55 protein-coding genes, 1 tRNA gene and 1 riboswitch (1 of these 57 running past the window's edge) are annotated in these 56032 nt (G+C 71.3%); of the genes, 27 read left to right on the top strand and 29 right to left on the bottom strand.

Annotated elements, in window-relative coordinates; all coding sequences use genetic code 11:
• Positions 1–217 precede the first annotated feature (217 nt).
• Complete coding sequence (locus tag AFL01nite_RS06125; protein ID WP_146826488.1) at positions 218–433, top strand: DUF6458 family protein; 216 nt, start codon at positions 218–220, stop codon at positions 431–433.
• A 67-nt stretch (positions 434–500) separates the two neighbouring features.
• Entirely contained in the window at positions 501–1550 is a 1050-nt protein-coding gene (lplAB, locus tag AFL01nite_RS06130) for a lipoate-protein ligase LplAB (RefSeq protein ID WP_146826490.1), read from the top strand.
• Between the two features lie 171 nt (positions 1551–1721).
• On the opposite strand, the gene AFL01nite_RS06135 is transcribed toward lplAB, so the two are convergent.
• The 4 genes from AFL01nite_RS06135 to AFL01nite_RS06150 all read right to left on the bottom strand — a co-directional run bounded on the left by AFL01nite_RS06135 (position 1722) and on the right by AFL01nite_RS06150 (position 6466).
• A complete protein-coding gene (locus AFL01nite_RS06135; RefSeq protein ID WP_146826492.1) occupies positions 1722–2822 on the bottom strand; it encodes an acyl-CoA dehydrogenase family protein in 1101 nt (366 codons plus the stop codon).
• Between the two features lies 1 nt (position 2823).
• Positions 2824–3939 carry an acyl-CoA dehydrogenase family protein gene (locus tag AFL01nite_RS06140; RefSeq protein WP_146826493.1) on the bottom strand — a complete coding sequence of 372 codons (1116 nt, stop codon included), beginning with the start codon at positions 3937–3939 and terminating at the stop codon, positions 2824–2826.
• Between the two features lie 70 nt (positions 3940–4009).
• A complete protein-coding gene (locus AFL01nite_RS06145; RefSeq protein WP_146826495.1) occupies positions 4010–5317 on the bottom strand; it encodes a threonine/serine exporter family protein in 1308 nt (435 codons plus the stop codon).
• A gap of 81 nt (positions 5318–5398) precedes the next feature.
• The gene (locus AFL01nite_RS06150) at positions 5399–6466 is read right to left on the bottom strand and encodes a family 43 glycosylhydrolase (RefSeq protein ID WP_146826497.1); all 1068 of its coding nucleotides are present in this window, start codon (positions 6464–6466) and stop codon (positions 5399–5401) included.
• A gap of 145 nt (positions 6467–6611) precedes the next feature.
• Between AFL01nite_RS06150 and AFL01nite_RS06155 the strand changes: the two genes are divergently transcribed.
• The 8 genes from AFL01nite_RS06155 to AFL01nite_RS06190 all read left to right on the top strand — a co-directional run bounded on the left by AFL01nite_RS06155 (position 6612) and on the right by AFL01nite_RS06190 (position 16433).
• A complete protein-coding gene (locus AFL01nite_RS06155; protein ID WP_146826499.1) occupies positions 6612–7589 on the top strand; it encodes an alpha/beta hydrolase in 978 nt (325 codons plus the stop codon).
• A 112-nt stretch (positions 7590–7701) separates the two neighbouring features.
• Positions 7702–8292, top strand: a complete 591-nt coding sequence (locus tag AFL01nite_RS06160; protein ID WP_146826500.1) for an HAD family hydrolase — start codon at positions 7702–7704, stop codon at positions 8290–8292.
• Positions 8289–10307 (top strand): DNA polymerase III subunit gamma and tau, encoded by a 2019-nt coding sequence (locus tag AFL01nite_RS06165; protein WP_371862817.1) that lies wholly within the window; start codon positions 8289–8291, stop codon positions 10305–10307. Before AFL01nite_RS06160 ends, AFL01nite_RS06165 begins: the two co-directional genes overlap by 4 nt.
• Positions 10282–12954: an aminodeoxychorismate synthase component I gene (locus AFL01nite_RS06170; protein WP_186813834.1), complete on the top strand. Its 2673-nt coding sequence runs from the start codon at positions 10282–10284 to the stop codon at positions 12952–12954. The genes AFL01nite_RS06165 and AFL01nite_RS06170 overlap by 26 nt, the downstream gene beginning before the upstream one ends.
• A gap of 9 nt (positions 12955–12963) precedes the next feature.
• A riboswitch (guanidine-III (ykkC-III) riboswitch) is annotated at positions 12964–13028 on the top strand.
• Positions 13029–13040: 12 nt separating this feature from the next.
• Positions 13041–13358: a DMT family transporter gene (locus tag AFL01nite_RS06175; RefSeq protein ID WP_146826504.1), complete on the top strand. Its 318-nt coding sequence runs from the start codon at positions 13041–13043 to the stop codon at positions 13356–13358.
• A gap of 13 nt (positions 13359–13371) precedes the next feature.
• Complete coding sequence (recR, locus tag AFL01nite_RS06180; protein WP_146826505.1) at positions 13372–13968, top strand: recombination mediator RecR; 597 nt, start codon at positions 13372–13374, stop codon at positions 13966–13968.
• Positions 13969–14112: 144 nt separating this feature from the next.
• Positions 14113–15402, top strand: coding sequence for an aspartate kinase (locus AFL01nite_RS06185; RefSeq protein ID WP_146826507.1), 1290 nt, complete (start codon positions 14113–14115; stop codon positions 15400–15402).
• Positions 15399–16433, top strand: coding sequence for an aspartate-semialdehyde dehydrogenase (locus AFL01nite_RS06190; RefSeq protein WP_146826508.1), 1035 nt, complete (start codon positions 15399–15401; stop codon positions 16431–16433). Before AFL01nite_RS06185 ends, AFL01nite_RS06190 begins: the two co-directional genes overlap by 4 nt.
• Before the next feature lie 66 nt (positions 16434–16499).
• Here AFL01nite_RS06190 and AFL01nite_RS06195 read toward each other — a convergent pair whose 3' ends face one another.
• The 5 genes from AFL01nite_RS06195 to AFL01nite_RS06215 all read right to left on the bottom strand — a co-directional run bounded on the left by AFL01nite_RS06195 (position 16500) and on the right by AFL01nite_RS06215 (position 21508).
• On the bottom strand, positions 16500–18452 hold the full coding sequence (locus AFL01nite_RS06195; RefSeq protein ID WP_146826510.1) for an acetoacetate--CoA ligase: 1953 nt from the start codon (positions 18450–18452) through the stop codon (positions 16500–16502).
• A 313-nt stretch (positions 18453–18765) separates the two neighbouring features.
• Positions 18766–18839: transfer RNA gene (locus AFL01nite_RS06200), tRNA-Pro, on the bottom strand.
• A gap of 16 nt (positions 18840–18855) precedes the next feature.
• A complete protein-coding gene (locus AFL01nite_RS06205) occupies positions 18856–19758 on the bottom strand; it encodes a metallophosphoesterase (RefSeq protein WP_146826512.1) in 903 nt (300 codons plus the stop codon).
• Between the two features lie 32 nt (positions 19759–19790).
• Positions 19791–20387 carry a response regulator transcription factor gene (locus AFL01nite_RS06210; RefSeq protein WP_146826514.1) on the bottom strand — a complete coding sequence of 199 codons (597 nt, stop codon included), beginning with the start codon at positions 20385–20387 and terminating at the stop codon, positions 19791–19793.
• On the bottom strand, positions 20384–21508 hold the full coding sequence (locus AFL01nite_RS06215; RefSeq protein WP_146826516.1) for a histidine kinase: 1125 nt from the start codon (positions 21506–21508) through the stop codon (positions 20384–20386). The genes AFL01nite_RS06210 and AFL01nite_RS06215 overlap by 4 nt, the downstream gene beginning before the upstream one ends.
• 99 nt (positions 21509–21607) lie before the next feature.
• Between AFL01nite_RS06215 and AFL01nite_RS06220 the strand changes: the two genes are divergently transcribed.
• Genes AFL01nite_RS06220 through AFL01nite_RS06230 form a run of 3 tightly spaced genes read left to right on the top strand, consistent with a single transcriptional unit; the run spans position 21608 to position 23795 of the window.
• The gene (locus tag AFL01nite_RS06220; RefSeq protein WP_146826518.1) at positions 21608–22546 is read left to right on the top strand and encodes an ABC transporter ATP-binding protein; all 939 of its coding nucleotides are present in this window, start codon (positions 21608–21610) and stop codon (positions 22544–22546) included.
• Entirely contained in the window at positions 22543–23298 is a 756-nt protein-coding gene (locus tag AFL01nite_RS06225; protein ID WP_146826520.1) for an ABC transporter permease, read from the top strand. The genes AFL01nite_RS06220 and AFL01nite_RS06225 overlap by 4 nt, the downstream gene beginning before the upstream one ends.
• A 35-nt stretch (positions 23299–23333) precedes the next feature.
• Positions 23334–23795, top strand: a complete 462-nt coding sequence (locus tag AFL01nite_RS06230) for a GatB/YqeY domain-containing protein (RefSeq protein WP_146826522.1) — start codon at positions 23334–23336, stop codon at positions 23793–23795.
• A 7-nt stretch (positions 23796–23802) separates the two neighbouring features.
• Here AFL01nite_RS06230 and AFL01nite_RS06235 read toward each other — a convergent pair whose 3' ends face one another.
• The 3 genes from AFL01nite_RS06235 to AFL01nite_RS06245 all read right to left on the bottom strand — a co-directional run bounded on the left by AFL01nite_RS06235 (position 23803) and on the right by AFL01nite_RS06245 (position 26953).
• Positions 23803–24144 (bottom strand): hypothetical protein, encoded by a 342-nt coding sequence (locus tag AFL01nite_RS06235; protein WP_146826524.1) that lies wholly within the window; start codon positions 24142–24144, stop codon positions 23803–23805.
• Positions 24141–24593, bottom strand: a complete 453-nt coding sequence (locus tag AFL01nite_RS06240) for a hypothetical protein (protein WP_146826526.1) — start codon at positions 24591–24593, stop codon at positions 24141–24143. The genes AFL01nite_RS06235 and AFL01nite_RS06240 overlap by 4 nt, the downstream gene beginning before the upstream one ends.
• 176 nt (positions 24594–24769) lie before the next feature.
• A complete protein-coding gene (locus AFL01nite_RS06245) occupies positions 24770–26953 on the bottom strand; it encodes a transglycosylase domain-containing protein (RefSeq protein WP_186813835.1) in 2184 nt (727 codons plus the stop codon).
• 243 nt (positions 26954–27196) lie between these two features.
• On the opposite strand from AFL01nite_RS06245, the gene AFL01nite_RS06250 reads away from it, so the two are divergent.
• Positions 27197–27457 carry a WhiB family transcriptional regulator gene (locus AFL01nite_RS06250; RefSeq protein WP_146826529.1) on the top strand — a complete coding sequence of 87 codons (261 nt, stop codon included), beginning with the start codon at positions 27197–27199 and terminating at the stop codon, positions 27455–27457.
• 10 nt (positions 27458–27467) lie between these two features.
• Here the strand turns inward: AFL01nite_RS06250 and bagB are convergent, their stop codons facing one another.
• Positions 27468–28664, bottom strand: coding sequence for an ArsA family ATPase (gene bagB / locus AFL01nite_RS06255; protein WP_146826531.1), 1197 nt, complete (start codon positions 28662–28664; stop codon positions 27468–27470).
• Positions 28661–29638, bottom strand: a complete 978-nt coding sequence (bagA, locus tag AFL01nite_RS06260; protein WP_186813836.1) for an ATPase BagA — start codon at positions 29636–29638, stop codon at positions 28661–28663. Before bagA ends, bagB begins: the two co-directional genes overlap by 4 nt.
• A 77-nt stretch (positions 29639–29715) precedes the next feature.
• Between bagA and sp36 the strand changes: the two genes are divergently transcribed.
• Genes sp36 through AFL01nite_RS06280 form a run of 4 tightly spaced genes read left to right on the top strand, consistent with a single transcriptional unit; the run spans position 29716 to position 31906 of the window.
• Positions 29716–29871 (top strand): Sp36 family protein, encoded by a 156-nt coding sequence (gene sp36, locus AFL01nite_RS06265; RefSeq protein WP_019144424.1) that lies wholly within the window; start codon positions 29716–29718, stop codon positions 29869–29871.
• 1 nt (position 29872) lies between these two features.
• On the top strand, positions 29873–30331 hold the full coding sequence (locus AFL01nite_RS06270) for a RidA family protein (protein ID WP_146826533.1): 459 nt from the start codon (positions 29873–29875) through the stop codon (positions 30329–30331).
• A 1-nt stretch (position 30332) separates the two neighbouring features.
• On the top strand, positions 30333–31145 hold the full coding sequence (locus tag AFL01nite_RS06275; protein ID WP_222593409.1) for an NUDIX hydrolase: 813 nt from the start codon (positions 30333–30335) through the stop codon (positions 31143–31145).
• Positions 31142–31906, top strand: a complete 765-nt coding sequence (locus tag AFL01nite_RS06280; RefSeq protein ID WP_246119609.1) for an MBL fold metallo-hydrolase — start codon at positions 31142–31144, stop codon at positions 31904–31906. The genes AFL01nite_RS06275 and AFL01nite_RS06280 overlap by 4 nt, the downstream gene beginning before the upstream one ends.
• A gap of 9 nt (positions 31907–31915) precedes the next feature.
• On the opposite strand, the gene AFL01nite_RS06285 is transcribed toward AFL01nite_RS06280, so the two are convergent.
• Positions 31916–32593, bottom strand: a complete 678-nt coding sequence (locus AFL01nite_RS06285; RefSeq protein ID WP_146826535.1) for a Crp/Fnr family transcriptional regulator — start codon at positions 32591–32593, stop codon at positions 31916–31918.
• An 81-nt stretch (positions 32594–32674) separates the two neighbouring features.
• On the opposite strand from AFL01nite_RS06285, the gene nth reads away from it, so the two are divergent.
• The 4 genes from nth to AFL01nite_RS06305 are packed head-to-tail and all read left to right on the top strand — an operon-like array spanning position 32675 to position 36030.
• The gene (gene nth / locus AFL01nite_RS06290; RefSeq protein ID WP_146826537.1) at positions 32675–33406 is read left to right on the top strand and encodes an endonuclease III; all 732 of its coding nucleotides are present in this window, start codon (positions 32675–32677) and stop codon (positions 33404–33406) included.
• Positions 33403–34050: an NUDIX hydrolase gene (locus AFL01nite_RS06295; protein WP_146826539.1), complete on the top strand. Its 648-nt coding sequence runs from the start codon at positions 33403–33405 to the stop codon at positions 34048–34050. The genes nth and AFL01nite_RS06295 overlap by 4 nt, the downstream gene beginning before the upstream one ends.
• A gap of 1 nt (position 34051) precedes the next feature.
• A complete protein-coding gene (locus AFL01nite_RS06300) occupies positions 34052–35218 on the top strand; it encodes a MarP family serine protease (protein ID WP_146826541.1) in 1167 nt (388 codons plus the stop codon).
• On the top strand, positions 35218–36030 hold the full coding sequence (locus AFL01nite_RS06305) for a hypothetical protein (RefSeq protein ID WP_146826543.1): 813 nt from the start codon (positions 35218–35220) through the stop codon (positions 36028–36030). Before AFL01nite_RS06300 ends, AFL01nite_RS06305 begins: the two co-directional genes overlap by 1 nt.
• Here AFL01nite_RS06305 and AFL01nite_RS06310 read toward each other — a convergent pair.
• From AFL01nite_RS06310 to serS, 4 genes are all read right to left on the bottom strand, one after another.
• The gene (locus AFL01nite_RS06310; protein ID WP_146826545.1) at positions 36008–36436 is read right to left on the bottom strand and encodes a phage holin family protein; all 429 of its coding nucleotides are present in this window, start codon (positions 36434–36436) and stop codon (positions 36008–36010) included. The genes AFL01nite_RS06305 and AFL01nite_RS06310 overlap by 23 nt on opposite strands.
• A gap of 64 nt (positions 36437–36500) precedes the next feature.
• Positions 36501–38471 (bottom strand): acetate--CoA ligase, encoded by a 1971-nt coding sequence (gene acs / locus AFL01nite_RS06315; RefSeq protein ID WP_146826547.1) that lies wholly within the window; start codon positions 38469–38471, stop codon positions 36501–36503.
• Between the two features lie 156 nt (positions 38472–38627).
• Complete coding sequence (locus tag AFL01nite_RS06320; protein ID WP_146826549.1) at positions 38628–39413, bottom strand: HAD family hydrolase; 786 nt, start codon at positions 39411–39413, stop codon at positions 38628–38630.
• Positions 39414–39416: 3 nt separating this feature from the next.
• Positions 39417–40694 (bottom strand): serine--tRNA ligase, encoded by a 1278-nt coding sequence (gene serS, locus AFL01nite_RS06325; RefSeq protein WP_146826550.1) that lies wholly within the window; start codon positions 40692–40694, stop codon positions 39417–39419.
• Positions 40695–40776: 82 nt separating this feature from the next.
• Here serS and AFL01nite_RS06330 point away from each other — a divergent pair, with 82 nt between their 5' ends.
• Positions 40777–42387: a bifunctional phosphatase PAP2/diacylglycerol kinase family protein gene (locus tag AFL01nite_RS06330; RefSeq protein WP_146826552.1), complete on the top strand. Its 1611-nt coding sequence runs from the start codon at positions 40777–40779 to the stop codon at positions 42385–42387.
• Positions 42388–42390: 3 nt separating this feature from the next.
• Here the strand turns inward: AFL01nite_RS06330 and AFL01nite_RS06335 are convergent, their stop codons facing one another.
• The 4 genes from AFL01nite_RS06335 to AFL01nite_RS06350 form a co-directional block, all read right to left on the bottom strand.
• Positions 42391–44895: a glycoside hydrolase family 65 protein gene (locus tag AFL01nite_RS06335; protein ID WP_146826554.1), complete on the bottom strand. Its 2505-nt coding sequence runs from the start codon at positions 44893–44895 to the stop codon at positions 42391–42393.
• A complete protein-coding gene (locus tag AFL01nite_RS06340; protein WP_146826556.1) occupies positions 44895–45629 on the bottom strand; it encodes an HAD family hydrolase in 735 nt (244 codons plus the stop codon). The genes AFL01nite_RS06335 and AFL01nite_RS06340 overlap by 1 nt, the downstream gene beginning before the upstream one ends.
• 67 nt (positions 45630–45696) lie before the next feature.
• Positions 45697–46536: a DUF5926 family protein gene (locus AFL01nite_RS06345; protein WP_146826558.1), complete on the bottom strand. Its 840-nt coding sequence runs from the start codon at positions 46534–46536 to the stop codon at positions 45697–45699.
• 38 nt (positions 46537–46574) lie between these two features.
• A complete protein-coding gene (locus AFL01nite_RS06350; protein WP_222593410.1) occupies positions 46575–46949 on the bottom strand; it encodes an ATP-binding protein in 375 nt (124 codons plus the stop codon).
• Positions 46950–47107: 158 nt separating this feature from the next.
• On the opposite strand from AFL01nite_RS06350, the gene AFL01nite_RS06355 reads away from it, so the two are divergent.
• The 3 genes from AFL01nite_RS06355 to AFL01nite_RS06365 are packed head-to-tail and all read left to right on the top strand — an operon-like array spanning position 47108 to position 50444.
• On the top strand, positions 47108–47428 hold the full coding sequence (locus tag AFL01nite_RS06355) for a rhodanese-like domain-containing protein (protein ID WP_146826561.1): 321 nt from the start codon (positions 47108–47110) through the stop codon (positions 47426–47428).
• Between the two features lie 58 nt (positions 47429–47486).
• Positions 47487–48080 carry a TetR/AcrR family transcriptional regulator gene (locus tag AFL01nite_RS06360; protein WP_186813840.1) on the top strand — a complete coding sequence of 198 codons (594 nt, stop codon included), beginning with the start codon at positions 47487–47489 and terminating at the stop codon, positions 48078–48080.
• Between the two features lie 42 nt (positions 48081–48122).
• Entirely contained in the window at positions 48123–50444 is a 2322-nt protein-coding gene (locus AFL01nite_RS06365; RefSeq protein ID WP_146826565.1) for an MMPL family transporter, read from the top strand.
• 64 nt (positions 50445–50508) lie between these two features.
• Here AFL01nite_RS06365 and AFL01nite_RS06370 read toward each other — a convergent pair whose 3' ends face one another.
• The 4 genes from AFL01nite_RS06370 to AFL01nite_RS06385 all read right to left on the bottom strand — a co-directional run bounded on the left by AFL01nite_RS06370 (position 50509) and on the right by AFL01nite_RS06385 (position 53653).
• Positions 50509–51582, bottom strand: a complete 1074-nt coding sequence (locus AFL01nite_RS06370) for a CPBP family intramembrane glutamic endopeptidase (RefSeq protein ID WP_146826567.1) — start codon at positions 51580–51582, stop codon at positions 50509–50511.
• Positions 51583–51658: 76 nt separating this feature from the next.
• On the bottom strand, positions 51659–51937 hold the full coding sequence (locus AFL01nite_RS06375; RefSeq protein WP_146826569.1) for an HU family DNA-binding protein: 279 nt from the start codon (positions 51935–51937) through the stop codon (positions 51659–51661).
• A gap of 97 nt (positions 51938–52034) precedes the next feature.
• Positions 52035–52691 carry a leucyl/phenylalanyl-tRNA--protein transferase gene (gene aat, locus AFL01nite_RS06380; protein ID WP_146826571.1) on the bottom strand — a complete coding sequence of 219 codons (657 nt, stop codon included), beginning with the start codon at positions 52689–52691 and terminating at the stop codon, positions 52035–52037.
• Complete coding sequence (locus tag AFL01nite_RS06385; RefSeq protein WP_146826574.1) at positions 52688–53653, bottom strand: phosphotransferase; 966 nt, start codon at positions 53651–53653, stop codon at positions 52688–52690. Before AFL01nite_RS06385 ends, aat begins: the two co-directional genes overlap by 4 nt.
• An 87-nt stretch (positions 53654–53740) precedes the next feature.
• Between AFL01nite_RS06385 and AFL01nite_RS06390 the strand changes: the two genes are divergently transcribed.
• Positions 53741–54418, top strand: a complete 678-nt coding sequence (locus AFL01nite_RS06390; RefSeq protein ID WP_146826576.1) for an EcsC family protein — start codon at positions 53741–53743, stop codon at positions 54416–54418.
• A 59-nt stretch (positions 54419–54477) separates the two neighbouring features.
• Here AFL01nite_RS06390 and AFL01nite_RS06395 read toward each other — a convergent pair whose 3' ends face one another.
• Both AFL01nite_RS06395 and AFL01nite_RS06400 read right to left on the bottom strand, forming a co-directional pair.
• A complete protein-coding gene (locus AFL01nite_RS06395) occupies positions 54478–55404 on the bottom strand; it encodes a hydroxymethylglutaryl-CoA lyase (RefSeq protein ID WP_146826578.1) in 927 nt (308 codons plus the stop codon).
• Positions 55401–56032, bottom strand: the end of a protein-coding gene (locus tag AFL01nite_RS06400; protein WP_146826580.1) for an ATP-binding protein. 1156 nt of this gene lie beyond the right edge of the window; the window shows 632 of its 1788 coding nt (coding positions 1157–1788); the start codon falls outside the window, past its right edge — the gene reads right to left on this strand; its stop codon occupies positions 55401–55403. Before AFL01nite_RS06400 ends, AFL01nite_RS06395 begins: the two co-directional genes overlap by 4 nt.

The following is a 56032-nucleotide window of genomic DNA, read 5'->3' on the forward strand; positions in this document are numbered from 1 at the left end:
TTCGATTCTTCGCGCAACCCCGCGATGAACAGTTCGAATCCCCTATCCTCCGCCAGCCAGAGCCGACCCCCGGATCTCCGAGGGTCGGTTCTGTCGTTCTCGGGGCCTCGCCGGCCCGCTGCTCATAATGCGGACACTGCCGATCCATGGCACCGTCATTCCCGACCGAAACGGTCGTCGCATCCGCGTCGGCCCTCATCGAGGGAAGGGACCTGACATGTACTTCGGTGGATCCATTGCTCTCATCGCGATCGGCGCGATTCTCGCGTTCGCGGTGACCGACGCCATCAACGGCGTCGACCTGACCATGGTCGGCTACATCTGCATGGCGGCCGGCGCGCTCGGCATCGTGCTGAGCCTGATCGTCAACAGCCGTCGCGGCGACGCCGCCGTCCGCGACACCCGTCGCGACGACATCCCGCCGGCTCGCTGAGTCGTCACGGCACGCCCGGGTCGGCGCCCGTCGGAAGCATCTGACACCGGCTGGCGTTGACCCGGACATGCGCGGTGAATACAAGGTCCCCGGAGGCAAGCTGGTCGCGGTCGATCTCGAGGTCGAGAACGAACGCCTGAGCCAGGTCAGTGTCTCCGGGGATTTCTTTCTCGAGCCAGAAGAGGCTCTCCTCGACGTCAACGCAGCCCTGACCGGCCTCTCCGTCGACGCGTCCGTCGAACAGCTGACGTCGTCGATCGAGGGCGCCGTCGACTCCCAGACCGCCTTCATCGGCTTCACGCCCGAGGCCGTCGGCATCGCTGTCCGCCGCGCGCTCGGCAAGGCCACCGGGTGGCACGACCACACGTTCGACGTCATCGGTCCGGTCACGATGGACCCCGCGATGCACGTCGCGCTCGACGAGGTGATCGGCCGCGAGGTGGCCGACGGCACCCGTCCGCCGACGTTCCGCTTCTGGGACTGGGACAGTCCGCTGGTCGTGATCGGCTCGTTCCAGAGCTACGTCAACGAGATCGACGCCGACGGCGCCGCCCAGCACGGCATCGACGTCGTGCGCCGCGTCTCCGGCGGCGGTGCGATGTTCATGGAGCCTGGCAACTGCATCACCTACTCCCTCGTCGTGCCGGGTTCCCTGGTCGAGGGACTCAGCTTCGAGCGCTCGTACTCGTTCCTCGACGACTGGGTGATCGAGGCGCTGGCCGAGGTGGGGGTCAAGGCGCACTTCGTGCCGCTCAACGACATCGCCAGCGACGCCGGCAAGATCGGCGGCGCGGCACAGAAGCGGTTCGCCGGCGGCTCGGTGCTGCACCACGTGACGATGGCGTACGACATCGACGCGGACAAGATGACCGAGGTGCTGCGCATCGGCCGCGAGAAGATGAGCGACAAGGGCACCCGCTCGGCCAACAAACGCGTCGACCCCATGCGCTCGCAGACCGGCCTGTCCCGCGACGCCATCATCGACGCGTTCCTGCAGACCTTCCGCCGTCGCTACGCGACCCACGAGTCCGACTACACCGAGGCCGAGCTGGCCGAGGCGCGCGAGCTGGTCGCCGCCAAGTTCTCGACCCCGGAGTGGACCCACCGCGTGCCCTGAGCACGCCCGCGTCCCAGCCCCCCCACTTTTGGAACCGGATCCACCCTCCGACAGACACATCGCGTGGATCCGTTTCCAAAAGTGCGGGAGGGGACCCAGCCGCGGCCGGACGGTGAGATAACGAGACCCGCCGACCCCCGAGGGGGTGGCGGGTCTCGTTCGTGAGGTGACTCAGCCGATCGGGTCGAAGACGTCGTGGTCGCCCACGGTCGCCGCGAGACGGGCGCGGTGGAACTCGCCGTCGCCGATCAGGTGCTCGATCGCGATGAGGCGGCTGGCGTAGTGACCGACCGAGTACTCGGCGGTCATGCCGATGCCGCCGTGCAGCTGGATCGAGTCCAGGCCGATGTGACGGCCCGCGACGCTGACCTGCAGCGCCGAGTGCGAGGCCGCCGCGGCCAGCTGCGCCGGCGTGGTGTCCTCGTCGGCCGCCACGATCGTGGCCCACGTGATCGTGCTGCGCGCGAGCTCGAGCGCCACGTACATGTCCGAGGCCCGGTGGTTGAGCGCCTGGAACGTGTTGAGCGTGACGCCGAACTGCTTGCGCGTCTTGAGGTAGGCGACCGTGGTCGTCAGCGCGGTCTCCATGGCACCGAGCGCCTCGTGGGCGTACGCGATGCGGGCCCGGTCGAGCGCGACCTCGATCGCGCCGGTCTGGTCGCCGCCCTCGCCGAGCTGGACCGCGGGGGTGTCGCCGAAGGTGACCGTGGCCGCGCGGCCGCCGTCGTTGGTGACGACGGTCTCGACCGCCGTGGCGCCCTCGACCAAAAACACGCCCGTGCCGCCCTCGGGCAGCGCGGCGGTGACCAGCAGCAGGTCGGCCCGCTCGGCCTGGACGACGGGGGCCTTGACGCCGTTGAGCTTGCCGTCGGCGAACGTCACCGAGGACGCCTCGGCCGACCAGCGCTTGCCCGGCTCCAGCCACGCCAGGATCGGCAGGATCTCGCCGCCGGCGACGGCGTCGACGTACTGCTTCTTCTGGTCGTCGGTGCCCAGGGCGTCGATCAGGCCGCCGGCCAGGACGATCGCCTCGACGAACGGGTCGGGCGCGATGACCTTGCCCAGCTCCTCGGCGGCGAGCGAGACCTCGACGGCGCTGGCCTCGAACGGCAGGCTCAGCACGCCCATCTCGGCGAGCTGCTCCCACGCGGCGAAGCCGGCATCGGTCTTGGTGATCTCACGACGGGTCTCGGACGAGTCGTAGACGTTGGTGATCAGACCGCGGACGGCCTTGACGAGAGCCTTCTGCTCGGAATCGATGGTGAAGTCCATGTCACAGTCCCAGGATCGTGCCGGCGATGATCTGGCGCTGGATCTCGTTGGATCCGCCGTAGATCGACACCTTGCGGTTGTTGAGGAAGATGCGGGTCTCGTGGCTGGTGATCGCCGACGGGCCCTCGAGGTCGACGAACAGGTCGGAGACGGCCTGCGTCAGCTGCGAGCCCTTGATCTTCAGGACGCTGGACGCCGGGTGCGGCTTGTCGCCCGAGGAACCGGCGGCGACGCGCAGCGCGGTGAGCTCGAGCGCGGTGAGCTGGTTCTCGATGTCGGCGATGCGGCTCGCGTACTGGTCGAAGACGCCCAGCTCCTTGGCCTTGTCCTTCGCCGTGGCGAGGTTGCGCTGGCTGGCGCCCACCTGGGCGATGCCGACGCGCTCGTTGCCGAGCAGGAACTTGGCGTACGTCCAACCCTTGTTCTCCTCGCCGACGAGGTTCTCGACGGGGACGCGCACGTTGTCGAAGAAGACCTCGTTGACCTCGTGGCCGCCGTCGATCAGCTCGATCGGGCGGACCGTCAGGCCCTCGGTCTTCATGTCGATGAGCAGGAAGCTGATGCCCATCTGCTTCTTCGGCGCGTTGGGGTCGGTGCGCACGAGGCAGAAGATCCAGTCGCCGTACTGGCCGAGCGTGGTCCAGGTCTTCTGGCCGTTGACGACGTAGTGGTCGCCGTCGCGCACCGCGGTGGTGCGCAGGCCGGCGAGGTCGGAGCCGGCGTCGGGCTCGGAGAAGCCCTGGCTCCACCAGATGTCGAGGTTGGCGGTCTTCGCCAGGAAGCGCTCCTTGATCTCCTGCGAGCCGAAGGTCGCGATCACGGGGCCGACCATCGAGGCGTTGAACGCCAGCGGCGGGATGACGCCGGCCAGCTGCATCTCCTCGTGCCAGATGTGGCGCTGCAGCTGCGACCAGTCCTTGCCGCCCCACTCGACGGGCCAGCCCGGAACGGCGAGCCCGGCCGCGTTGAGGGCCTGCTGCGAGCGGACGATCTGGTCACGGGTGATCTCCCCGTGGTTGATCATCGTGTCGCGGATGTCCTGCGGGACCTGGGTGGTGAAGAACTCACGCATCTCCTCGCGGAATGCCTGGTCCTCGGCTGACAACTGAAGTCTCATGAGTGCCCCTTCGCACTAAGCGCTTGCTTAGTCTTGAGAATACTGTGCAACTGCCGTTGACACCAGCGAGTCACTTCCGCTTGGACTTGGCACGGAAGGGCCCCACCAGACGTGGCCCGGACAGCCGTCGCTCGAGTCGCCGCGTCTCGCGGCCGAGCGGTTGTGCAGCATACTCACCGAGGATGACACCGGCCGCCAGGGCCAGCGCGACCGCGGTGGCGGTGATGCCCGACGAGATGCCCGAGAGGTTCTCCTCGGCCAGCTGAGCCAGCGACCGATAGATCGTCAGGCCCGGCAGCAGCGGCACGATGGCCGGCACCACCATCACGAGTGCCGGCACCCGCAGCCAGCGCGACGCCGGATAGCTGACGACGCCGATCAGGAACGCCGCGATCCCCGCGCCCCAGGGCCGGTCGAGGCCGTTCTGCACGAGCGCGGAGGACAGCGCGCCGGCCCCCGCCCCGATCAGGGCGATCACCGGGCTCGACGACCAGGGCGCGTACGACTGCACGGCGAACCCGGCGGCGGCGATGCCCGCGCCGATCGTGACGAACGGCAGGTGCGACAGGTCGGGCCAGATCGTGCCGGACCCGAGGTCGACCCCGAGCATCCGGCCGACCATGAGGCCGCCGCTGACGCCCGCCACGATGCCGCCGGTGGCGAGCATGACTTCGAGCAGGCGCGCCACGGCCGTCAGGTGGTAGCCGGTCAGGGCGTCCTGGATGGCGCCCATCAGGCCCAGCCCCGCCAGCAGCACGACGATGTTGGCGGCGATGACCAACGACGGCGGCGCCGGCAGCGAGAGGGCCGCCGCCGAGACCGCGATGAGCGACGCGCACAGCCCGCCCACGACCTGGATGTAGAAGTCGGGGAGCCGGCGCACCTCCAGCGGCCGCCGGAGCAGCTCGATCGCCACGGCGGCGACGAACGCGGTCAGCGAGACGAAGAGGCCGCCGCCGAGCATGAGCGCGACCCCGGCGCCGACGAGGCCCGAGGCACCCACCACGACCGAGCGCGGCCGGGCGTGGCCGCTGGTCTGGATCGCGGCGAGCCGCGACCGTGCCTCGTCGAGGTCGATCTCGTCGTTCAGCAGGTCGCTGACCAGCCGGTCGATGGCGGTGACGTCCTCGAAGTCGGTCTCGCGGCGGACGACGTTGCGACGCAGGAGCAGGGGCGGCTCGTCGAGCTGTTGGTCGTGGACCATCGTCAGCATGATGTGGGTGACGTCGACGTAGGTGCCGCGCAGGCCGAGGTGCCGGCAGATCGACGACATCGTCGCCGAGACGTCGGCGGTGCCCGCCCCGTTGGACAGCAGCATCTCGCCCGCCTTCAGCGCGAGGTCCATGATCCGCAGGGTCTGCGGTGCCGAGCTACTCATGGCTCCACCCTGTCGGATGACGCGCGACGGCGGACCGGGCCATGGCCCTGCCCGCCGTCGAGCATCGTCAGACGTCCGCGATCATGCCTTCTTGAGCACCCGCTGCACGTACGGCTGGTTCGCGGCGTTCCAGTCCAAGCGGCCCACGTAGAGGTACTTCGGGCCTTCCTTGCGCTTGAAGTTCGGTCGATGACCGTTCCAGAAGAACCACCAACGTCCCAGCGAGTCGCCGACGGCCTGCGCGTTGCCGCGGCCCAACGTGTTGGTGCCCTTCGGGAACGTCAGGCGCGTGGGCTTCGTCGACCAACCGCGCCACGGATCGGTGGACTGGCGGTACTGGGTCCAGTACTTCGGCGTGCCGTACCAGCCCCACGACGTGAACAGCGTGAACGTGCCGCCCCGTTCGACCATCACCGGGTTCTCCTCGATGTACCGGTGGCGCTTGCGAATCAGCTGGACGCTGCGCGGCTTCTGGTTCACGGGGTTCGCGATGACGCGGTGGGGCGACACCGGGTCGAGGTTGAGCATGCGGGTGGACGTGTCCCACATGATCGTGCCGTTCTTCTTGTAGGAACGCTGGGTCTTGAACAGCAGCACCGTCCGGCCGCCCACGACAGCCGGTGTCGCGTCGATCAGGCCGATGCGGCGCTTGCCGCCGACCGGATCCTGTGGCTTGGTCTTCTTGTTGCCGCGCCAGCAGGCGATCGGCTGGCGCGCGGGCTTGAACGGGCCGCGGTGCGTCTTGGCGGTGCCCGTGCCGATGCACCGGGTCGTGGTGCTGCCGCGCACGAGGGCCGAGTAGTAGACGACCCACGTCCCGGTCGCGCCGCGGACGATGGAGGGTGCCCAGACACCCCGCTTCTTGGGGTTGGCCCACTTCGGGGCCGGCTTCAGCAGCCGCTCCTTCGTCGACTTCCACGGACCCCGCGGGTGGGCGGCCGTGCGGATGACCCCGGCCTTGTCCCAGCGCCCGGTGCGCAGCATGACGAAGCCCCCGCCGGGAACCTCGGCGACGCCCGGGTTCGCCCAGCTCTTCAGGATCGGCTGGTCCGGCGCCGCCTGCGCCGCGGGTGCGACGAGTGCGCCGGTGGCGAGCACGGCGAGCGCGGTGGCTCCCGCCGTGGCCACGCGTGTGTACAGATTCCTCATGAGTTTCCTTCCCCCGATGGATCGACCAGACGGTCGATCGGAGCATAACTCCGACGGGGGACACCGCGGCGTTTCCGCGGACGGGCCTGCCCGGGGGTCGTCCGCGTCCTAGGGTGGTCACGCCGACGACGTCCCAGGAGGACCCATGAGCGAGTGGACCGAGGACATCCTCACGGACCCCTACGAGCGGATGACGCTCGATCTGGGCACCGACCCCGACGGCGAGGGCGCCATCACCGCCACGCTGGTCCGGCGCCGCTTCGAGGGCGAGCCGCGGGCCGCGATGATCTACGTGCACGGGTTCACCGACTACTTCTTCCAGACCGAGCTGGCCGAGTTCTACGCCGACCGCGGCTACGCCTTCTACTCGCTCGACCTGCGCAAGTGCGGCCGGTCGCTGTCCGACGGGCACACGCCGCACTACGTCTCGGACCTGTCGCTGTACGACGCGGAGCTCGACCGGGCGCTCAAGATCGTCCGCTCGGAGGTGCCCGACGTGCCGATCGTGCTGTCGGCGCACTCCACCGGCGGGCTGATCCTGCCGCTGTGGCTCGACCGCATGAACCTCGAGCCCGGCGGCGCGCGCGGCCGCGGCATCGCCGGGCTCGTGCTCAACAGCCCGTGGTTCGACCTCCAGGGCGCGCCGTGGATGCGCACCATCGGCACCCAGGCGATCCGCGCGTTCTCCAAGGCCAAGCCCCGCACGCCGATGAAGCTGCCGTCGACCGACGCGTACGGCGTGAGCCTGCACCACGAACACGGTGGCCAGTGGGACTACGACCTGGTGTGGAAGCCGCTGGCCGGGTTCCCCGTGACCTTCGGCTGGATGACGGCCGTGCGCCGGGGGCACGCGGCGCTGCACCGCGGGCTCGACATCGGCGTGCCGTCGCTCGTGCTGCGCTCGCACCGCACGTGGTTCAGCCGCAAGCACCACGAGAAGACCGACACCTCGGACGCCGTCCTCGACGTGCGCCAGATCGGGCGCTGGGCCGGCTGCCTCGGTGGCGACGTCACCTCGCTGCAGGTCCGCGACGCGCGCCACGACGTCTACCTGTCGAACGATGAGCCCCGCGCGGAGGCCTACCGGCTCACGGCCGAGTGGCTCGACCGCTGGATCCCATGAGCCGTCTCTGGGACGGTCGAGACCGCGCCCCCAGCCACTTTTGGTCCCGGATCCACGTGGATCCGGCGGGCCGACGTGCATCCGGGACCAAAAGTGGAAAGGGGGCTGCCGGATGAGCCGCACGATCGGGTTCGACCTCGACATGACGCTGATCGACTCGCGGCCGGGGATCCGCGCCGTGTACGAGGAGCTGTCGCGGCAGACCGGCGTGTTCATCGACGCCGAGCTGGCCGTGTCGCGGCTGGGCCCGCCGCTGACCTGGGAGCTGCAGCACTGGTTCCCCACCGACGTCGTCCCGGAGATGTTCACGCGGTACCGCGCCATGTACCAGGAGATCGCGGTCCCCCGCGTGCTGGCGATGCCCGGTGCCGCCGAGGTCCTCGCCGCCGCGCAGGAGCTGGGGCGCGCCATCGTCATCACGGCCAAGAACGCCTCCAACGCCGAGCACCACCTCGCCCACTTGGCCCTGCCCCATGACGCGGTGATCGGCGATGCGTGGCGCGAGCAGAAGTCCGAGGTCCTGATGCACCACGGTGCCGACACCTACGTCGGCGACCACGTGCACGACATGGACGCGGCCCGGATCGCCCGGGTGACGGGCATCGGCGTCACCACCGGACCGTGCTCGGCGGACGAGCTCAGCGAGGCCGGCGCAGACCACGTCGTGCCCGATCTCGACGCGGTACGCGCTCTCCTGCGCTGAGGGTCGGACCGCTGTCAGGACGGGCGTCTAGGGTGGTCCTCGTGGACGCACCCCTGGCCCTGTATCGGCGCTACCGACCCGAGACGTTCGCCGAGGTCATCGGTCAGGATCACGTGACCGCGCCGTTGCGTCACGCCCTGGCCAACAACCGGGTCAACCACGCGTACCTCTTCAGCGGCCCGCGCGGCTGCGGCAAGACCACCAGCGCCCGGATCCTGGCGCGCGCGCTCAACTGCGAGAAGGCGCCGATCTCCGACCCGTGCGGCGAGTGCCAGAGCTGTCGCGACCTGGCGCGCGGCGGGCCCGGCAGCATCGACGTCATCGAGATCGACGCGGCCAGCCACGGCGGCGTCGACGACGCCCGCGACCTGCGCGAGCGCGCGTTCTTCGCGCCCGTCAGCAGCCGCTACAAGGTCTACATCATCGACGAGGCCCACATGGTCTCCCCGCAGGGCTTCAACGCCCTGCTGAAGCTGGTCGAGGAACCGCCGCCGCACCTGAAGTTCATCTTCGCCACGACCGAGCCCGACAAGGTCATCGGCACGATCCGCTCGCGCACGCACCACTACCCCTTCCGGCTGGTGCCGCCCAAGCTGCTCAGCGACTACATGCTCCAGCTGTGCCGCAGCGAGGACGTCGGCCTCGAGGCCACGGCCCTGCCGCTGGTCGTGCGGGCCGGCGGTGGCTCCGTGCGTGACTCGCTCAGCGTGCTCGACCAGTTGCTCGCCGGCTCCGGTCCCGACGGCATCACGTACGACCTCGCGGTCCAGCTGCTGGGGTACACGCCCGACTCGCTGCTCGACGAAGCGGTCGAGGCGTTCGCCGCCAGCGACGCGGCCACCGTCTTCGGGGTCGTCGACAAGGTGATCGAGTCCGGCCAGGACCCCCGCCGCTTCGCCGAGGACCTGCTGCAGCGCTTCCGCGACCTGGTGATCCTCAAGGCCGTGCCCACCGCCGCCGAGACGGGCCTGCTCGAGACGCCGGCCGACCGCACGGCGGTCCTCATGCGGCAGGTCGCGGGCTTCGAGCCCACCGAGCTCACCCGCGCCGCCGACCTCGTCAGCACCGCCCTCACCGAGTTCCGGGGGGCCACGGCGCCGCGCCTGATGCTCGAGCTGATGTGCGCCCGGATCCTCGTGCCCGGTGCCGACAACTCCGTCGAGGGGTTCCACGCCCGGCTCGATCGGCTGGAGCGTCGCCTCTCCGGCGCCGCCCCGGCGCCCGAGACGGTGGCCGCGCCCCCTGCTGCGCCGGCACCGACGCCCGCGGCGGCTCCCGCGCCCCAGCCGACGCCGCAGCCTGCGCCGGCACCGTCCGCTCCCGCCGCCACCGAGGACGAGCCCAGTGGCTGGGGATCGACGCCCGAAGCGCCGGAGCCCGAGGCGGCCACGCCGACCCCCGAGCCCGTCGAGCCGGCACAGCCCGCCGCGGTCGCGCCGACTCCCGAGCCCCAGGCGGCCCCCGCACCCTCGCCCGAGCCCGCGGCCGCCCCCGGCGCCCTCACCACGGCCGACGTCCGGCGGATGTGGCCGCAGGTCCTCGAGCGCGTCCAGCAGCTGCGCCGCTTCACCTGGGTCATGCTCAGCCAGAACGCCCAGGTCGCCGCGCTCGACGGCTCCACGCTGACCCTCGCGCTGGTGAACACCGGGGCCCGCGACTCGTTCACCAAGAGCGGGTCCGACCAGATCGTCCAGCAGGCGCTGTCCGACGTCATGGCCGTCCAGTGGCGCATCGAGGCGATCGTCGATCCCTCCGCCACGCCCGCCGGCACCACCGCCACGTCGGCTCCGGCCGCCACTCCGGCCCCGGCACCCGCCGCGCCCACCGAGTCGCGCGTGCCCGAGTCGGTCCGCGAGGCGCTGCGCCAGGGCCCGGTCCCCATCACCCGGGTCGACCCCGACGCGGGCGTCGACCCCGACGACCCCGTCGTCGACGACGGCTCGCAGGACGCGGAGGCGCTCCTGGCCGAGCACCTGGGGGCCGAGGTCATTGACGAGACTCCCCACGGGCGCTGAGCCGACGCGCGCGCCCGTCCGACGACGGCTCGCGCTCGACGCCTCACCCACGGAGGTCCTGCGCCGCCTGCGGGGCCGCGACCGCCTCGTCGCGCTGATCGGCGCGTGGCACCAGGGCGAGGCCCTGATCGCGTGTGAGCCCACCCGCCTGCTCGACGCGTGGGACGAGGTCGACCTGCCCCGGCACAGCGGTGACGGGTTCGGCGGCGGGTGGATCGGCGCGTGGGGGTACCGCCTCGGCCGGTACGTCGAGGACCTGCCCGACGGGCCACCTCGTCCCGTCCCCCAGCCCGACCACCGCGTCGGCTTCTACGACCTCGTGCTGCGCCGCGTGCGGGGCACGTGGTGGCTGGAGTCGACCGGCGAGCCCGACCCGTTGCGCGTGACCGAACTCCTCGACGCCGTCTCCCGCCCGGTCGCTCCCGAGCCGTTCTCCACCGGCACCTTCGCGATGACTCCGTCGCCGGCCCTGCACCGCGAGGCCGTCCGCCGGGCCCTCGACCACATCGCCGCGGGCGACATCTTCCAGGTCAACCTGTGCGCTCGCCTCGAGACCGAGTTCACGGGCGACCCCCTCGACGCGTTCTGCGCGGGCGTCGACCAGCTGGCACCGGCCTACGCCGCCTTCGTCTCCTCGCCCGAGGGCGCGCTCGCCAGCTTCTCACCCGAGCTGTTCCTGCGGCGCACCGGCGACGAGGTCCTGGCCTCTCCCATCAAGGGCACGGCCCCGCTCACGGCCGACCCGCTCGAGTTGGAGGCGTCGGCGAAGAACCGCGCCGAGAACGTCATGATCGTCGACCTCATGCGCAACGACCTGGGTCGCGTCGCGGTGCCGGGGTCCGTCCGGGTGCCGGCCCTGAACCGGCTCGAGCGGCACAGCGTGTGGCACCTGGTCTCGGACGTCGTGGCCCACCTCCCCACGGGGGTGGGCGACGGCGACCTGCTGCGCGCCACCTTCCCGCCCGGCTCCGTCACGGGCGCACCCAAGGTGCGCGCGATGGAGATCATCGCCGACCTCGAGGCCACCGGGCGTGAGGCCTACACCGGTGCGATCGGGCACGTCAGTGCGACGGCCGGCCTCGAGCTCAACGTCGTGATCCGCACCTTCGAGTTCGCCCCGCAGACCGACGGCACCTCCCGCGTGTGGCTCGGCGTGGGCGGCGGGATCGTGGCCGACTCCGACCCCGACGACGAGTACGCCGAGTGCCTCCACAAGGCGCGGCCGCTGGTCGAGGCGATCGGCGGACGCCTGGACCTGGAGTCCCCTCGCCGCTCCCCGCTGGCCCTCGCGGAGCCCTCGGAGGGCGACGCGGTCCGGCCCGTCGACCTCGGCCGCGGGATCTTCGAGACGGTGCTCGTGCTCGACGACCGCGCCGTCGACCTCGACGCGCACCTCGCCCGCCTCGACGCCGGCGTCCGGGCCGTCCACGGCACCACGGTGCGGGCCGGCCTCGAGGAGGCGGTGCGTCGTCAGGTCGCCGGACTGTCCGGGCGACACCGTCTGCGCATCGACGCGGCGCCGCACGACGGCGACGTGCGGATCTCGATGACCGTCACCAAGGCCGGTCCCGCCGAGGCCTCGTGGTCACTCGTCCCTCGCCTCGTCCCGTCCGGCCTGGGTCCGCACAAGTGGGCCGACCGCGACCGGGTGCCCGTCGTACCCGGCCACGAGCCGCTCATCATCGACACCGACGGCTCGGTGCTGGAGACCGCCCGCGCCAACCTCTTCGCGGTGCTCGACGACGGTCTGCACACCCCCGCTCTCGACGGTCGCCTGCTGCCCGGCACGGTGCGGGCGCGCGTCATCGAGGTCGCCGGTGCGCTCGGCCTGCCCGTCCTGCAGCACCGGATGACCACGGCCCTGCTGGCCGAGGCCACCGAGGTCTTCGCCACCAACGCGCTGCGCGGCATCGTGCCGGTCACCTCCTGCGAGGGCGTCGGCCGCTGGTCGCCCGGCCCCGTCACCGCCCGCCTCACCGAGGCCTACCGCGGTGCCCTGCGGGGCGACGGATCCTTCGACCTCCGGGTCACCCCCACGACCCCGAGGTCGAAGGATCCGTCCCCGTCGGCGCGGGCCCGGGTGCTGTTCATCGACAACTACGACTCGTTCGTGTTCAACCTCGTGCAGTACGCGCGCGAGCTGGGGGCCGAGGCCGAGGTGGTGCGCAACGACGAGACCTCCGTCGATGAGCTGCTGCGCGGCGACTTCACGCACGTCGTCGTCTCGCCGGGGCCCGGCACGCCCGCCGAGGCCGGGATCAGCGCTGAGGTCGTCCGCCGGTTCACCACCCCGCTGCTCGGCGTCTGCCTGGGCCATCAGGTGATCGGCGAGGTCTTCGGCGCCCGCGTCGTCCGCGCCGACCGGGTCGTGCACGGCAAGTCCTCGCTCGTGCACCACGACGGCCTCGGCGTCTTCGCGGGGCTGCCGTCACCGATGACGTGCGCCCGCTACCACTCCCTCGTGGTCGAGGACGTGCGCGAGCCGCTGGTCGTCACCGCGCGCACCGGATCCGGCGTCGTCATGGGCCTGCGCCACCGCGACCAGCCCATCGAGGGCGTGCAGATGCACCCGGAGTCGATCCTCACGTCCCACGGCCACGACCTGGTCGCCGCCTTCCTGCGCCGGAGCGGATCACGCATCGTCTGAGACGATGGAGGCACGGCCCCAAGCAGGCCGCCGGACGAGTGGAGTCGTACCCGGATCGCGACAAGACGGCCACCGAGGAGTGCGTCATGTCGTGGATCGTCCTGGTCGTCTCGGGCCTGTTCGAAGCCGTCTGGGCCACCGCCCTCGGCCGCAGTGAGGGCCTCACCAAGCTCGGGCCGACGCTCGTGTTCGGTGGCGCGCTGATCGTCAGCATGGGCGGCCTGGCCTGGGCCATGCGCGGACTGCCGGTGGGCACGTCCTACGCCGTGTGGGTCGCGATCGGCGCGGCCGGCACCGTCACGTACGCGATGGTCACCGGCACCGAACCGGCCTCGGTGGCGAAGATCGCGCTGTTGCTGGGCCTGATCGGGTGCGTCGTCGGGCTGAAGATGCTGGACCACTGACTAGGCTGGCGGCGTGTACGAAAGTGTGATCCAGGACCTCATCGACGAGCTCGGACGTCTGCCGGGCATCGGCCCGAAGAGCGCCCAGCGGATCGCCTTCCACCTCCTCGACGCCGACCCCGACGACGTGAAGCGCTTCGCGCAGACGCTGGTCGACGCCAAGACCAAGGTGCTGTTCTGCTCGGTGTGCGGCAACGTCACCGTCGACACGACGTGCCGCATCTGCGCCGACCCGCGACGGGACGAGTCCGTCCTGTGCGTGGTCGAGGAGAGCAAGGACGTCATCGCGATCGAGCGCACGCGCGAGTTCCGCGGCCGGTACCACGTGCTCGGCGGCGCGATCAGTCCGATCGCCGGCATCGGACCCGACCAGCTGCGCATCAAGGAGCTGCTCCTGCGCCTGCAGGACGGCGCCGTCACCGAGGTCATCATCGCCACCGATCCGAACCTCGAGGGCGAGGCCACCGCGACGTACCTGATGCGGATGCTGGTGCCGATCGGCCTGCGGGTCACGAAGCTCGCCAGCGGCCTGCCCGTCGGCGGCGACCTGGAGTACGCCGACGAGGTCACCCTCGGTCGCGCGTTCGAGGGCCGCACCGCCGTCGGCTGAGGGTGACCGTCGACCGCGAAGACTTCCCTCGTCCGACGGCCGGACTGGAATCTCGGGGCAGCCGGAGCACGGGCTAGACTTGCCCGGGCGCAGCGTGGCGCCGTCCCGCTGTGTTCGCAGATCCCTCAGAGCAAGGAAATGTCCATGGGCATCGTCGTGCAGAAGTACGGCGGCTCGTCGGTGGCCGACGCCACCAGCATCAAACGAGTCGCCCAACGCATCGTGGCGACCAAGAAGGCCGGTCACGACGTGGTCGTCGTCGTGTCCGCGATGGGCGACACGACCGACGAGCTGATCGACCTGGCCAACCAGGTCTCCCCCCTGCCGCCCGGCCGCGAGCTCGACATGCTGCTCACCGCCGGCGAGCGCATCTCCATGGCCCTGCTGGCCATGGCGATCGAGACGCTCGGCCAGGAGGCGCGCAGCTTCACCGGGTCGCAGGCCGGCGTCCTCACCGACGACGTCCACGGCAAGGCCAAGATCATCGACGTCACCCCCGGTCGCCTGCAGTCGGCGATCGCCGACGGCGCGATCGTGATCGTCGCCGGGTTCCAGGGCGTCTCGCAGACCACGAAGGACATCACGACGCTCGGCCGCGGCGGCTCGGACACCACGGCCGTCGCCCTCGCCGCGGCGCTGGGCGCCGACGTGTGCGAGATCTACACCGACGTCGACGGCATCTTCACGGCCGACCCGCGCATCGTGCCCACGGCCAGCCGCATCCCCGCGATCTCCTACGAGGAGACGCTCGAGATGGCCGCCAACGGCGCGAAGATCCTGCACCTGCGGTGCGTCGAGTACGCCCGCCGCAACACCATGCCCATCCACGTGCGGTCGTCGTTCAGCGACAAGACCGGCACGTGGGTCGTGGCCGCCGAAGACGTCAGCAAGTACACGGAAGAAGGACAGGCGATGGAGCACGCGATCATCTCCGGGGTCGCCCACGACCGCAGCGAGGCCAAGATCACCGTCGTCGGGGTCCCGGACAAGGTCGGCTACGCGGCCGCGGTGCTGCGCGCCCTGGCCGAGGCCCGGATCAACATCGACATGATCGTCCAGAACGTGTCGGCCGCCGCCACGGCGCTGACCGACATCTCCTTCACGCTCCCGCGCGACGACGGCCAGACCGCCATGACCGCGCTGGCGCGGCTCAAGGACCAGATCGGCTTCGAGCGCCTGCAGTACGACGACAGCGTCGGCAAGGTCTCGATCGTCGGCGCGGGCATGCGCTCGCAGCCGGGCATCACCGCGACGTTCTTCGAGGCGCTCGCGTCCGCGGGCGTCAACATCGGCATGATCTCGACCTCCGAGATCCGCATCTCGGTCGTCGTCGGCGAGAACGAGGTCGACGCGGCCGTCAACGCCGCGCACGAGGCGTTCGGCCTGGGCGCGGCCGACACCGAGGCCGTCGTGTACGGAGGGACCGGACGATGACCAACATCGGAGTCGTCGGCGCGACCGGCCAGGTCGGCGCCGTCATGCGTCAGCTGCTCGAGGACCGCGACTTCCCGGCCGACTCGGTGCGCTTCTTCGCCTCGGCCCGCTCGGCCGGCAAGACCCTGCCGTTCCGCGGCCAGGAGATCGTCGTCGAGGACACCGCCACCGCGGACGTCTCCGACCTCGACATCGCGCTGTTCAGCGCCGGCGCCACGATGAGCAAGGTGCAGGCCCCGCGCTTCGCCGAGGCCGGCGTCACCGTCATCGACAACTCGTCGGCGTGGCGCAAGGACCCGAACATCCCGCTGGTCGTCAGCGAGGTCAACCCCGACGCCATCCCCGCCGGCGACTCGGCGCGCGGCCGCGGCATCATCGCCAACCCGAACTGCACCACGATGGCCGCGATGCCCGTGCTGAAGCCGCTGCACGACGCGGCGGGCCTGGTGCGGCTCACCGTCAGCAGCTACCAGGCGGTGTCGGGCTCCGGCCTCGCCGGCGTCGAGGAGCTGCACTCGCAGGCGCTGGCCACGGTCGAGAAGGCCGACGCGCTGACCCACGACGGTCACGCGGTCACGTTCCCCGAGCCGAACAAGTACGTCGCGCCGATCGCGTTCAACGTGATCGCGCTCGCGGGCGCCATCGTCGACGACGGATCGAACGAGACCGATGAGGAGCAGAAGCTCCGCAACGAGTCGCGCAAGATCCTCGGCCTGCCCGATCTGCGCGTCGCGGGCACCTGCGTGCGCGTCCCGGTGTTCACGGGTCACTCGCTGTCGATCCACGCCGAGTTCGCGGACGACATCACGCCCGAGCGGGCCGCCGAGATCCTCGCGGCCGCGCCCGGCGTGCGGCTGGCCGACGTGCCCACCCCGCTCGACGCGGCCGGCGGCGACGAGAGCCTCGTCGGCCGGATCCGTCAGGACCAGTCGGTGGACGGCAACAAGGGCCTCGTCCTGTTCGTCTCTGGCGACAACCTGCGCAAGGGCGCCGCGCTCAACACGATCCAGATCGCCGAGCTGCTGGTCTGACCCAGAGCCCGCTGAGTTGCACGTTCCGCCACGCTCGCACCGCGTGTCGCGGGCCGAACGTGCAACTCAGCGGGTTCGGAACGCCTCGAAGTCGTCCAGGACCTCGGGGTTCTGCAGGGCGCCCTTCGCGGCGGCCTGGTCGACCGGGGTGCCGCGCAGGATCTTCTTGACAGGCACCTCGAGCTTCTTGCCCGAGAGGGTCCGCGGCATGCCGCGCACCTGGTGCACCTCGTCGGGCACGTGCCGCGGCGAGAGCTTGGTGCGCAGCTCGACGGCGATCCGCTTCGCGAGGTCGTCGTCGAGCACGGCGCCCTCGACCAGGGCGACGAACAGCAGCAGTCGGCCAGCGCCGCCCTCGTCGTCCTCGAGGTGCACGACGATGCTGTCGGCCACCTCGGGCAGGGACTCCACGACGGAGTAGAACTCCGAGGTGCCCAGGCGCACCCCGCCGCGGTTGAGGGTGGCGTCGCTGCGGCCCGTGATCGTGCACGATCCGTACGACGTCAGGTTGATCCAGTCACCGTGTCGCCAGACGCCGGGGAAGTCCTCGAAGTACGCCGCGCGGTAGCGCGAGCCGTCGTCGTCGCCCCAGAAGCCGACCGGCATCGACGGCATCGGCTGCTTGATGACGAGCTCGCCCAGCTGGTCGCGCACCGGCCGGCCGGAGGGGTCGAAGGAGTCGACGTCGCAGCCCAGGCACCGGCACGAGATCTCGCCGGCGTAGACCGGCACGGTGGGCGCGGCGCCCACGAACGCCGCGCAGGTGTCGGTGCCGCCCGAGACCGAGGCCAGCTGCACCCTCGGATCGAACTCGTCGTAGACCCAGCGGAAGCCGGCCTCGGGCAACGGGGCGCCGGTGGACCCGAGCGCCCGCAGCGCCGACAGGTCGGCCACCCGCGCGGGGTGAAGCCCCTCCTTGCGGCACTGCAGCAGGAACGGGGCGCTGGTGCCGAAGTACGTGACGCCTACCTCGGCGGCCATCTCCCACAACGCGCCGAGGTCGGGGTGGGCGGGGTTGCCGTCGAACATCACGACGGTGGCGCCGACGCCGATGCCCGAGACGAGGTAGTTCCACATCATCCAGCCGGTGGTGGAGAACCAGAAGAAGCGGTCCTGGGACCCGAGGTCGCTCTGCAGGCTCAGCGCCTTCAGGTGCTCGACCGTGATCCCGCCGTGTCCGTGCACGATCGGCTTGGGTAGCCCGGTGGTGCCGGAGGAGAACAGCACGTACAGCGGGGCGTCGAAGGCGACCCGCGTGAACTCCAGCGGGCCGGTGCGGGCCGTGAACTGCTGCCACGTGACCGCCGCGGCCGGCGCGGGCGCGTCCTGGTCGAGGTACGGCAGCCACACCAGCGTCCGCAGGCTCGGCAGCGCGGCCGCGATGGTCTCGACCTGCTCGCGGCGATCGATGCCCTTGTCGCCGTAGCGGTAGCCGTCGACGGCCAGCAGCACGACCGGCTCGATCTGCTGCCACCGGTCGATGACGCTCTGGGTGCCGAACTCGGGGGCGCACGACGAGAAGATCGCGCCGATGCTGGCCGCGGCCAGCATGAGCACCAGCGTCTCGGGGATGTTGGGCGAGTAGGCCGCCACCCGGTCGCCCGCGCCGACGCCTGCCTCAAGCAGGCCGAGCCGGGCCCGAGCGACCTGGTCGCGCAGCTCGGCGGCCGTCAGCGTGACCTCCGCGCGGCTCTGCGACCGCGCAACCACCACGACGTCGCCATCGGCCCGGCCGGACATCCGCAGCATGGCCTCGGCGTGGTTCAACCGCACGTCCGGGAACCAGCGCGCGCCGGGCATCGACGCGTCGGCCAGGACCACGGACGGATCGCCGTCGTGCGGAAGCTCGAGGTACTCGAACCACGCGCCCCAGAAGCCTGCGAGGTCGTCGACCGACCACTGCCAGAGGGCGTCGTAGTCGGCGACCTCGACCCCCCGCGTCCGGGCGATCCACGCGGCGAAGCGCTCGATCGCCGTGGTCCCTGTGGTGGGCGGGTTCCAGAGAACGTCGGCGGACATGAGGGCAGTCTAGGAGTGGCCCACGACACACCAGGACGACGGTCCGCGTCGAGGCGACCGGCGCCCTGGCTTCCCCGGCAGGCCGACGATCGCCTCGACGTCCACGTGGCAGCTCCGTTGCGGTCCGCCCACACCGACGGACCCGAACTGCCGACTCACCGGACCCCTCCGGCAACAGGACCATCATGCCTAACTCGCAGTTACACCGTGGCCGTTTTCGCGAGAAAAGGTTCCGACGGAGCGGCGTGGTCACCGGAGGGGAGAAAGCAACGAGCCCGGCATTCTGGGGAGAATACCGGGCTCGGTGACCGGGTCGGGGTGACAGGATTTGAACCTGCGGCCTCGTCGTCCCGAACGACGCGCGCTACCAAGCTGCGCCACACCCCGTGCAACCTCAGGAAGTTTACCCGGTCAGGGTCACGACTGTCGCCTCGGGTCGGCACGAGAATCGGAACGGGGTGTACGGCGACGTCCCACAGCCCGCCGAGACGTGCAGCCAGGAGGCGTCGTGACCGGGCGTCCGATGCTGGTGCAGGCCGTTCGCGCGCCGTCGGTCGATGTCGCAGTTGGTGACGAGCGCCCCGAATCCGGGCACCTGCAGCTGACCGCCGTGGGTGTGTCCCGCGAGGATCAGCTCGTTGCCCGCCGCGTTGAACGAGTCGAGCACGCGCAGGTACGGCGCGTGCGCGACGCCGATGCGCAGGTCGGCCGTGAGGTCGGCGGGCTGGTGGTCGAGCCGGTCGAGCCGCAGGTGCGGGTCGTCGACCCCCGTGAACGCGATGCGCGTGCCCTTGACGGTCAGCTCGCCGCGGTCGTTGTTGAGGTCGAGCCAGCCCTGCCGGGTGAAGGCAGCCCGCAGCGCGTCGAACGGGAGGTCCCGCTCGCGCTCCCAGTCGCCCTCACGGTCGACGCCCGTGCCACCACGGAGGTAGCTCGCCGGGTTCTTCAGCTTCGGCGAGAAGTAGTCGTTGGAGCCGAACACGAAGGCACCCGGCACGTTGAGCAGCTTCGCCAGGCCTCCGACGAGCGGGGCGACGGAGTCGGGGTGGGCCAGGTTGTCGCCGGTGTCGACCACCAGGTCGGGCTCCAGCTCCGCGAGGGAGTTCAGCCACTCGCGCTTCGGCAGCTGGGTGGGCACCAAGTGGATGTCCGACAGGTGCAGCACGCGGATCGGCTCGTGCCCGGCGGGCAGGACCGGCGCCGTCACCTCCCGGACCACGAACCGGCGGGTGGCCTCGAGGTACGAGTACCCGAGGGTGCCGATCCCGAGTGCCGCGGTCGCTCCCAGCCTTCGGCCCAGTCCCATGGGCCCAGCCTAGTGGCGTGGCGCCTCGGCGCTCAGATCCAGCCGTGCTCGTAGGCGTGCTCGGCGGCCTCGTGCCGCGAGGAGGTGTCCGTCTTGGTCATCGCACTCGACAGGTAGTTCCGCACCGTGCCATCGGCCAGGTGGAGGGTCTCGGCGATCTCGGCGACGGAGGCGTGCCGGCGGGTGAGGCGCAGGGCGTCGAGCTCGCGGTCCGACAGCGGGCAGGTCTCGGCCTCGAGCGCCGCCGCGGCCACCTCGGAGTCGACGTACCGCCGGCCCGCCGCGACCTCGCGGATCACCTGCGCCAGGGCCGAGACCGGGCTCGACTTCGGCACGAACCCCGCGATGCCCGCGGCCATCGCGCGACGCAGCACCCCCGGCCGGGCGTGGCGTGTCATCAGGACACACCGGGTCGGCGGCTCGACCTGCACCGCGACCTCGATCCCGTCGGTCGGCGGCATCTCCAGGTCGAGCAGCACCACGTCCGGGGCCTCGGCCCTCACCACGTCGAGGCCCTCGCTGCCGTTCGCGGCCTCGCCCACGACCTGGAGATCCTCCTCGAGGGTCAGCAGCGCCACGATCGCGCTGCGGATCATCTCCTCGTCGTCGATCACGACGACCCGGATCACCGGTGGACCTCCACCGTGAACGCCTCGCCGTCGCGCCGGACGGCCAGCCGGGCACCACCCGCGGCGACGCGCTCCGTCAGTGCCGCGAGGCCCGACCCCCCGGACGAGCCTGCGCTGGTGGCACCATCGTTGCTGATCGTCAGCCGTTCGGGCGTGGCCACGATGCGCACCGTCGTGGCGGTGCTGTGCCGCAGGATGTTCGTCGTGGCCTCGCGCAGCGCGAGCGCGAACAGCGGCTCGTCGAGCCCCTCCGGGCACTCCACCGTGACGGCCGCGCCGGCCGCCTCGAGGACGGCGGCGGCGTTCGCCATCTCCTCGCGCAGGCTGGTACGGCGGTAGCCGCGCACGATCTCCTTCGTCTCGGCGATGGCGGCGCGGGCGATGTGCTGCACCTCGCTCATCGAGGCACGGGCCGCGCCGGGATCGCGGTCGAGCTGCCGTTCGGCCAGCTCCGCCTTGAGCGCGATCACCTGCAGGTGATGGCCCTGGACGTCGTGCAGGTCCGCGGCGAGCCGCAGGCGCTCACGGACCGCGGCGAGGTCGGCCTCGGCCTCACCACGGGCGCGCACCTGCAGCATGAGCTGCCACAGCCAGACCTGGAAGACGGTGACGGCGGGCAGGAAGAGCGCGATGAAGCCCAGGGCGTAGGCGCCCTCCCAGTCCAGCCTCCTGAGGCCGTCCCAGCCACCGAGGGCGTACAGGCCGACGAGCGTCAGCAGTGCCGCGGGCAGGAGGTTGTTCCGGCGCCTCGGGGCGACGTCGATCGCCACCAGCGACACCACCAGCCACGGCACGAGGACGACGCCGGGCGGGAACGTCGGCGACAGCCACGCCAGCGGGTAGACCAGCAGCGCCGGGGCCAGCAGCGTCGCACGCCGGGACCACGACAGCTGCTCCTGTCCCAGGCCGGACTTCGCGGCGGCGACGAGGGGACGGCAGGAGAGCCACACGACCGCGGCGATCACCACGAGCAGCAACCCGCCACGGACGACGGCGGTGCCCTCGACGATGTCGGCCACGGCACGCGCCACGGGGCCGATCAGTCCGATCACCACATAGAGCCACAGGCTCGACGCCGTGTAGCGCCAGGTGGCGACGAAGCCATCGGGGTTCGAACTCACGCCGTCGACCGTAGCCGAGACCGCGCATGACAGATGTCATCAGTTGTGGTGACGCCGCACGCTGGCGAGGCACCGTCCTCCCCAGCAAGGGTGGGAGGCATGGACACCACCGACGCCACCGTCATCAAGGCCCGCGGCCTGTCGTGCTCGTACGGGGACTTCGTCGCCGTGCGCGACGTCGACCTCGCCGTTCGACGCGGCGAGCTGTTCGCCCTGCTGGGCACGAACGGAGCCGGCAAGACCACCACCATGGAGACCCTCGAGGGCCACCGGGCCGCCGGCGGCGGCGAGGTGCGGGTCCTCGGCCTCGACCCCCGGCGCGACCGCGCGACCCTGCGGCCGCGGATCGGCATGATGCTGCAGGAGACCGGGTTCGCCGGCGACCTGACCGTCCGCGAGACGCTCCGGATGTGGGCCGCCCTGACGACCCGCCCCGATCCCGTCGACGACGTGCTGGCGCGGGTCGACCTGGCCGACCGCGCGAGCACCCGGGTCGTCCAGCTGTCCGGTGGCCAGCGACGTCGTCTCGACCTCGCGCTCGCCACGCTGCACCGGCCCGAGGTGCTCTTCCTCGACGAGCCCACGTCGGGACTGGACCCGGAGTCGCGCCAGCGGGCGTGGGGCATCGTGCGCGACCTGCTCGCCGCCGGCACGACCGTCGTCCTGACGACGCACTACCTGGAGGAGGCCGAGGCGCTCGCCGACCGCCTCGCGATCATGCACGCCGGCCGGGTGGTGCGCGAGGGAACCCTGGAGCAGATCGTCGGCACCGCACCGGCGCACGTCTCGTTCCGTGCTCCCGTCATCGACGGCGCTCGACTGGAGCGCGAGCTGCTCACCGTGGTGGACCCGCAAGGGCTCGACATCCGCGGCGACCAGGTCCGGCTCGAGGTCACCGACCTCCAGTCGGCCCTCGGTCGCCTGCTGCGGTGGGCCGACCAGCACGACCACCGCCTCGGCCGGTTGCACGCCCAGGAGGCGAGCCTCGCCGAGGTCTTCACCCGCATCAGCCAGGACCGCATCGAGGAGCACGTATGAGCGCCACGCCCACCAGCCCCACGTCCGCACGCCGGTCCGCGCTCGGCGCGGCCCGGGTGATCACCCGCACCGAGCTGCGCCTCATCGTCCGGTCGAAGGCCACCTTGGTGAGCGCGACGGCGTTCCCGTTCCTCTTCGCCGGCTTCGTCATGCTCCAGGCCGAGGCGGCCCGCAACGCCGCCGTCGGGATGATCTCGATGATCCTGGCGTTCTTCGCCCTGTTCGCCATCTACCTCACGGCCACGACGACGCTCGTCACGCGCCGCCAGGACCTGTTCCTCAAGCGTCTCCGGTCGGGTGAGACCTCGGACGGCGCGATCCTCGCCGGCCTCCTCGGAGCGCCGTTGGTACTCTTCGTGGCGCAGTCGGCCGTGGTCGCGGTGGTCCTCGTGTTCCTCGACGTGCCGGGCCCCGCCCGACCCTGGTGGATCGTCCTTGCCGTCGTCGGACTGGTTGCGTCCACCCTCGCCGCGTCGACCGCCACCGCTGCCATCACGCCCAATCCCAGCGCAGCCCAGATCTCGACGACGCCCTACATGCTGGTCGTGCTCGGATCACTGATCGCCGCCCCGCTGCTGGACCACGCTTGGTTCGACCTGACGCCCGGAGGCGCGGTCGTGACCCTGGTCCGCTCCGCCTACGAGCTCGACGTGGCGGGCTCGCCGTGGTTCGCGATCGCCGGCCTGGCGCTGTGGACCTGGCTCGGCGTCGACCTCACCCGACGTCACTTCCGGTGGGAGCCTCGCCACTGACCGGAGCCCGTCCGCCGCGGTGGGAGAATGGGCGCATGTCAGTTCTCAAGGACCGCCTCCGCGACGACCTCAACACCGCCCTCAAGTCCCGGGACGCGCTGCGCACCTCGGTGATCCGGATGGTGCTGGCGGCGATCACGAACGCCGAGGTCGCCGGCAAGGAGGCCCGCGAGCTCACCGACGACGACGTCCTGACCGTCCTGTCGTCGGAGGCCAAGAAGCGCCGCGAGTCGGCCACCGCGTTCGACGAGGGCAACCGCCCCGAGCTCGCCGAGAAGGAGCGGGCCGAGGCCCAGATCCTCGCCGAGTACCTGCCCGAGCCGCTGTCCGACGAGGAGGTCTCGGCCATCGTCGCCGAGACCATCGAGCAGACCGGCGCGGCCGGCGAGGGCATGAAGGCCATGGGCAAGGTCATGGGCGCCGTCACGGCGAAGACCAAGGGTCGCGCCGACGGTGGCGTCGTTGCGGCCGAGGTCAGGCGCCAGCTCGGCGCCTGACCCCGGCTCACTCCACGGTCGTCACGGCCGCGGTGTACACGCCGATCTTGGTCCGGCCGTCCTCGGCATAGACGTTCAGGACCACTTCAGGCGTTCCCAGCTCACGCGGGTTCGCGCGGTTCATCTCGTCGACGCGGATGAACCCCTGCTTGCCGTCGTCCGTTCGCGCCGGAATCAACTCCGGTCCCGGTCGCTGCGTCTCTCGCGGTGGTGCGTCCGTCGACGTCGACCCCGGCGGCACGGCTTGCGTCACCGCGATCACTCCGCCCCCGACCGCCAGCCCGAGGGCGAGTGCGCAAGCCAGCAGCACACCCGCCCATCGCGCCGAGACTCGGTCGGTTCGGCTCACCTGAACCTGTAAGCACCGGTCTGGCGGTACTCGACGTAGGAGGCGCCGTTGTCCGCGATACGCGCGTGGGACGTGACCGCGTAGTACGTGCCGTTGGCGGGGCACACGGACTGGACCCGGAGGCTCGCAGTCACCGTGAGCGTGGCCGTAGAGGTGGAGTTCCACTTCCCCGCCTCGCCGCACATGTACGAGGTGTTGGACCGATAGAGAGACGTGTGCGCGTACATGCGGTTCGCCGGCACCGCCCTCGGTGCATTGTTGACATCGCAGCCCACACGGTTCACGGTCTGCGCCCCGCCCTTGTGGGTCGTGTCATTGATCGACCCGATGCCCAGCGTGCATGAGGTGCTGTGGCCGAAGACCTTGATCGGACTCGTCTTGTAGGACTGGGCATATGCCGCCGGCATCGCCAGCCCCAGGACGAATCCCACCACGGCAAGAATGGACACGGTACGTAGCTTCATCGATTCCCCCGATGACTGAAGTCACGCACGAGCAGCAACGCACCCGTTGCGCACTTCGTTTGATGAGTGCCGGGCGTCGTTGCCAAGCTGATGTGGCCCAGACACTAGCTGCGTCATCGAGCGCGCAACAAGCCCTGGTCCACCCCGCGGTCGGACTTCGATCAGTCGTCGTCGCCGCCGCGCCCGCGATCGCCGCGACCGCGGCCGGGGCGGTCGTTGCCACCCTTGGTGGCCTTCGGCTGGAAGCTCGGCAGGCTCGCGGAGTCGAACTTGGCCGGGGTGAGGTCCTTCTCGATCTCACCCATGGCCGCCTTCCACTGCGGGCCGGCCAGCGACGAGCCGCCGGCCTGGTTGAACGACACGGGCACGCCGCGCAGGCTGGTGTTGACCAGGCCGGCCGGCTGACCCTTCTTGTTGATGCCGGCGATCATCGAGGCCGCCGAGATCTCGGGGGTGTAGCCGACGTACCAGACGGCCTTGCTGTCGTTGGTCGTACCGGTCTTGGCCGCCGACGGGATGTTTAGACCGGTGCCGTTCTGGTAGCCGAAGCCGTTCGGCTGCTGCAGGCCCACGAGGATCGCGTTGATCGTGGCGGCGGTCTTCTTGCTCATGACCCGCTTGCACTCGGGCTTGTACTTCTTCAGCGAGCGGCCGCTGCGGTCGAGGATCTCGGCCACCGGCGCGGGCTCGCAGTACTCGCCGCCGGCGGCGGGGGTGGCGTAGGCGGCGGCCATGTCGAGCGGGCTGACGTCGATCGGGCCGAGGGTGAACGACGGGATGTAGCTGCCCGGCTGGCCCTTCTTGATGTCGGGCTCGGCCGTGGGGATGCCCATCTTCTTGGCCATCTTGACCGTCTCGCAGAGGCCGGCATCACGCTCGAGCTGCGCGAAGTAGGTGTTCACGGACTGACGCAGGCCCGTCACCATGTTGAAGCCACCGGCGCCCGTGGAGTTCTTGACCTCCCACTGGCCCGTGCCGTTGCCGTCGCAGTCGAAGTACGTGCCCGTGGGGATCTTCATGGTCTGCGGGGAGTTGTACGACTTGCTGGGCGGGATGCCGTCCTCGAGCGCCGCGGCGGCGGTGAACATCTTGAACGTCGAGCCGGCCTGGAAGCCGTTCGAGTCGCCGTACCGCCGGGGCACCGAGAAGTTGATGTACGTCTCGCCCTTCTTCTTGCCCATGGAACGCGACTGGCCGATCGCGCGGACCTTGCCGGTGCCGGGCTCGACGAGCGCCAGCGAGCCGATCGCCTTGTCGGTGGGGCCCACGTACTTCGAGACCGCCTTGTTGACCGACTTCTGCATCGACAGGTCGATGTTCGACTTGATCGTCAGGCCGCCGCGCTCGAGCATCGCCTGGCGCTCCTTGACGGTCTCGCCGAGCGCCGGCTCCTGCAGCAGGTAGCGACGGATGTAGTCGCACGAGAACGCGGCGTCGGAGTCGACACAGCCGTTCGGGAAGGACGTGATCTTCAGGCCGATCGGCGTGGTGCTGAGCTTCTCGGCCTCGATCGCCGGGACCTTGCCCAGTCGCGCCATGACGCCGAGCACCGTGTTGCGGCGCTGCAGCGCGCGCTCGGGGTAGACGCGGGGGTTGTACTGCTCGGGGTTCTGCACGAGGCCGGCGAGCGTGGCGGCCTGAGCGGTCGTCAGCTTGTCCGGGCTGACCGAGAAGTAGTGGTACGCCGCGGCGTTGACGCCGTAGGCGCCGTCACCGAAGTAGGCGATGTTGAGGTAGTGCTCGAGGATCTCGTCCTTGGAGTACTTCTTCTCGTAGTTGATCGCCAGTTTGAGCTCGCGGATCTTGCGCGCGGTGGAGACCTCGGTGGCGGCGGCGCGCTGCTCCTTGGTGGCCGCCTGCTGGACGAGGGTCAGCTTCACCAGCTGCTGCGTGATCGAGGAGCCGCCCTGGGTGTTGCCGGCGGAGGCGTTGTTCATCAGGGCGCGCATCGTGCCCTTGAGGTCGAGGGCGCCGTGCTCGTAGAAGCGGTAGTCCTCGATCGAGATGATCGCCTGCTGCATCACCGGCGCGATCCGCTTGAGCGGCACGTCCTGGCGGTTCTCCTGGTAGAAGTACGCGACGCGCTGGCCGTTGGAGGCCAAGATGCGCGTGGTCTGGGGGTTCGGCAGGTCCTGCAGGGCCAGCGGCAGGTCGACGATGTCCTTGCTGGCCTTGTTGGAGGTGGAGGCCAGGAAGGCGGTGCCCGGGATGAAGATCGCCGCCACGATCACTCCGGCCAGCACCGAGAGCCACGCGATCGAGCCGATCGCCCCCAGCTTCGACGTCGGCTTCGGTTCGGTCTCGGCGACCTTCTTGATCGAATCGCCCATCTCCTGCCACGCCATGGCACGAGGATACGGGAGTTTCGCAACCACTTCGCTCACCGCGGCGACGCGCGCGTGCGGCCGTCCGCGCACCCTCGCGGGATCGAGTCCCATGGGACCCTACTGACTCTTTGGAACTATGTCCCAACTACCCGGAGGAATCTGTCCGGTTCGTCGGAAAATCCCTACGCTGGTGTCACAGCAGAAACAAATTCGCCTTCCGGTCATGGGGACCGGGTGGATCTCGGGAAAGGGTCTCTGCGCATGTGGAACGACAACTGGTCTCAAGAGGCCGCCTGCTTGGGCAAGTCCGACGATCTCTTCGTCAAGGGTGCCGAGCAGAACCGCGCCAAGCTCGTGTGCAACGGCTGCGACGTGCGGGCCGAGTGCCTCGCCGAAGCCCTGGACAACCGCATCGAGTGGGGCGTGTGGGGCGGCATGACCGAGCGCGAGCGTCGCGCCCTGCTCCGTCGCAAGCCCAACGTGCGCAAGTGGCGCGACCTGCTGGTCCCCGCCGCGAGCTGACCCGAGTCCCTCAGGCGCCGGGCGCGCCGAGGTGGGAGCCGATGGTCCGCAACCCCTCGAGGTCGTGGACGTCGGAGTCCAGGGCCGGGATCGCCACGACCTCGACGTTGCGGTGCGCCGCACTGAAGCGGTCGCGCAGCCGGTTCTCCCGCTCGGCCAGCCGCATCCGCTCGGCGTGCACGTCGAGCAGCTCGGCCGTCCGACGCTCCGCGGCCTTGCCGTCCGCCAGCCGGGGTGACGCCGACTCCGCGTCCGCCGCACTGACGCCGGCCGCCGCCTCGTCGTGGACCCGGTTGACCACCAGGCCCGCCAGCGGCATGTCGTCCGCCGCCAGCCGCTCGACGAAGTAGGCCGCCTCGCGCATCGCCGCCGACTCCGGCGCGGCGATGACCAGGAACGCCGTCCCCTCCGCCTGCAGCAGCGAGAACGTCGCCTCGGCGCGCTGGCGGAACCCGCCGAACAGCGTGTCGAACGCGGCGATGAACGTCTGCATGTCGGTGAGGACCTGCGCCCCGAGCACCTTGTTGAGCGCCCCGGTCACGATCGCCAGCCCCGCCGAAAGCAGCTTCGCCGGCCCTCGCGCGGGCGCCAGCATCAACCGGATGAACCGCCCGTCGAGCAGCGACGAGAGCCGCTCCGGCGCGTCGAGGAAGTCCAGCGCCGACCGCGAGGGCGGCGTGTCGACGACGATCAGGTCCCAGCGCTCCTCGGCGTGCAGCTGGCCCAGCTTCTCCATCGCCATGTACTCCTGCGTGCCCGCGAAGGAGCTCGACAGCGCGACGTAGAAGGGGTTCGTCAGGATCTCGGCGGCCTTCTCGGGCGAGGCGTGCGCCTCGACGACCTCGTCGAAGGTCGTCTTCATGTCGAGCATCATCGCGTCGAGCGATCCGCCGGCGGACGTGTCGATGCCCTTCACCGGGCGTGGCGTGTTGTCGAGTTCCAGCAGGCCGAGCGACTGTGCCAGCCGGCGGGCCGGGTCGATCGTCAGGACGCAGACCGTGCGGCCCTGCTCGGCGGCGCGGAGCGCCACGGCGGCCGCGGTCGTGGTCTTGCCGACGCCACCGGAGCCGCAGCACACCACGATGCGGGTGCGCGGGTCGGCGATCAGCCCGTCGACGTCGATGCGCGCCGGCTGCTGCGTGGACGAGAGCCGCCGCTCGGTGTGGGGACGGCGCTCGCGCGGCGTGGTCGTCGCGCGGCCGCTCATCGGGCGTCCTCCACGAGCGGGGCCAGCTCGACGGCGAGGTCCTGCAGGGCTCCGACGTCGATGCCGCCGGTCAGCAGCGGCAGCGCCACGTGCGGCCGCCCGCAGTCCTCGATGATCGCCTGCTGCGCGGTCTGGAGCCGCTGGCGCTCGACGTGACCGTGCCCGTCGGCCACGAGCGTGGCCGCCGCCGCGGCGGGCAGGCCCGCTCGCTCGAGCACCGGGGCGACGGCCTTCGCGTCGAGCCGGCCGCCCTCCAGCGCCTCGATCGTGTCGTCGGAGAGCAGGGACGGGCGGACGAGGTTGACGACGACGTGGCCGACCCGGAGACCCTCCCGGGTCAGCTCGTCGATGCCGTCGAGGGTCTCCTGCACGGGCATCTCCTCCAGCACGGTGACCAGGTGCACGGTCGTCTGCGGGCTGCGCATCATCGTCATGATCGACTCGGACTGCGTCTTGATCGGGCCCACCTTGGCCAGGCCGGCGACGTCGTCGTTGACCCCGAGGAAGCGAGCGATCCGCCCGGTGGGCGGGGCGTCGACGACGACGGCGTCGTAGACGAACTCCGAGGACTTGCCCCGGCGCCGGCGTGCGGCCTCGTAGACCTTGCCCGTCAGCAGCACGTCGCGCACACCCGGCGCGATCGTCGTGGCGAAGTCGATGACGCCGAACTTGTCGAGAGCCCGGCCGGCGCGGCCGAGGCGGTAGTACATCTGCAGGTACTCCAGCAGCGCGGCCTCGGGATCGATGGCGAGCGCGTGGACGTGTCCGCCCTCGTCGCTGGTGGCGATGCGGCGCTCCTCGTACGGCAGCGGCGGCACGTCGAAGAGCTGGGCGATGCCCTGGCGGCCCTCGACCTCGCAGAGCAGCACCTTGCGGCCCCGGCCGGCGAGGGCCAGGGCGAGGGCGGCGGCCACGGTCGTCTTGCCGGTGCCGCCCTTGCCCGTCACGACGTGCAGGGGGGTCGAGTTCGCCACGTCGTCGAGACTACCGAGGGTCGGGCGGTCGCGTCGGGCGAGAACTCGGCCCCGCCGCGCCCGATACAGTCGGGACCATGACCCAGTGGGAATACCTGACGGCCCCCGTGCTCGTCCACGCGACCAAGCAGATCCTCGACAACTTCGGCCGCGACGGCTGGGAGCTCGTGCAGATCGTTCCCGGCATGAACCCCGAGAACCTCGTCGCCTACTTCAAGCGGCCGGTGGCCTGACATGGGCGCCGTCGTCGAACGACTCGCGTCGCTGGGGCTGACCGTGCCCGACGTCGCCGCCCCGGTGGCGTCCTACGTCCCCGCGGTACGCAGCGGGGCCCACGTGTACACCTCGGGTCAGCTGCCGTTCGTCGACGGCGTGCTCCCGGGCACGGGCAAGGTGGGCGCCGAGGTGACCCCCGAGGACGCCCAGGAGTACGCGAAGCTCTGCGCCCTCAACGTCATCGCCGCGATCAACTCGATCGTCGACCTCGACTCCGTCGTGCGCGTGGTCAAGCTGACGGTCTTCGTCGCCAGCGCCCCGGACTTCACCGGTCAGCCCGCGGTGGCCAACGGCGCCAGCGACCTGATCGCCGCCGCCTTCGGTGCCGCCGGATCGCACGCGCGCAGCGCCGTCGGCGTCGCCGTCCTGCCCCTGGACACGCCCGTCGAGGTGGATGCGATCGTCGAGGTGGCCTGACGTGCTCGTCCCCGTCCCGCCGAACATGCTGGAACGGCTCGAGGGCTTCGACCCGGCGACTGCCGTCCAGCCCAAGGACGCCGCCACGATCGCCGTCGTGCGCGACGGGGAGGACGGGCTCGAGGCGTTCCTGATGCGCCGCCACTCGGCCATGGCCTTCGCCGCGGGGATGTACGTCTTCCCCGGCGGCGGCGTGCAGGACGACGACGGCGAGCCGATGGAGTGGGTCGGCCCCTCCCCCGAGGACTGGGCCGTCCGGTTCTCGTGCGAGCCGGACCGCGCCCGGCGCCTCGTCGTCGCGGCCGTACGCGAGACCTTCGAGGAGACCGGCGTGCTGCTGGCCGGCCCCGACGAGCACTCCGTCGTGGGCGACACCACCGACCTGGCCGGCGCGCGGGACGACCTCGAGGCCAAGAAGATGTCCTTCGCGCGCTTCCTCGCCGACGAGGGGCTCGTGCTGCGGGCCGACCTACTCGGCGGCTGGGCACACTGGATCACCCCCGCACTCGAGCCGCGTCGCTACGACACCCGGTTCTTCGTGGCCGCGCTGCCTCAGGGCCAGCGCATCGGCACCGTCAGCACCGAGGCCGACAAGTCGCTGTGGGCCCCGCTGTCGAGCGTCCTGGCGCTCGTCGACCAGGGACGGGCGGCGATGATGCCGCCCACCGCCGTCACCTGCCGCGAGCTGGCCCCGCTGTCGGCCGGCGAGGTGCTGGCCGCAGCCGCCGCGCGCACCATCGGCGCCATCGAGCCGCGCTTCGTCCAGCAGGACGGCCGGTGGTTCCTCGACGTCGACCGCGAGGAGCAGCTGTGAGCACGCAGGTCACCTCCCGGGCGTCGTTCATCCTCGCCGACAACCCCGGGATCATGACGCTCGACGGCACCAACACGTGGATCCTGCGTGAGCCGGGGGCGTCCCGGTCCGTCGTCGTCGATCCCGGTCCCGACCTCGCCGAGCACATCGACGCCGTCGTCGCCGCGGCCGGCGAGGTGGCGCTGGTGCTGTTCACGCACCACCACTGGGACCACACCGACGCCCTCGCGAGCATCGTCGGGGCGACGGGCGCCCCGACCCGCGCGCTCTCACCCGAGCACACACGGGCGGCCGAGCCGCTGCGCGACGGCGAGACGATCGAGGTCGACGGCCTGCGCATCGACGTGGTCGCCGCGCCGGGCCACACCCGCGACTCGATGGCGTTCGTGCTCCCGCAGGACGGCGCCCTGCTCAGCGGCGACACCGTGCTGGGTCGTGGCACCACGGTGGTGGCCCACCCCGACGGGGCGCTCGGACCGTACCTCGACTCGCTGCGCCGGTTCCGCTCCCTGGTGACCGACGGCCACGTCGGCACGATCCTGCCCGGGCACGGACCGGTGATCGACGACCCGGCGGCGGTGCTGGACTTCTACCTCGCCCACCGCGAGGAGCGGCTGGAGCAGGTCCGCGCGGCGAGGGCGGCCGGTGCGCGCACGGCGCGCCAAGTGGTCGAGACCGTCTACGCCGACGTCGACCCGGTCCTGTGGGACGCGGCCGAGGCCTCGGTCCGCGCCCAGCTCGAGCACCTCGACGAGGCCTGACCTCCCGGCTCAGCGCGAGCGGCGCTTGAGGCGCTCGAGGTCGAGGATGATGACCGAGCGGGGCTCGAGGCGCAGCCAGCCGCGCGACGCGAAGTCGGCGAGGGCCTTGTTGACCGTCTCGCGGGACGCGCCGACGAGCTGGGCGAGCTCCTCCTGCGTGAGGTCGTGGTTGACGTGGATGCCGTCGTCGGCCTCGCGCCCGAAGCGGGCGGCCAGGTCGAGCAGCGCCTTGGAGACACGGCCGGGCACGTCGGAGAAGACCAGGTCGCCGACGACCTCGTTGGTGCGGCGCAGCCGGCCGGCCAGCTGGTTCAGCAGCGCGTACGCGACGTCGGGGTGCGACTGCAGCACCGGGTTGAGCGCGCTGTGACCGAGGCTGCGCAGCTCCACGTCGGTGACGGCGGTCGCGGTGGCCGAGCGCGGGCCCGGGTCGAAGAACGACAGCTCGCCGAACATCTGGCCGGGGCCGAGGATGGCGATGAGGTTCTCGCGCCCGTCGACCGAGCGGCGGCCCAGCTTGATCTTGCCGTCGATGACGACATAGAGCTGGTCACCCTCGTCACCCTCGCCGAACAGGACCTCGCCGCGGCGCAGGGTCACGGTCGACATGGAGGACTCGAGCGCGCCGGAGGCGTCGTCGTCGAGGCCGTTGAACAGGGGGGCTTGGCGCAGAACATCATCGGTCACACCAGTAGTTTCCCACATGCAACCCAGATCACACCCACGTTGTCGCCCTGCGCGTGTGACGAGGCCGGATACGGTGTTAGCGTGCCCGCCGATCCGAGCCCCGCGACCGCCCGCCCGGCGACGTCGTTGGTCCGGCGCGCGCGCAAGATCAACCGGGTCCTGGCGCAGACGTACCCGGACGCACGGTGCGAGCTCGACTTCGAGGATCCGTTCCAGCTGCTGGTCGCCACGGTCCTGTCGGCACAGACCACCGACCGCCGGGTCAACGCCGTCACGCCGGCCCTGTTCGCGGCCTTCCCCGACGCCGCCGCGCTGGCCGGGGCCGACCGCACGGTGGTCGAGGAGATCGTCCGGCCCACCGGCTTCTTCCGGGCCAAGACCGAGAGCGTCCTCGGCCTCTCGGCCGCCCTGGTCGATCGGTTCGACGGCCGGGTGCCCGGCCGGCTCGCCGACCTGGTCTCGCTGCCCGGCGTCGGCCGCAAGACCGCCAACGTCGTGCTCGGCAACGCGTTCGGCGTCCCGGGGATCACGGTCGACACCCACTTCGCGCGGCTCGTCCGCCGGTGGGAGTGGGTCGACGAGGCCACCGCCAAGGATCCGGTCAAGACCGAGCACGCCGTGGGCGCCCTGTTCCCACGCGGCGACTGGACGATGCTGTGCCATCACGTCATCTGGCACGGACGGCGCCGGTGCCACGCCAAGCGACCCGCGTGCGGCGCCTGCCCGGTCGCCCAGTGGTGCCCCTCGTACGGCATCGGGCCCACGGACCCCGAGGTCGCCGCGGCGCTGGTGGCCACGCAGGGACCCGCATGACGACCACGCCCATCGCGTCGCTGCCCGAGTGGCTGCGACCCCTGGCGGACATGCTCGACTCCGTCGAGGCCGAGCACCTCGCGCCCCGGTTCCCCCATCCGCCCGCCGACGCGCGCCCCGCCGCCGTGCTGATGCTCTTCTCCGAGGGCGAGCACGGCCGCGAGCTGCTGCTGACCGAGCGCGCGGCCACGCTGCGCAACCACGCCAGCCAGATCTCGTTCCCCGGCGGCCGCCAGGACGACTCCGACCGCGACCCGGTGCACACGGCGCTGCGCGAAGCGCAGGAGGAGGTCGGCCTCGACCCCAGCGAGGTGGTCGTCTTCGGCTCGCTGCCCACGCTGTGGCTGCCGCCGAGCAACCACGCCGTCACGCCCGTGCTGGGCTACTGGACCAACCCCCAGGTGCTCCACGCGCACAGCCCCGACGAGGTCGAGCGGGTGCTGCCGACGCCGCTCGATTTGCTGCTGGACCCCGACCGGCGCTTCAGCATCGTGCACCCCTCCGGGTGGACCGGCCCTGCCTTCGACATCGGCACCGACGTCCCGCTGTGGGGCTTCACCGCCGGCATCATCGCCCGACTCTTCGAGCGCCTGGGCTGGGAGCGGCCCTGGGACGCCTCGCGGACCCGCCCGATCCCGGAGTGACATGAACTGGCTCGATGTCGTCCTCCTGGTGACGTTCGTGGTCTACGCCTACGCGGGGTGGGTCCACGGCTTCGTCTCGAACGTCTTCTCCGGGGGCGGCCTGCTGCTGGGGTTCCTGCTCGGCATCGCCCTGGCGCCCCGCTTTTTCGACCAGGGCAGCGGTGAGCCCGTGCAGGCGGTCCTGTCGATCGCCTTCGTGTTCGTCGTGGCCGGGATCGGCAACTTCACCGGCACGCTGATCGGACGGTCGCTGCGCATCCGCCGGGGCCCCGGCCGCGCCGTCGACGCCGTCCTGGGTGCCGCGTTCGGCACCAGCATCGTCATGGCGTCGTCCTGGGCGCTCGGCTATGCCGTCAGCGCCTCCACGCTGCCCTACGTCAGCTCGGCCGTGCGCGACTCCAGCGTCCTGGCGCGCGTCGACCAGCTGATGCCGCAACGCGCGGGCGAGGCGCTGCAGGCGTTCACCGACTCCCTCACCAGCGACGTCTTCCCGCGCTACCTCGACCCGTTCGAGACCGAGATCATCCCCGACATCGCGGCGCCGGACCAGAAGACGCTGGCGCTGCGCTCGGTCCGGGCCGCCCGCAAGAGCGTCGTGCGGGTGCTCGGCGAGGCCGACTGCAACCGCATGATCGAGGGCTCGGGCTTCGTCATCGCGCCCGAGCGGGTCATGACCAACGCACACGTGATCGCCGGCGTCGACGAGCCCACCGTCACCCTCGGCGACCGGCGCTACGACGCGCGACCGGTCTGGTTCGACACCACGCTTGACCTCGCCGTCGTCGACGTCCCCGGACTCGCCGGCACGCCCCTGCGCTTCGACACCGGTGCCGACCAGGGCGACCCCGCGGCGGTGCTGGGCTTCCCCGAGAACGGCCCCTTCGACGCCCGCGCGGCCCGCGTCCGCGGCCAACTGAACCTGCGCGGACCCGACATCTACGGCGAGGGCCGCATCGCGCGCGATGTCTTCTCGATCCGCTCCCTGGTCCGGTCCGGCAACTCCGGAGGTCCGCTGATCTCGGCCCAGGGCGACGTCATCGGGGTGATCTTCGCGGCGTCGATCTCCGACAGCGAGACGGGGTACGCGGTCACGGCGGCGGAGACGCTCCCCGTCGCGCGGGCGGCGGTCCGCGCCAGCTCGACGGTCTCGACGGGACGGTGTGCCTGATGCGTCCTCTCCTCACCGCCCTGCTGTGGTGCGTGGCGACGCTGGCCACGGTCGTCGCGATCGGCGCCGGCTGGACGGCCGCGCACGTGCAGAGCGAGAGCGGCTTCGTCCGGCTCGTCTCGGCGGTCGGCGACGACCCCGAGGTCCAGGCGGCTGCCGCCGACGTCGCGGGCGAGGCGTTCGCCGACCAGACGGGCCTGCCCATCGCCTGGCACGACCGCATCGCCGCCCGGACGCGCGACGCCGTGCTGCGGTTCACCGCGTCGCAGGGCTGGAGTGAGGCGTGGCGTGAGACGACGCGGCGCACGCACCAGCGGCTCTACGCGGACCAGACCCCGACCGATCTGCGGGCCGATGTCGCGCCCCTGGTGGGCGTCGCGGTGGGCGAGCTCGCCGCCGACCTCCCCTTCGACCTCGGTGGTCCCGACGAACTGTGGGTGACCGTCAGCGAGGAGGACCCCGGCGACCTCGTCGGCGTCACCTCGCAGGCCGGGACGGTCGCGGTGGTGGCGGTCGGGACGGCCCTCGTCGCGGCCCTGCTGACGCTGGTGGTCTCCCGCCGCCGGTCGACGACGTGGGCGGCCCTGGGCGCCGGAGCGCTCCTCGCCGCGGGCACGTGGTGGGTCCTCGGCCGGGTGACCCTGCCGCGCCTCGTCGAGGACCGCGCCGCTGACACCGGCGCCGACAGCGACCTGCAGCAGGTGCTGGTCGACCGGGTCGTCGGCTCGCTCGACGCGACGCTCGTGTGGGTGGCCGTCGCCGGGGCCGCGATGGTCGCGGCCGGGCTGGTCAGCCGCGCGCTGCGGTCTTGACGCGGGCGCCGGCCGGCGGACCGCCGGGCGTGAGCGCCGACGGGATCTGGCGCGCGGCACCGATCGACTTCTCGGGCACCCGGATCTTCTTGAACCGCGACCACGCCACGAGCAGCAGCACGACCGCCAGCAGCAGGTAGAAGGCGGTGACGATCAGGAAGGCCCACGCGGGGTGGAGGCCGGCCATCGTCAGGAAGTAGGCGATCGTGACCGAGGCGAGGATCAGCACGAGCAGCAGCAGGAACGCGGCGGCCGCGACCAGGGCGGCGCCGATGCCACCGGCCTTCACGCTGACCCGCATCTCGGACTTCACCAAGGCGATCTCGTGCTGGACGATGGACGAGAGGTCGCGGGTGACGTCAGCGACGAGTCGTCCGATCGTGGGGTCGTCCGTGGGCTTCGTCATGGAGCGAGCGTACCCAAATCCGGGCGCGGCAGCCCTTCGTGGCCGCTGCGCCCGGATTCGACGGTCACTCCTGGTCGGCTGCGGGCTTCTTCATCCCGGCCGTGATGAGGTCCATGACGGACGAGTCGGCGAGCGTGGTGGCGTCGCCCACCTCACGGTTCTCCGCCACGTCGCGCAGCAGCCGGCGCATGATCTTGCCCGAGCGCGTCTTCGGCAGCTCCTGCACGACCATGATCGACCTCGGCTTGGCGATCGGACCGATCTCCTTCGCGACGTGGTTGCGCAGGGTGGCGATGTGCTCGTCGGTCGACTCGGCCGCGGACTCGCGCAGGATGACGAAGGCCACGACGGCCTGGCCGGTGGTGTCGTCCGTGGCGCCCACGACCGCCGCCTCGGCGACCGTCGGGTGCGACACGAGCGCCGACTCGATCTCGGTGGTCGACAGGCGGTGCCCGGAGACGTTCATGACGTCGTCCACGCGACCGAGCAGCCAGATCGCACCGTCCTCGTCCTTCTTGGCGCCGTCGCCGGCGAAGTACATGTTCGGGAACCGGGCCCAGTACGTGTCCTTGAAGCGCTGGTCGTCGCCCCAGATCGTGCGCAGCATCGCGGGCCACGGCTCGGTCAGCACGAGGTAGCCGCCCTCGCCGTTGCCGACCGGGTGACCGGCGTCGTCGACGACCTCGGCGCTGATGCCCGGCAGCGGGCCCATCGCCGAGCCCGGCTTCGCGGCCGTGACGCCCGGGAGCGGGCTGAGCATGTGCGCCCCGGTCTCGGTCTGCCACCACGTGTCGACGATCGGCGTGCGGTCGCCGCCGATGTTCTTGCGGTACCAGACGTAGGCCTCGGGGTTGATGGACTCACCCACCGAGCCGAGGATGCGCAGGGTCGACAGGTCGAACTCGGCGGGGATGTCGTCGCCCCACTTCATGAACGTGCGGATCGCCGTGGGCGCCGTGTAGAACAGCGTGACCTTCTTGTCCTGGATGATCTCCCACCAGCGACCCTTGTGCGGCGAGTCCGGGGTGCCCTCGTAGAGCACCTGCGTCGCGGCGTTGGCCGTCGGTCCGTAGACGATGTACGAGTGGCCGGTGACCCAGCCGACGTCCGCGGTGCACCAGAAGACGTCGGTGTCGGGCTTGTGGTCGAAGACGGCGTGGAACGTGTAGGCGCACTGGGTCAGGTAGCCGCCGCTGGTGTGCAGGATGCCCTTCGGCTTGCCCGTCGTTCCGGACGTGTACATGACGTAGAGCGGGTGCTCGGCGTCGAACGCCTCGGGCTCGTGCTCGGTCGAGGACTCGTCGACCAGCTCGTGCCACCAGACGTCGATGTTCTGGTCGAAGGCCACCTCTTGGCCGGTGCGTCGCACGACGAGGACGTTCTCGACCGGGCTGGCGTCGCCGAGCTTCGCGATCGCCTCGTCCACGGCGGGCTTGAGCGCCGAGCCGACACCGCGGCGGTAGCCGCCGTCGGCGGTGATGACGAGCTTGGCCTCGCAGTCCTCGACGCGGCTGGCGAGGGCGTCGGAGCTGAAGCCGCCGAACACGACCGTGTGCACGGCACCGAGCCGGGCGCAGGCCAGCATCGCGACGACGGCCTCGGGGATCATCGGCAGGTAGATCGCGACGCGGTCGCCGGCCTCGATGCCCAGCTCCGTGATCGCGTTGGCGGCCTTGCAGACCTCGTCCTTCAGCTGGGCGTACGTGAGGTCGCGCGTGTCGCCGGGCTCACCGACGAAGTGGATCGCGACCTTGTCGCCGAGGCCGTTCTCGACGTGCCGGTCGACGCAGTTGTAGGCGACGTTCAGCTTGCCGCCGACGAACCACTTCGCGAAGGGCGGGTTGGTCCAGTCGAGGACGTCGGTGAAGGGGGTGTCCCACGTCAGCCGGCCGGCCTGCTCTCCCCAGAACGCGAGGCGATCGGCGGCGGCGCGGTCGTACTCGTCGGCCTTCACGTTGGCGGACGCCGCCAGCTCGGCCGGCGGCTCGAAGACACGCTGTTCCTTGGCGAGGTTGTCGATGCCGGTCTGAGTCACGAGGGGGCCTCCTGGCGCGGGGTTCTGGGTGTCGCAGGTCACAACTGGCGACAAATTTACGGTGCCCCATCGGGGCGCTGTGCGCCAGACCACACCGACGAGCGGTGGGCGACCTGCGACGAACGGTGCGGCCCGCCGCGGTTTCCCCGGTTACCGTCAGTCCAGCCAGCGCACGAGCTCGTCGGCGAGGCCATCGGCCTCGACGGGGCCGGTGACGGCGTCGGCGACGCGCTGGACGTCGGCGGGCGCCTGGCCCATCGCGACGCCGCGGCCGGCCCAGCGCAGCATCTCGACGTCGTTGTTGCCGTCGCCGACGGCGAGCACGTCCTGCGCGGTGATGCCCATCGTGCGGCAGACGACGTCGAGGCCGGACGCCTTCGACACCCCCTCGGGCGCGAGGTCGAGCCAGGCCGTGTAGCCGATGTAGTAGTTCGTGCCGTCCAGGCCGAGGTCCTCGACCAGCTGGGAGAACTCGTCGCGGTCGTGGTCGGGGGCGCGCACGACGACGCGGGTGACCGGCTGCGACACCATCCGCTCGACCTCGTCGAGGATGATCTTGCCGGTGATCTCGCCGTGCGGGAACGCGCGGTTCACGCGGTAGCCGACGCCGACCTCCTCGACCGCGACGAGCGCCTCCGGCACCCGCTCGAGGACGCGCCGGACGGCCTCGCGCGCGTCGAAGGTGGTGGTGTGGACGACCTCGAAGGGGTCGACGTCGAACACGACCGAGCCGTTGCTGGCGACGCCCAGGCCCTCGCGGAACCCGAGCTTGTCCAGCACGTCGTAGACGCCCGGCACCGCACGACCCGTGGCGATGACCACGGGGATCCCCTGCTCACGCAGGCCCAGCACGGCGTCCTTCACCGCGGGGCTGAGCGTGTTGTCGTGGTCGACGATCGTGCCGTCGACGTCGAGGGCGACGAGCCGGGGGCGCCAGGTCATCGCTCAGCGACCCTCGGCCGGCCGGAGCACCTCACCGAGGTACGGGTGCAGCGCCGCCGGCAGGCGGACCGAGCCGTCGGCCTGCTGGCCGTTCTCGAGCAGCGCCACGATCGTGCGCGTCATCGCGCACAGGGTGCCGTTCAGGGTGGCGACGTGACGCGTGCCGTCCTCGGCCGCACCGCGGGTGCGGACGTCGAGGCGGCGCGACTGGAACTCGGTGCAGTTCGACGCGGACGACAGCTCGCGGTACTTGCCCTGCGTGGGGATCCACGCCTCGCAGTCGAACTTGCGCACGGCGGACAGGCCGAGGTCGCCGGCCGCGACGTCGATGACGCGGAAGGGCAGCTCGAGCTTCTGCAGCCACGCCTTCTCCCAGCCCAGGAGGCGCTCGTGCTCGGCGGCCGCCTGGTCGAGGGTGGTGTAGACGAACATCTCGACCTTGTCGAACCAGTGCACGCGGAAGATGCCCCGGGTGTCCTTGCCGTACGAGCCCGCCTCTCGCCGGAAGCACGGGCTGAACGCGGCGTAGCGACGCGGCAGCGACTCGGTCGGGAGGATCTCGCCGCCGTGGTAGGCCGCGAGCGGCACCTCGGACGTGCCCACGAGGTAGAGGTCGTCCTTCTCCAGGTGGTAGACGTCGTCGGCCGCCTGGCCGAGGAACCCGGTGCCCTCCATCGCCTGCGGCTTGACCAGCGCCGGCGGGATCATGGGCGTGAAGCCCCACTCGGCGGCGGTGGCCATCGCCAGCTGGACGAGCGCCAGCTCGAGCTGGGCGCCGACGCCGGTGAGGTAGTAGAACCGCGAGCCGCTGACCTTGGCGCCGCGCTCCATGTCGATCGCGCCGAGCATCTCGCCCAGCTCGAGGTGGTCGCGCGGCTCGAAGCCCTCGGCCGCGAAGTCGCGGGGCGTGCCGATCTCCTCCAGCACGACGAAGTCGTCCTCGCCTCCGGGCGGGGCGTCGACCGTGGGGTTGGGCAGGGTCCGCAGCAGCTCGTCGAAGGCCTGGGCGGTGGCGGACTGGGCGCCCTCCGCGGCCTTGACCTCGGCGCTGAGCTCCTTCGTCCGCGCCAGCAGGGCCTGCTTCTCCTCCCCCTGCGCCCGGGGGATCTGCTTGCCGAGCTGCTTCTGCTCGCCGCGCACCGCCTCGTACGTCACGATGGCGGCGCGTCGTGCCTCGTCGGCGGCGATCAGCTCGTCGACGACCTGCGAGGACTCGCCGCGACGCTCCTGGGCGGCTCGCAGCAGGTCGGGTTCGTCGCGCAACAGTCGGGGATCGATCACCCCGCCAGCCTAGCGAGGCACGACCGGCCGACCTGTCTCGGCGCGGTTACGCTTGGCGGGCCCCACCGACGGAAGGACTGCTGTGACGATCGACCTGCGCCGCGCCGACGGCGACCGGCCGCTCCTCCCCGCCGCGCTGGCGGCGGTCCAGGGCGTCCTCTTCGTCGTGCTCGCGATCATGGTCGTCACGACGTGGCAGCCGCTGATGGACCTCGACCAGACCGTCGCCGAACGGGCGTACGACGTCACCCACGGCCGCCCGTGGCTCATCGACCTTCTCGACATCACCGCCGTCGTCACGAGCAACTGGACCGTCGGCGTGGTGCTCGCGATCGCTGCCGGGCTGCTCTGGTGGCGCAGCGAGCGCCTGCTGGCGATCTGGGTCGTGGTCAGCGCCGTGGGGGTGCTCGGCGGCAACGCCCTGATCAAGCTCGTGGTCACGCGCGAGCGTCCCGTGTGGGACCTGCCGCTGCACGAGATCGGCGGCTACTCGTTCCCGAGCGGACACTCCGCCGGCGCGGGCCTGTTCTTCACCGTGCTGGCCCTGCTGAGCATCGTCCTGACCGGGCGCGGCCTGCGTCGCCGGCTGCTGCTGGTGCTGTGGATCGTGCTGGCGCTGCTGGTGGCGGCCGACCGCGTCTTCCTGGGCGTCCACTACCTCAGCGACGTCACGGCGGGCCTGTGCTTCGGCGGCCTCGTCCCGCTCGTGCTGTGGCGGGTCATCGTCAGCGGCAGCGGCCGCGCACCGGCCGAGACCGCCGTCCTGACCGGCTCGGGCCGCCGCCGCGCCGCCGTCGTCATCAACCCGGTCAAGGTCGGCGACGTCGCCGACTTCAAGGCCAAGGTGTCGCAGGTCGGCGCGCTCCACGGCTGGGACGAGCCGCAGTGGTTCGAGACCACGATCGAGGACCCCGGGCACGGCCAGACCCGGGCGGCACTCGACGCGGACGTCGACCTGGTCATCGCCGCCGGGGGCGACGGCACGGTGCGGGCGGTCTGCGAGGAGGCCACGCGCTCGGGGGTCGCCGTCGGCGTGCTGCCGCTGGGCACCGGCAACCTGCTCGCGCGCAACCTCGACATCCCCGTCAACACCCGCGACGCGCTCGACGTGGTGTTCGGCGGCCAGGACCGTGCCATCGACCTCGCCAGCTTCTCCACCGACGGCGGCACCGACACGTCGTTCCTGGTGATGGCGGGGCTGGGCATGGACGCGATGATCATGACCGGCGTCAACGAGGACCTCAAGAAGCGCGTCGGCTACCTGGCGTACTTCGTCTCCGGACTGAAGGCGGTCACGTTCCCCCGCACGAAGGTCGAGATCACGCTCGACGACGAGGAGCCGCTCCACTTCCGCGCGCGCACCGTCGTCATCGGCAACGTGGGGTTCCTGCAGGGCGGCATCCCGCTGCTGCCCGACGCCCAGATCGACGACGGCCTGCTCGACGTCGTGGTCGTGGCGCCGAAGCGCTTCATCGGCTGGCTGTCGATCGTGGCGCGCGTCGTGATGCGTCGCAAGGCCAACGACGCGCGACTCACCCGGCTCTGCGCCCAGCGCGTGCACGTCCGCGCCGAGAAGCCGGTGCCGATGCAGCTCGACGGCGACCCCGTCGGCGAAGGCCAGGAGATCACCGCCCAGATCCATCCCGGCGTGGTGCTGGTCCGCGTCCCCGCGACCCTGGCGCCCGCCGAGTAGGACTCAGGTGCCCGGGATGATCGCCGTGATGACGGTGCCGTCCGCGCGGCGACGACCCGCGACCGGCGGCGGGGTGCCCTCGATGTTCGGGCCCTGCCCGTCGAGGGGCACCACCACGGGGTCGCCCGGCGCCACCTTCACCTGACGGCCGCGGACGTCGAACACCGGATCGACCATCTCGCCGAGCCCGTTGGGCTCACGGTCCTCGACGAAGAGCTCGAGCTCGTCCTTGCGGACCGTCACCCGGACGCGCGTGCCCTGCACCGTGATGCGGTAGACGAGCTCGTCCCACGACTCGGGCAGGCGCGGGTCGAGCGAGAACTCGCCCTGGTGGTCGCGGAAGCCGCCGAAGCCGCACGCGAGGGCGCTCCAGACGCCGCCGGTGGAGGCGACGTGGACACCGTCGGTGGCGTTCTTGTGACGATCGGCGAGATCGACGAAGAGCGCGCCCAGGAAGTACCGGAACGCGAGGTCGCGGTAGCCCACCTCGGCGGCGATGATCGACTGCACCACGGCCGACAGCGTCGAGTCGCCCGTGGTGATCGGGTCGTAGTACTCGAAGTTCGCGCGCTTCTGCTCGTCGGTGAAGTGGTTGCCCTGCAGGAACAGCGCCAGCACGACGTCGGCCTGCTTGATCACCTGGAACCGGTAGATCACCAGCGGGTGGTAGTTCAGCAGCAGCGGCCGCTTGTCGAGTGGCGTGTTGTCGAGATCCCACACCTCGCGCTCGAGGAAGTGCTGGTCCTGCGGGTGGACGCCCAGGGCCTCGTCGTACGGGATCGCCATGTTGCGCGCCGCGCGCTCCCAGTCGGCGACCTCGTGGTCCTTCAACGCCAGCCGCGTGACCATGCGGTCGTAGGCCACGGAGTCGCGCTCGGCCAGGCGCTTCACCGCGAGCGCGGCCGCGCCGAGGTTGAACCGCGCCATGACGTTGGTGAACATATTGTCGTTCACGACGGTGGTGTACTCGTCGGGCCCGGTGACGCCGTGGATGTGGAACGTGCCCACCTCCTCGTCGCGCCAGAACCCCAGGTCGGTCCACATCCGGGCGGTCTCGACGAGGATGTCGATGCCCTGGCGGATCATGAAGTCCTCGTCCGAGGTGGCCAAGTAGTACTGCGCCACGGCGTACGCGATGTCCGCGTCGATGTGGTACTGCGCCGTGCCCGCCGCGAAGAAGGCCGACGCCTCCTCGCCGTTGATCGTGCGCCACGGGAAGAGGGCGCCGGACTGCGACATCTCGCGTGCCCGCTTGCGGCCCGCGTCGAGCAGGCTGTGCCGGAACCGCAGGGCGTTCCGCGCGTGCTCGGGGTTGGTGTACGTCAGGAACGGCAGGACGTAGACCTCGGTGTCCCAGAAGTAGTGGCCGCTGTAACCCGAGCCGGTGACGCCCTTGGCCGGGATGCCGGCACCCTCGGCGCGGGCGCTGGCCTGCGCCACCTGGAACAGGTTCCACCGGATCGCCTGCTGGATCTGCGGGTGCCCGGGCACCTCGACGTCGGACCGCTCCCAGAAGTCCTCGAGCCACGCACGCTGGTCGGCGTACTGCTGGTCGACGCCCTCCTCGTACGCCCGGTCGAGCGTGCGGCGGCACCGGTCGACGAGCTCCTTCACGGGGACGCCGCGCGAGGTGTGATAGGCCACGAGCTTGGTCAGCTTGATCGGCACGCCGGGCTCGGCCGCGATGCGGTACGTGACCTTCGCGAGGTCGTCCTCGACCTGCACGCGGGCGTTGCAGGGGTTGTCGGTGACGAGCTCGTGGTCGGCCGAGACGGCGAGTGTCATGCCGCTGTCGAAGCAGCGGAAGCCCAGGGACACGCGGCCCTGGTCGGCGTCGCCCCACTTGTACTTCGGCTCGAGCACGCGCCGGTCGAAGCCCTCGGACTTGCGGGGGTCGTGTCCCTCGCCCATCGCCTTGGAGCGGACGTGGTACTCGTCCTCGCCGTCCTGGCGGTTGAGGATCTGCGACGAGATCGCCACCGGAGCGCGGTGGTCGAGCATCGTGACCTCGAACTCCAGCACGGCGAGGTGCCGCTGGGCGAACGAGACCATCCGGGTGGCGACGACCTTGACGAGCTTGTTCGACGGGGTGCGCCACAGGATCTCGCGGCGCAGGACGCCGTCGCGGAAGTCCAGCGAGCGCTCGTACTCGAGCAGGTCGGCGACGCTCAGCAGCAGCGGCTCGTCGTCGACGTACAGCCGGATGACCTTCGCGTCGGGGGCGTTGACGATCGTCTGGCCGACGCGCGCGAAGCCGAAGGCCTCCTCGGCGTGGTGGATCGGCCACGTCTCGTGGAAGCCGTTCACGAACGTGCCGTGCGTGTGCGAGTCGCGGCCCTCGGTGACGTTGCCGCGCATGCCGAGGTAGCCGTTGCCGACCGAGAAGATCGTCTCGGTGACGCCCAGGTCGGTCTGGTCGGCCTCGGTCTCGACGAGCCGCCACGGGTCGACGGGCCATCGCGTGCGGTCGAGGAAGTCGTGGGCGGCCGGCGCCTCGTGTGAGCTCATCAGAGGAGCTCCGCCAGGTCGGAGACGACGACGTCCGCGCCGTGCTCGCGGAGGACGTCGGCACCGGCGCCGCGGTCGACGCCGATGACGAGGCCGAAGTCGCCGGCGGCTCCGGCCTGCACGCCCGAGACCGCGTCCTCCAGGACGACGGACCGGGTGGTGGGCACGCCGAGGCGCTCGGCGGCGGCCTCGAAGGTGTCGGGCTGCGGCTTGCCCGGGATGCCCTCGGCAGCGGCGACCTCACCGTCGATGATCACCTCGAACCGGTCGGAGAGACCGGCGGCCTCGAGCACGAGCCTGGCGTTGCGCGAGCTCGAGACGAGGGCCGACTTCACGCCGCGGGCCTCGAGGTCGTCGAGCAGCCGCACGGAGCCGGGGTAGGCCTCGACGCCGTCGGTGCGGAGCACGTCGGAGAAGTAGTCGTTCTTGCGGTTGCCGAGGGCGCAGACGGTCTCGGCGGCCGGGTCGTCGGAGGGGTCGCCCTGCGGCAGCGAGATGCCGCGCGACGCCAGGAAGGAGGCGACGCCTTCGTAGCGAGGCTTGCCGTCGACGTACGCGAAGTAGTCGTCGTCGGTGTACGGCGCGACCCCGGGATGGCCCTGCAGGAAGTCGGTGAACATCCGGGCCCAGGCCCGCTGGTGCACCTCGGCGGTCGGAGTGATCACTCCGTCGAGGTCGAACAACGCGGCATCGTAGTCGTTCCAGTCCACGCGTTCAGCGTAGGCGTCCCACATGACGACGGCGTGAATGCGGGGGTCGACACGGCCGGAGCGTGGCGGAACGACGGCGAAAAGCGGGCCCTCAGCGGATGGTGACCTGCCGGCTGACCAGCTCACGGCGCGCGGTGCGCTCCTCGGACGTGAGCTCGTCCGTGGAGCCCTTGGCCTCCTCGAGCACCGCGGTGAAGTCGGGGACGGCCGCGTCGAGCTCCTCGGCGCCCACTCCGTCGAGCTCCCACACCGGCACGAGCAGGCCGTGCGCGCGGAAGATCCCGATCAGCTCCGTGCCCTCGCCGAGCCGGTCGGTGCCGGCGGCGCGCAGCCGGGCGAAGGCGTCCAGCAGCGGGCCCTCCTCGTCCAGCATGATCCAGCGCAGGTAGGCGTGGTCGCCCATGTGCGTGACGTAGGCGGACTCGGTGGCCGTGAGGCGCGTGGTCGGCGCGACCGTCGCGTTGGCCTCCTCCAGCGCCGCGGCGGCCTGGGACGATCCGCGGTCCTCCTCGACGAGCCACCAGTCGAAGCCCTCGTGCAGCTCGACGCGGAAGTCGCTCTCGGGGTCGATGAGGTCCTGCAGACGCGCGCCGACACCCGGCGACGTCATGCGGATGGGGGTGCCGGGCTCGGTCTCGCGTGCGGTCTCGATGACGTGCGCCAGGTCGCGGCTGATGTCGCCGTGGTTGTGCATGACCTGCAGGCCGACCCAGATCTCGCCGTCGGGCCGGACGAGGCCGGCGCCCGCGCCCGGGAGCAGCGAGCAGATCCGGACGGTGCCCCCGTCGCGCAGGCGGACCACCGCGGTGGCCGACGGCACGAACTCACGCAAGGCGACCCAGTCGCCCTCGGACGGGAGTCCCTCGAAGGTGCGCGCGACGAACGGCATGCGCTGCTTGGCCGGCTTGGTACCCCTCGACTTCTTGCCCATGGCCGACACGCTATCCGTCGGCTGCCCGGCGCGGTCGGTCAGGCCAGCGTGAGCTCGGCGCGCACGCAGGTGCCGCCGCTGAGGTCGACCGACCAGCTGTCGGCGACCCGGCTGATGATCGACAGGCCCCGTCCGCCCAGGGAGTCCTCGTCGAACGGGCGCGGCACCATGTCGACGCCGTGGCCCGAGTCGCGGACGCTGAGCAGCAGGTGTCCGTCCTCGATGCTCCAGCCGATCTCCATCGTGCCGTCCTGGTCGGGCGTGCCGTGCGCGACGGCGTTGGCGATCATCTCACTCAGCACGATCAGGGCGTTGTCGATCACGGCCAGATCGGTGCGGTTGAGGGTGAGGAAGGCGGCCAGCTTCGTGCGGGCGATGCCCGGAGTGGAAGACTCGAATGGCAGTCGCACCACATCGCGACTGTGCACCATCGGTCCTCCTCCCTGACACCGCTGCGCGCGGTGCCCCCTGGCCATGCAAGCACGCCGACCCGCGGCCGCGCAGACATGACTAGTACCAATTAACCATTCAACCGTCATCGAGACAAGGCCCCGCGGAGGTTCCCGAGATCATGAGCGACCACGAACCGCCCCGCGTCGAGGTGTCCGACCTGCCCGATCCGGTGCCGGCCGACTGGGTCGTGCTGGACGTCCGCGAGCCCTTCGAGTGGGAGGCGGGGCACATCGCGGGCGCCACGCACGTGCCCCTGGGCGACCTCCCGACGCGCGTGGACGAGCTCGATCCCGAGCGCCCGCTGCTGGTGGTGTGTCACCTCGGCCAGCGGTCGGCGTACGCCACCGCGTGGCTCACGTCGATCGGCCGTGAGGCCGTCAACCTCGAGGGCGGAATGGACGCCTGGGAGGCCGCCGGCAGGCCGGTCGTCACCCCGTGACCCATCGCACGTGACGAATTCTTTGCACCACTAGTCCCCGAGTGCAAGAATGCACTGCATGAGCGATAGTGCAGGTGGATCACGCCGGGAGCGAACGCTCCGGGCGATCATCCGCAGTGCGCGAGAGCTCACCGACGAGCACGGGCTCGACGGCTTCACGATGGAGCAGCTGGCGGAGCGGACGGGCGTCTCGCGACGCACCCTGTTCAACTACGTCCCGGGCAAGGTCGACGCGGTGCTCGGCCCCGAGAAGACGCTCGACCCCGCGATCATCGAGGCCTTCCTGGCCGGTGGCCCCACCGGCGACCTCCTGGTCGACGTCAAGGAGATCGTGCGGGCCTCGCTCCAGGCCGACGTGCCCGACCCGGCGGAGCTGGCGGCGGTCCGCCGCCTCCTGCGCAAGGACACGCGCCTGATGCTGGCGGTCCACGAGCGGTTCGTCGAGAAGTCGCGCGAGCTCTCGGACGCGATCGCCACCCGCGAGGGCCGCCAGGTCGATCCCCTCGACCTGCGGATCATCGGGACGCTCATCATCAGCCTCTGCGACATCGCCCTCGACGAGTCGCTCGCCCAGCCCACCCGCACCGTCGCGGAGTGCTTCGACCACGCCTTCGACGCGATGAGCTCGCTCTTCGCGCCCCGTCCGGCCTGACCCCCTTTCCGCACCACCTCACCCACGGGAGAACACCGCCTCATGGCAACCCTGCTCTATCGACTCGGCAAGACCGCCTACCGGCGCTGGCCGATCTTCATCGCCGGCTGGCTCGTGGTCCTCGTGGGCCTCGGCGCCGTGGCCGGCTACCTGTCCAAGCCGATGTCCAACACCTTCTCCATCCCCGGGATCGAGTCGGTCGAGACCGCCGAGCTGCAGCAGGAGCTGTTCCCCGACGCTGAGGCCGTCGACGCCCCCACCGCGACGATCGTGGTGGCGGCCCCCGAGGGCAAGACGCTCGCGCAGCAGCCGCAGGCCGCCGCCGTCGCGTCCCTGGTGGCCGACCTCAACGCACTCGACGACGTCACGGACGGCGTCGTCGGTCCCGTCGAGGCCGCCGCCGGCCTCGAGGCCCAGGTGAACGCCGGCATCGACGACGCGGAGGCCCAGGCGAAGGCGGCCGGGCAGCCGTTCGACCGTGAGGCCGCTCTCGCGCAGGCGAAGACGCAGATCGCGTCCGCCACCCCGCTCTCCGACGACGGACGCGTCGGCACCGTCGCGTTCACCTTCGACGAGCCCACCGTGCTCGAGGTGACGCCCGAGATGCAGGACGAGGTCCGTGCGGTCATCGACGACGCCCGGGACACCGGGCTGACCGTCGAGGTCTCCGGCTCGGCGATGCAGTCCATGGAGCCCGGTGGAGCCTCCTCCGAGCTCATCGGCATCGCCCTGGCGCTGGTGATCCTGGCACTGACGTTCGGCTCGCTCGTCGCGGCCGGAATGCCCATCGTCACCGCCGGCATCGGCGTCGGCATCGGCATCACCGCCATCACGGCGATGACCGCGATCACCGAGGTGCCCTCGAGCACCACGGCGCTGGCCAGCATGCTGGGCCTGGCGGTCGGCATCGACTACGCGCTGTTCATCCTCGCCCGCTACCGCAACGAGCTCGACCACACCGACGACCGCGAGGAGGCCATCGGCGTCGCCGTCGGCACCGCCGGCTCGGCCGTCGTGTTCGCCGGCCTGACCGTGATCATCGCCCTCGTCGCACTGAGCGTCGTGGGGATCTCGTTCCTGACCGCCATGGGCCTGGGCGCCGCCGCGACCGTCACCGTCGCGGTCCTCGTCGCGCTCACGCTGCTGCCGGCCATCCTCGGCCTGCTGAAGTCGAAGGCGTTCGGCGGCACCTTCCGCCGCTACACCCCCGCCCGCGAGGCCAACGGCCACATCCTCAACAATGGCGTCCGCTGGGCCCGGTTCCTGGGCAAGGCGCCGCTGGTGTGGGTGCTGCTGGTGATCGTGGGCCTCGGCGCCCTCGCGCTGCCGGTCAAGGACATGCACCTGGCACTGCCCACCGACAGCACCGCAGCGAAGGACACGACGCAGCGCAAGGCGTCGGACCTAGTCACCGAGGCGTTCGGCCCCGGCCGGCTCTCGCCGATGCTGCTGGTCGTCGACGCTCGCGAGATCGAGGACCCGCAGGCCCGGCAGGCGGCCTACCAGGCCGTCACCACCTGGGCCGCCGGCCAGGACGACGTCGCCAACGCGATGATGGCGGCGGGCAACGAGAAGGGTGCGATGGTCCTCATCCAGCCCTCCTCCGGCGCCGAGGACGCGGCCACCGAGGACCTGCTCGAGTCGCTGCGCGACGGCGAGGAGGCCATCGAGTCCGAGACCGGCACGAAGGTCGGCGTCACCGGACTCACGGCCATCCAGGCGGACGTCTCGGAGAAGCTCGCCGACGCGCTGCCCGTGTACCTGGCGATCGTCATCGGCCTGGCGTTCGTGCTGCTGGTGATGGTGTTCCGCTCGCTGCTGGTGCCGCTGACCGCCACCCTGGGCTTCCTGCTCTCGGTGATGGCCACGCTCGGCGCGACCGTCGCGATCTTCCAGGAGGGCATGTTCGGGATCTTCCCGGGCCAGCCCATCGTCAGCTTCATCCCGATCTTCCTGATCGGCGTGGTGTTCGGCCTGGCGATGGACTACCAGGTGTTCCTCGTGACGCGCATCCGTGAGGCCCACGTCCACGGCGCCTCGTTCCGCGAGTCGGTCGTCGACGGGTTCCGCAACAGCGCCCGCGTGGTGACGTCGGCGGCCCTGATCATGACCGCCGTGTTCGCCGGCTTCATCTTCATGGACGAGCCGATCGTGCAGTCGATGGGCTTCGCGCTCGCCGCCGCGGTCATCTTCGACGCCTTCGTGGTGCGCCTGGTGCTGATCCCGGCGCTGATGTACCTCATGGGCGAGAAGGCCTGGTACCTGCCGAAGTGGCTGGACCGGATCATCCCGAACGTCGACATCGAGGGCGAGAACCTGCACCGCCCCCACCTGGAGGAGCACTACGCCACGGTGAAGGCCTGATCCACGACCGGCACGGGCTGTCCACGGTGCGTCCGTGGGCAGCCCGTCGTCGTTCGTGCGGGACTCAGCGACCCCAGACGCCGGGGTCGCCGGGGTAGAACGGGGCGTTGGACGGCACCTCCGGCCGCGGGGCGGCGACGGGCGCGGCCGGTGGCGCGGGTGGTGCGACCACGGGCGGCATCTCGCCCGGCGGGACGTACGGCGGCGGGGGCACCACGCGGTACGCCGGTGCCGGGGTGGGCAGCGGCGGCAGGGGCGCGCGACGGCGCTGCAGGCCGCCCCGGCGGGCGAACCACTCGACCAGCGCCCAGTAGACCAGGCACATGAGGGTGGACGGCACGACCTCGTCGAGCAGGCCGGCGCCCTCGCCACTGGAGTCGACCAGGCCGACCAGGTCGAGCACCATCAGCACGACGTTGTTGGCCACGTGCAGGCCGATCGCGGCCTCCAGGCCCCCGGTACGGATCGTCATCACCGCGGCGATCACGCCGAAGGCGAAGACCGACACCAGGCCCCAGAAGTCGTACAGGTGGCCGGCCGCGAACAGCACGCTCGTGGCCAGGACGGGCACGGCGGCCCACCGCGTCCACGAGCCGATCAGCTGGAGCAGGCCGCCGCGGAACACGTACTCCTCGGCTGCGGCCTGGAACGGCACCAGCAGCAGCACGACGAGCAGGGACGCGACGGCGCGGCCGTCGAGGGAGTCGAACCGCACGGACTCGTCGCCGCCGATCGCGGCGACCACCACCGCCAGGCCCAGGCTCACCCCGACCACGACGAACGCCAGCACGGCGCACCGGCCGAGCCACCCCCACCGCAGGTGCCCGGCGACCGAGTGCAGGAAGCCGACGTGACGCCGCCAGACGACGGCGACCGGCACGAGCACGCACGGGAGCATGGCGGCGATGACGCCCAGCTGGAACGCCAGCTCGCCGGGATCGTCCAGCGGGACCTCGTCGGACATCGCGTCCAGCCACGCCTCGGGATCGTTGCCCGCGATCGCCAGGACGACCATCGCGACGAGGACGATGCCGAGAGCCAGGAACGCGTAGGCGACGGCACCGAGGAGGGCGGCCACGGGCAGGCGCCAGTGGGCGAAGTCGGGAGAGTCGCGCACGAGGCGGTGGTAGGGCGTCACCGTGGCATCGTCACACAACGCACGACGCCCCCGGCCCTGAGTCCACAGGGGCGGGGGCGTCGGAACGCGAAAGGACTTACTTCGCGGCGGCCTTGAGGCGCGAGCCGGCGCTGACCTTCACGCCGAAGCCGGCCGGGATGTCGATGGTCTCGCCGGTGGCGGGGTTGCGGCCCGTGCGGGCGGCGCGAGCGACACGCTCGACCGAGAGCACACCGGGGATGGAGATCTTCTCGCCCTTGGCGACCGAGTCGATGACGAGCTCGGCGAAGGCGGTGACGAACTCGTCGACGTCCTTCTTGGTGCTGCCGGTCTTGGCGGCCAGCTCGGCCACGAGATCGTTGCGGGAAAGTGCCACGATTCTGCTCCTGAAATGGATGAAATGGGTACTGCGTCAGTCTAGGGATGAAGCATTGGGCCCTGACCCCCGGGGCCTCCCGGCGTGTCGCGAGATTTCAGTCCCAATCCGGCGCAGGACCGTCGACGAGTCCCTCGATCGACCCGAGGTAGGACTCGCGGGACACGACGCGGACCCCGAGCGTGGCCAGGTGCGGCGTCTGCCACTGGGTGTCGACGAGCCAGTCCGGCAGCTCCGACATCAGCTCGACCAGACCCACCAGCGCGGCCTTCGAGGCGTCGGTGCGGTGGTGGAACATCGACTCCCCCGCGAAGAGCCCTCCGAGCCCCACCCCGTACAGCCCCCCGACCAGGCGACCGTCCTCGTCCCGTGTCTCGACGCTGTGCGCGTAGCCCAGCGCGTACAGCCGCACGTACGCGGCGCGGATCGACCGGTCGATCCACGACCCCGGCCGGCGTGGGTCGGCGCAGGCGTCGATCACGGCCTCGAAGTCGGTGTCGACGGTGATCGTGAACGACCGCATCGAGCGCCTCAGCGAGCGCGAGACGCGCAGGTCGCCCGGCCCGATCACCCCGCGTTCCAGGGGAGACCACCACAGCAGGCGGCGCCGGTCGGGCATCGGGAAGGCACCGCGCCGGTAGGCCTCGACGAGGGTCTCCGGCTCGAGGTCGGCGCCGAAGGCGATGCAGTCGTCCTCGGGCCACTCCGCGGGATCGAACGCCCACGGCGTCGGCGGCAGGGGGACCGGCTTCATGCGTCCAGCATGGAGGTCAGGTGGTGGTCGACCGCCGCGCCCCACTCGCCGATCTCCGCCGCGGTCGCCGTCAGCAGCGCGCGGTGCCAGGTGACGGCCCGGTTCACGGCGTGGGTGAAGCCCGAGGCGCGCCACAGCTCCTCGAACTCGTCGGGCTCGACCTCCCACGCCTCGGTCCACGCGGTCACGACCTCCGACCACGGCACGGATCCCTCCCCCGTGACCACGCCGTACGGGACCGAGAGGACCTCGACCGCGTGCGCCCACATCCCGTCACCGAGGTCGAAGAACGAGATCCGGTCGTCGTGGCCGTGGAGGTTCCACGGGTGGAGGTCGCCGTGCTGCCACGTGGACGGCACGGGCGACTCGACCAGTCGGGCGCAGGCGTCGACCAGCTCGGGGCGGCGGGCCCGCAGCTCGGTGATCCGGTCCGGGGGGACGCGTCCGCCCTGGTCGGCGGGCGACTGCTCGTGGATCTCCAGCAGCCGGTCGAACCGTGCCACCACCGTCTCGGGGCCGGCGTCCGGCAGGCCCGTGGCGAGGAGTTCGTCCCGATGTCCCGCGAGGGCGCGCTGCACCCGCGCGGCCTCGTCGAGCGCACGGCGCCAGTCCTCGAGCGTCGGCGTCCGCTCGTCGCCGAGCGTCGGACCGTCGTCGAGCGTGAGCATCCACCCCTGCTCGGCCTCGACCGCGAGCGGGTCCTGCACCGACCCGGGCACCAGGCGCGCCATCTCCCGCTGCAGCGCCGGCTCGAACGCCATCGACGGACAGGTGGCCTTGAACCAGACCCGGCCCCGGTCGGTGGGGATCGTCAGCTGGGTCGACCACGGCCGGATCCGTGGCTGCTCGACGGGACCGCTGATCGTCAGGTCGTGGACGGCGAGCGCGTCCTCGATCCAGGCCCGCGCACGGGCGTGCCACTGGGGAGTCGCCACCTGCACGGAGAACGGCTCTTGCGCCATGGAGCCACCCTAGGGGCGCTCCGCCGCCGGTTCCGTGCTCCGACGCGGTCGACAGGCGCATTCGCGCAGCCTTCCTATGCTTGCGGCATGGGAATGAAGGACCGCATCGCCAAGGAAGCGGGCACGCGCGTCGTGCCCAACGTGGCATCGGGATACGTCCGCACGGTCCTCGACAAGGCGATCGACGGGGTCGGCCCGCTGCGGCCGGTCGTCGAGACCGCCGGCGCCAAGCTGGCCTCGCACGGCGGTGACGTCGAGAAGGCCGTCGCCGCGCTCGTGCGCTCGCACACCAGCCTGGCCGGCCTGCAGGGCTTCGTCACCAACCTCGGCGGCATCGCGTTCGCCGCCGCCAGCGTGCCGGCGAACGTCGTGGGCGTCACGATCGTCCAGTGCCACCTCGTGGCGAGCATCGCCCACCTGCGTGGCTACGACCTCGAGGACCCGCGCGTGCGCAACGCCGTGCTCGCGGTGATGCTCGGCGAGGACACCGTGACCGAGATGGTCAGGAAGAAGCGCCTGCCGTCCTCGCCCATGGCGCTGGCGACCTCGCCGATGCACGACCCCGTGCTGGACGACGCGATCGCCAAGGAGGTCACCGGCGAGCTGGTCGGCCGCACCATCGGCCGCCGCGCCCTGATGCTCGCCGGCAAGCGCATTCCGCTGCTCGGTGGCGCCGTCGGCGCGGGCGCGGACGGCTTCGGCACCTGGCAGGTCGGCCGCTACGCCCAGAGCGAGCTCAAGGACCGGCGCCTGCGTTCCCGCTGAGTTGCACGTTCGACCCGCGACACGCCGTGTGCGGGTGGCCGAACGTGAAACTCAGCGGGTCAGGACAGGGCGCGGACGACGGCTGACGGGCTCTCGCGGCCGAGCGCCCGCGCCATCTTCACGCTGGCCTTGACGAGGGCGGCGAGGTCGACGCCGTGCTCGATCCCCAGGCCGGTGAGCATCCAGACGAGGTCCTCGGTGGCGAGGTTGCCCGTCGCGCTCTCGGCGTACGGGCAGCCACCGAGGCCGCCGGCCGACGCGTCGAACGTCGTGATGCCGCAGCGCAGCGCCGCCAGGGCATTGGCGAGCGCCTGGCCGTAGGTGTCGTGGAAGTGCATGGCGAGGCGGTCGACGGGCACGCCGGCGTCCCCGAACTCCGAGACCAGACGAGCCACGTGGGCGGCGGTGCCGACGCCGATCGTGTCGCCGATCGACAGCTGCGTGGCGCCGAGGTCGAGCAGTCGCGTACCCACCCCGACGACGCGAGCCGGGGCGACAGGACCCTCCCACGGGTCGCCGAAGCACATCGACACGTACGCCCGCACGTCCACGCCGGCGTCGAGCGCGCGGCGCACCACCGGCTCGAACATGGCGAACTGGCCCTCGACCGAGCTGTTGAGGTTGCGCTCGGCGAACGTCTCGGTGGCACTGGCGAAGATCGCGATGTGCCGCACGCCGGCCTCGAGCGCCCGGTCGAGCCCACGCTCGTTGGGCACCAGGACGGGCAGCGGGACCCGCCCGGCGAGCGGCAGCCGGTCGACCACCTCAGCGGCGTCGGCGAGCTGCGGCACCCACCGCGGGTGGACGAAGCTCGTGGTCTCGACGATCGGCAGCCCGGCCGCCATCAGGTCCTCGATGAACGCGACCTTGACGTCGACCGGGGCGATCCCCGACTCGTTCTGGAGGCCGTCGCGCGGCCCGACCTCGTAGATCGTGACGCGGTCCGGCAGCGAGGGATCGCGCTCGACCATCGGCAGCGCGCTCATCGGTCCTCCTGCGCCTCGACGTGGAACAGCAGCTCACCCATCTTCACCTGCCGGCCGGCCACCGCCGACACGTGCGTGACGACGCCGTCGTGCGACGCGGTGAGCGCCAGCTCCATCTTCATCGCCTCGACGGCCCCGAGCCGCTGCCCGGCGTGCACGCGATCGCCCTCGGCGACCTCGACCGAGATGACGGTGCCGGGCATGGGGGCGGTGACCTCGGCGTCTCCGGCGTGCACCGCGCGGGGACGGCGCGTGCCGTCCGGCCGCTCGAACACCCACGGCTGGCCCTCGACCGCCACCCAGGCGCGGACGCCGTCGATGGTCGCGGGGCCGGAGGGCGCGAGCGCGTCGGTGACGTCGTGCCGCTCGCCGGTCTCGTCCACGACGGGCCGCACGACCGGAGCGGCATCGCCCGCGACGCGCCAGCCGTCGCCGGCCTCCGGCCACAGCAGGGCGGCCGCGCCGTGGACGGCCTCGGCCGGCAGGGTCGGCGCCTCGAGCAGGTCGCCCGCGCTCGTGTCGAGCCACCCCGTGTCGACGTCGCCGGCGCGGAAGGCGGCCGAGTCGACGAGCCGGCGCAGGAAGCCGACGTTCGTGGTGACGCCGAACAGCGCGGTCTCGTCGAGTG

This window comes from Aeromicrobium flavum, assembly GCF_007992115.1.
GTDB classification, from domain to species: Bacteria; Actinomycetota; Actinomycetes; order Propionibacteriales; family Nocardioidaceae; genus Aeromicrobium; species Aeromicrobium flavum.

Coding starts and splice junctions, on each gene's coding strand:
- AFL01nite_RS06125 (WP_146826488.1), top strand. CDS start 218: ATGTACTTCGGTGGATCCATTGCTCTCATCGCGATCGGCGCGATTCTC.
- lplAB (WP_146826490.1), top strand. CDS start 501: ATGCGCGGTGAATACAAGGTCCCCGGAGGCAAGCTGGTCGCGGTCGAT.
- AFL01nite_RS06135 (WP_146826492.1), bottom strand. CDS start 2,822: ATGGACTTCACCATCGATTCCGAGCAGAAGGCTCTCGTCAAGGCCGTC.
- AFL01nite_RS06140 (WP_146826493.1), bottom strand. CDS start 3,939: ATGAGACTTCAGTTGTCAGCCGAGGACCAGGCATTCCGCGAGGAGATG.
- AFL01nite_RS06145 (WP_146826495.1), bottom strand. CDS start 5,317: ATGAGTAGCTCGGCACCGCAGACCCTGCGGATCATGGACCTCGCGCTG.
- AFL01nite_RS06150 (WP_146826497.1), bottom strand. CDS start 6,466: ATGAGGAATCTGTACACACGCGTGGCCACGGCGGGAGCCACCGCGCTC.
- AFL01nite_RS06155 (WP_146826499.1), top strand. CDS start 6,612: ATGAGCGAGTGGACCGAGGACATCCTCACGGACCCCTACGAGCGGATG.
- AFL01nite_RS06160 (WP_146826500.1), top strand. CDS start 7,702: ATGAGCCGCACGATCGGGTTCGACCTCGACATGACGCTGATCGACTCG.
- AFL01nite_RS06175 (WP_146826504.1), top strand. CDS start 13,041: ATGTCGTGGATCGTCCTGGTCGTCTCGGGCCTGTTCGAAGCCGTCTGG.
- AFL01nite_RS06185 (WP_146826507.1), top strand. CDS start 14,113: ATGGGCATCGTCGTGCAGAAGTACGGCGGCTCGTCGGTGGCCGACGCC.
- AFL01nite_RS06190 (WP_146826508.1), top strand. CDS start 15,399: ATGACCAACATCGGAGTCGTCGGCGCGACCGGCCAGGTCGGCGCCGTC.
- AFL01nite_RS06195 (WP_146826510.1), bottom strand. CDS start 18,452: ATGTCCGCCGACGTTCTCTGGAACCCGCCCACCACAGGGACCACGGCG.
- AFL01nite_RS06205 (WP_146826512.1), bottom strand. CDS start 19,758: ATGGGACTGGGCCGAAGGCTGGGAGCGACCGCGGCACTCGGGATCGGC.
- AFL01nite_RS06220 (WP_146826518.1), top strand. CDS start 21,608: ATGGACACCACCGACGCCACCGTCATCAAGGCCCGCGGCCTGTCGTGC.
- AFL01nite_RS06225 (WP_146826520.1), top strand. CDS start 22,543: ATGAGCGCCACGCCCACCAGCCCCACGTCCGCACGCCGGTCCGCGCTC.
- AFL01nite_RS06230 (WP_146826522.1), top strand. CDS start 23,334: ATGTCAGTTCTCAAGGACCGCCTCCGCGACGACCTCAACACCGCCCTC.
- AFL01nite_RS06245 (WP_186813835.1), bottom strand. CDS start 26,953: ATGGCGTGGCAGGAGATGGGCGATTCGATCAAGAAGGTCGCCGAGACC.
- AFL01nite_RS06250 (WP_146826529.1), top strand. CDS start 27,197: ATGTGGAACGACAACTGGTCTCAAGAGGCCGCCTGCTTGGGCAAGTCC.
- bagB (WP_146826531.1), bottom strand. CDS start 28,664: ATGAGCGGCCGCGCGACGACCACGCCGCGCGAGCGCCGTCCCCACACC.
- sp36 (WP_019144424.1), top strand. CDS start 29,716: ATGACCCAGTGGGAATACCTGACGGCCCCCGTGCTCGTCCACGCGACC.
- AFL01nite_RS06270 (WP_146826533.1), top strand. CDS start 29,873: ATGGGCGCCGTCGTCGAACGACTCGCGTCGCTGGGGCTGACCGTGCCC.
- AFL01nite_RS06295 (WP_146826539.1), top strand. CDS start 33,403: ATGACGACCACGCCCATCGCGTCGCTGCCCGAGTGGCTGCGACCCCTG.
- AFL01nite_RS06300 (WP_146826541.1), top strand. CDS start 34,052: ATGAACTGGCTCGATGTCGTCCTCCTGGTGACGTTCGTGGTCTACGCC.
- AFL01nite_RS06305 (WP_146826543.1), top strand. CDS start 35,218: ATGCGTCCTCTCCTCACCGCCCTGCTGTGGTGCGTGGCGACGCTGGCC.
- AFL01nite_RS06310 (WP_146826545.1), bottom strand. CDS start 36,436: ATGACGAAGCCCACGGACGACCCCACGATCGGACGACTCGTCGCTGAC.
- AFL01nite_RS06320 (WP_146826549.1), bottom strand. CDS start 39,413: ATGACCTGGCGCCCCCGGCTCGTCGCCCTCGACGTCGACGGCACGATC.
- AFL01nite_RS06335 (WP_146826554.1), bottom strand. CDS start 44,895: ATGAGCTCACACGAGGCGCCGGCCGCCCACGACTTCCTCGACCGCACG.
- AFL01nite_RS06340 (WP_146826556.1), bottom strand. CDS start 45,629: ATGTGGGACGCCTACGCTGAACGCGTGGACTGGAACGACTACGATGCC.
- AFL01nite_RS06345 (WP_146826558.1), bottom strand. CDS start 46,536: ATGGGCAAGAAGTCGAGGGGTACCAAGCCGGCCAAGCAGCGCATGCCG.
- AFL01nite_RS06355 (WP_146826561.1), top strand. CDS start 47,108: ATGAGCGACCACGAACCGCCCCGCGTCGAGGTGTCCGACCTGCCCGAT.
- AFL01nite_RS06360 (WP_186813840.1), top strand. CDS start 47,487: ATGAGCGATAGTGCAGGTGGATCACGCCGGGAGCGAACGCTCCGGGCG.
- AFL01nite_RS06365 (WP_146826565.1), top strand. CDS start 48,123: ATGGCAACCCTGCTCTATCGACTCGGCAAGACCGCCTACCGGCGCTGG.
- aat (WP_146826571.1), bottom strand. CDS start 52,691: ATGAAGCCGGTCCCCCTGCCGCCGACGCCGTGGGCGTTCGATCCCGCG.
- AFL01nite_RS06385 (WP_146826574.1), bottom strand. CDS start 53,653: ATGGCGCAAGAGCCGTTCTCCGTGCAGGTGGCGACTCCCCAGTGGCAC.
- AFL01nite_RS06390 (WP_146826576.1), top strand. CDS start 53,741: ATGGGAATGAAGGACCGCATCGCCAAGGAAGCGGGCACGCGCGTCGTG.
- AFL01nite_RS06395 (WP_146826578.1), bottom strand. CDS start 55,404: ATGAGCGCGCTGCCGATGGTCGAGCGCGATCCCTCGCTGCCGGACCGC.